We start from the raw sequence: 55,901 nt of genomic DNA on the forward strand, positions 1-55,901 counted from the left end.
TCGCGCAGGCACCGCCCGGCCTGACAACGGACGGGCTGACGGCGGTCGAGCGCAAATGGACCGAGGAAACCCGCGATTTCTGGCGCCACCGCGCGGCGTACGCGAAGCAGCAGGCGACCCGACCGCAGACCATCGGCTACTCGCTCGTCGACTCACCGGTCGGGCTTCTTGCCTGGATCCTGGACAAGTTCGCCGAGTGGTCAGACACCGAAGACAGCCCGTTCGAGACGATTTCCAGAGACAGGGTTCTTGACGACGTCACCCTGTATTGGCTGACGCGGACCGGCGCATCGGCGGCCCGCATTTACTACGAAAGCCACAACTCGCTGGACCCCGAACTTCGGGTCGACGTCCCGTCAGCAATCACTATGTATCCCCGCGACATCGAGAAGTGTCCGCGCCCCTGGGCACAGGAGCGGTACCGACAGATCGTGCGATGGAGGTCGGCCGAAACCGGGGGACATTTCCCGTCGCTGGAGGTTCCCGAGTATTTCGTCAAAGATCTACAAGAGGGCCTCGCGGCAGTGCTGGCCGCTAATCGGTGAACGCGGCTGGGTGGCCGGCACTCGATCACCGCCTGATCCGGCTCAAGGCGTTGCCCGACGGCTTCCAGGCCGAGTTCATCGAGACGGCAGAACGTGGTCGGACAGGGCGCGGCAGGGCGCGGCAGGGCGCGGCGAAGATGGTGTGGAGCATGCCGAGGTCTTTCGGATGGTAGACCTCGACGCCTACCCGCCAACGCCCCCGACTGCACCCTCAAGTGCGAAGAGCCGCTTTCGGGTGCTCCGCGTGCCGTGTCAGTACGCCCTTGCGGGATGGGGCGGCGGGCGGACTCTGCCGGTACCGGGCGGGCCGGGGGTTCCTCCCGGGATTCCTCGCGGCAAGGGTGGCCGTGCTCCGGCCGGGCATCGATAACGGCTTCTGCCCTTGTTCGCAGGCCAGGTGAACCTTCGTGGTCCAGCCCCCGCGGGACCTGCCCAGGCCGTGGTCATCGGGGTCGGCCTGGCTGCCGCCTGGTGGCTTCTTCTGGGCTGGCCTGCCCGTCATGCCGGGGACCGGCCGCGTGCTGATGAGCCCGGCAGATCGTGGAGTCGACGTCGACTCCCAGGTGATCAGCCCGGCCGCGTCCGCCCGAGCCTGCAGCCCGGTCAGCACCCATGCCCACGTTCCGTCGCGCTGCCATCGGCGGAAGAGCCCGTAGACCGTCTGCAACGGACCGTACTCCGCGGGCAGATGCCGCCACGGAGCACCGGTTCTCACACGCCGGCGGATCCCGTCGGTCAACCGTCGCCGACATACCCACGGCCTGCCCAATACCGCGACCGGCAACAACGGCCCCAACACCGCCCACTGGTCATCTGAAAGATCCCCTCGCCCCACACCGAGATCATCACGGCACGAGGTGAGACACGGACACTGGTTCTCAGCACGGCCTAGCCGAGTGGCAGGTTTCTGGACGTAGGCGCCGGAGTGCAGCAGATCCCAACGCCGCGCGGCAGCGCCGCTCACGTCCCCGACGGCCGCGGCTGCTCCGGCGGAACCGAGCTCTCGGCAACCGCCATCCACTGGTCCAGGTCGGTCTGGGTGAATTCTGCCCACGGTGGGATTCCGGGGAGCTGGCGGAGGAGGTCGTAGGCCTCGGGGATCTGCGCTCCGCGGAGGACCGGGCAGTGGCAGCCGGCGATGACCTCGGCGTTCAGGTGTTGGAAGTCGGTGACGACCGTCCCGAACTTTTGGGCGTCCAGCAGGGCGACCCAGGGGGAGACCAGTCTTCCGCCGAAGAACTGGCCGTCGCGGAATTCGTCTGGCGACAGCGCCGCCATTTCGGGCACAGGGGTCGGCACGTTCGTGGCGAAGGTGTCTACGGCCCACAGGACGTTGGCCTTCGGGTCGAAGAGGGCGCGGGTTGTGGGGTTGTCGTACAGGGGTGGTCGCTTGGCGACCAGGGTGCGATCGCCCGCGTCGATCGTGTCGCCGTCGGTCATGAAGCGGCACCGGTTGATGGGAGTCTCCCACTCCTCGGCCATGCGGCCGATGGAGAACCATGTCGTCAGCAGGGTCGCGTTCGGGCATTCCGCGAGGACCGCCAGGAGGTTGCCGGCGTGGTCGCGGTCGTCGTGGGTGAGGAAGATCCACCGTACGTCCAGGGGATCCACGATGGACCAGGCTGCCTCCAGCCACTGGGAGCGCACTGCGGGCGCCCCGGTGTCCACGAGGACCGGTTCGGTTCCCCGGATCACCATCGAGTTCATCGGGAAGTGGCCGACCGGCGGGGCCTCGAGGGCCCACGGGATGACGAACGTCTCCTCGGCGATCTTGTACGGCTGCAGAAGGCTGAAACTCTCCATGGTTGTCATCGCTGCTCTCCCTAGGACGGAGTCGCCGCAGCATCCATGAATCCAGTGCAGCCCCATGCCGGGCTGTCGTCAAACGCAGAACTCGTGACGGTCGGCTTCGGCGAGCGACAAGGGGTGCACGGTCGGTGTCGGCCGGTCCCGGGCCGTGGTTGGGCGGGCGGCCGTTAACACCCGTGGGTACTGTGCGGGATTCTCAAAACACCCCCTGGCCGTACTGCTCGTCCCAGCGAAGAAGACTGGAGACTCCGGGCGTCCCATAGCCAGCTTTGGCTTTCCCTGGCCTTGGGCTTGTCGCCTGGTCGGCAGGTCTGCTGCGGGTAGCGGCACGCGCGCGGATACGTACGAGGTGGAGGCCTGGATCGCGAAGGACCAGCCGACGATCGAGCCGGCCCGCACCACGGCATCCACCTCGGGCTGGAGGAAGCCCAACTCCTCCACGGCCTCTACATCCAGGTCGTCCAAGTGGTCCAGGTCGTAGGGCTCGTCCGCCGCGTTGCGGACCTCGATCTAGGGGTAAGGGTCGCGAATGTGCTGGGCGTGTGACGGGCAGGCCACGTCTCGATGCGGGTTCAGGACTCGGACATCGACGAAGTCATCCTGGGATCGTGCCAGTTCGGGCCACGGTGACGGCCTCCCGTACGGTCTCGTGCGCCACCGCCGCCGCGCTCACCCCCTGGTTGCGTTGCCGAGGCTGGCCTGCGACGAGGGCGAGAAGGCCGGCTCGAGGTTGCGACGCGGCTCGGCGCGCGGGATGCAGGCCGCTGCCTATCGGGGGAGAGCCTGCGCGGTCCGCTAGTCTCCGCACCTCTCCCACGGGTCCGGAGTGCCATGGGAGAGGACCAGGCCGTACGACTCCGGTACCCCGCAGTCATTTTGCTCAGTCCACTGGTAGGCGAGGATGGTCCAGATCGCGACCGCGATCACCGCAGCCACGCCCGGCAGGCTCCAACGCGACCGTCCTCCGCGGCCGCCTCCGCTGTTCTCGGGCGGGCCGCTGGGCGGATCCTTGGGTGGTTCCCACCCCGGTCCCTTGTACCCCCGAGGCCGCCACCCTCCCTCACTGCTTGGCATGCCCACCAGTATCCAAGGAACGAGCTCAACTGCACCGCGTTCGCACGAAGTTGGCGACCTTGCCCCCCTGCCCGATGCCCGCCTGGTCACCACCCGGGCCCTGCTCACCGCCAGGGAGAATCTCACCGACACCATCAATGCCCGCGCGATGATGTGCCTCCACGGCCGTCAGCTCGGAGCGTCGTAGGCGACGCGGGCGTCATGCACCTCGTCCATGTGCTCCTCCGCCCAGCCCTTGATCGCGCGCATGACCGGCAGCAACGAGCGGCCGAGCGGGGTCAGTTCGTATTCGACGCGGACCGGGACGGCGGGGATCACGGTCCGCGACACCAGGCCGTCGCGTTCCAGATGCCGGAGAGTCTGGGTCAGCATTTTCTGGCTCACGCTCGCCAGCCTGCGTTGCAGTTCGCTGTACCTCTGCGGCCCGTCGGCAAGCGCGTTGACGGCGAGGCTGACCCACTTGTCGGCGATGCGATCCAGCAGTTGCCGGGCGGGGCATTCGGCGAGGTAGGCGTCGTAGATGATGCTCGCCTCAGCCCGGCGCTGGGCGACGGTGCGGGTGGGCATGGCTCTCCCTCCGGTGCCGTACGCACCTCGAAGTGCGTACTTCCCCATGGAGAGTAGCCGTTTCTACGGTGTGCTACATGATCACTGAAGAGAAGATGCAGGCGGTGGTGGCCCGCGGCTATGGCGGGTCCGAGGTGCTCGAGTTGGTGACAGTTCCGCTGCCGGAGGCCGGCCCTGGGCAGGTGCGGATCCGCGTCGAGGCCTCGACCGTCAACCCCGTCGACCTGGCCACCCGTTCTGGTGCGCTCGTCGAAGGTGGTCTGATGGCCGCCCGCGAGCGCACGGGCATCGGGTGGGACGTCGCGGGCGTGGTCGACCGGCTCGGGGCGGGTGTGACGGCATTCGCGCCGGAGCAGCGGGTGATCGGGCTGCGCGACCTGCTCGACGTGTCTCTGGGTACCTACGCCGCATACGTGGTCCTGGACGCCACAGCAGTCGCGCTCGCGCAACCCGGCGTCGCTGCTGTGGCGGCGGCGACGCTGCCGTTGAACGGCCTCACCGCCGTCCAGGCCCTCGACCTGCTCGACCTCGCCACGGGCGACACCGTGCTGGTGACCGGAGCCGCTGGGGCGGTCGGCGGCTTGGCCGTCGAACTGGCGGGACGGCGAGGGCTGCGCGTCTGCGCTCAAGTCGGCGTCGCCGACGAGGAGTTCACACGAAGCCTTGGCGCCGAATGGATCGTCGACCGTGAAGCGTCCGACCTGGCGGCCGATGTCCGTCGCCTGGTACCGGGCGGCGTTGACGGCGTGCTCGACACGGCAGGACTCGGAATCCGTGCCCTGGCCGCTGTTCGCACCAGAGGCGACTACGTCACGGTGGTCGGCGGTTCGGCCCCGATCCCGTTGCGCGGCATCCGGGTCCACCAGCAGTGGATCAGTGCCGATGGGGCCGCCTTGGCCGAGCTCGCCGCCATGGATCTGACGCTGCGGGTCGCCGACGTTCTCCCGCTCGAGCGCGCGGCCGAGGCGCACGATCTGCTCGCGGCGGGCGGGATACGCGGTCGGCTGGTGCTGGTTCCCTAGTTACTGAACAAGGGCGGCACACTCACCGACCGCCACAAGAATATCGTTGTCGCCACACCAACCAGGTTCACCGGCACAAACGGTGGGCATGCCATGCGCCGTTCCATCGCGTCCGCAGCAGCAGCAGCAGCAGAAGAAGAAGTTCGACGCGATGGAGCCGGTCGGCTGCGGCAACGACTGACCCGTACGACCCTGACCTGATCCGGTGCCGACACTGCGGGGCCACCCTCACTATGGGGGTGGCCCCGCAGCCGTACCGGAGGAGACGAACATGCCCGGCCCGATACACGCCACCGTCAGCACCGTCCACGTGGACGCGACCACCATCGACCTGGTCGGGGAGGACCTGGTGGCGGAGTTCGAACCGGAGTGGGCCAGCACCGGCCTGATCGCCGCCGACCCCGGCGGCGACAGCGCCCGCATCCTGTGCGGGCAGGAGATCGGCAGCATCCAAGTCACCGCCCAACTGTGGGACGACATTCCGCCGCTTCCCGACGACATGGACGCCTGGCAGGACGTCGCCGAAGTGTCCGCCGCCTGGCGCACGGCGTGGTTCGACTTCGGCACGACGGACAGCGGCGACGACCCCGAGAAGCGGCTGCCCCTGTCCGGCCCCGGCGACTACCGGATGCGGGTTCACGGACGCCACCGTGACGACGGCGACCCCCGCCCCGACGACGCACCCACCGAGGAATACCTGATCCAGCTGTGGCCCGCCCCCCACGGTGCGGACCGGGTCATCAAGACGACCAGCCATACGGCCCGTCTCTGGCGAAGCTGAAGGCGCCGCGGCTCATGCGCAGGCCGCAGAAGTCACCGGCGGCCCAACTCCTCGGCAACCAGGAGCTCGGCATCGCACACACCGCACTGCACGGGACGGCTGCTGTACTGGCCAGCGGAGACCAGCACCCGCATGTGAGGGGCACGGCGTCGGTCTTGACCATCGGGGGCGGGGTGGGCGCGGGTTGCCCTGCGGGTGATCGTATTGGCCGGACACTCAGCTTGTGACACGACAGCGCCCCCGGCCGGACGGAGGGAGGCCGAGGGCACTGCGCGTGCTGTCACACGGTGAAGGTCACCAGACGATCGGCAGTCGCTCGGGGATGCGCTTCATGAACCCGGTGCGCCACACCAGTTGCTCGATCGGCACGGCCAGATCCAGGGCGGGCATCCGGTCCAGCAGAACCGAGATCGCGGTCTGGGCGTGCGCTTTGCCCAGCGCGGTCGCCGGGCAGTAGTGCTGCCCTCCGCCGAACGACAGATGCCCGCCCGCATTGGGCCGGTCCAGGCGCACGGCGTGCGGGTCGGCGAACTCGTCCGGGTCGTGGTTGGCGGCCTCGACCAGGACCAGGACCAGCTCACCCTTGCGCACCGTGACGTCACCCAGCTGGATGTCCCCTGTCGCGATGCGGGGCAGACCATCGGCGATGGACAGGTTGATGCGCAGCAACTCGTCCACGGCGGCCGGGATCAGGGACGGGTCGGCGGCCAACTGCTTCTTCAGCTCGGGGTGCTGGATCAGCGACACGATCGCCATCGTCAAGAACCCCATGACGGAGATGACTCCGGCACCGAACATCGTCACCCCGACCGTGGCCAGCATCTCGTCACTGACGTCGGTGTGGTCCGGCGTACCGCGCAGCGCGGCCAGGTCGCCCATCAACCCGCTGTCCGCGTCGTCCAGCCGGTCGGTCATGTAGGCGATGTCACGGTCCCAGTTCATCTGGGCACCGGGGATCTCCCGGGGGCTGTTCATGAACGCGATGTTCAGCGACCGGTACAGCAGACCGGCGTCTGCCTGCGGGATGCCCAGGACGCGGCAGTGCAGCCCCGTCGAATAGGGCACCGTGAACCCCTGGCGGAGATCGGCCGGCGCTCCCTCCGTCATGAGCTGGTCGACGAGCCGTACGGCGTGGCCGCGCATCCAGTCGTCCAGGCCAGGAGCCTTGGGGTTCAGGGCTTTCATCACGGCCCTGCGCAGCCCGGCCCCCGTGATGTTGCCCATATTGTTGACGACCTCCGGCGGGATGGTCAGCGCGTACTGGCGCGGCACCCCCGCGGCGGACGTGTCCTTGAGGGAGAACCGGGCGTCGTCCAGCACTTGTTTGCACAGGGCGTACGACGACACCAGCCAGGCGGTATCCCCGGCGATGGTGCGGACCCGCTTGATCGGCTCACGGCGCAGCAGGGTTTCGATCTCGGGCGGGAGCTGGTCACCGCGGGGGGAGAACGGGAAGTCGAGCAGGTGCGTGGTGCCCGTGGTCATACGAGTGCCCCTTGGGTGGCGTCGGCGGGGGTGACGATGGCGTGCCCCTGGTTGCGGGACGCGCGCAGCCCATGTCCCCGCGCGTACAGCAGGTCGGCCATCGGCAGGGCCTGGTGGTAGCAGTTGAGCGAGGACGCGACATCGAGGATCGCCGGAGTGTCCAGGAACAAGGGAGCTTCGGCGATGACGTAGGCGCGGCACACATCGCGCTGCCGGTCGGTGGGCGCCTGGCCGTTGAGCACCTTGTTGGTGAGGAACTCGTCCACCAACTGGTCGCACACCGTGCGGAACTCCCGGTCGGTGGCCAGCAGATCGTCCAGGTGGGCGCGAAGCTGCCGGTAGGCGGGCAGGTCGAGCAGCGCGGACATGGGTCTGCCCCGCAGGCGCTTGCCGTCCGGGTCCAGGCTGGTGACGGCGGCGGTCACCTTGGCGCGCACTCCGCGCAGCTGCTTGACCGCCTTACGGCGCGCGTCGTCGAGCGGATAGCCCAGGGCTTCGTACATGTCGGCGACGTGCAGATCGGTCCAGATCAGATCCACTTGCTCGAACTGGCCGAGCCCCCAGGCGGCCAGTTCGGCGATCCGCTGGTGCGTGAAGTAGCTGTTGCCCGGCGAGATGCCGATCACTGCGTGTGCGCCGTCGTCGTGGATGACCTGGCAGTGAGGTGTGTATGGACGAGCCTTGATCATGTCGGTCGTGGTCGTGGTCAAGGAGTGTGTCCCCTACGGCGCGCTAGTCCCTGCGGGGCCTCGTGCCCCCGGTGTGGCGACGCCGTCATGAAACTAACCGAACAGGGGTGCCCGCAGTGGGGTAACCAGACAGTAACTCTCTGGTATTTCCGCAGGTTGAAAGCTGGATCATCCTATCGCCGGCGTGCTGGCCCACTTCGCCACGATGGCGACGTTCCGCCACCCGTGGGATCATTTGTATGAAGTGACAACAGACACGAAGAAGGCAATAAAGAGGGCAAAATGTCTACGATCAAGGAATCCATCGACATTTCCCGCAGCCCCGAGGAGGTCTTCTCCTACGTGACCGACCCGACCCACCTGCCCGACTGGCAGGAGAGCGCCGTCTCGGTCCGCCTCCTGGGCGACGCGCCCATCACCGCCGGCTCGAAGGTCGCCGTGACGCGGCGGCTGGGGCGTCGGGAGATGGTCACCACCATGCAGGTCATCGACCTCGATCCGCCGAGGAGTTGGCACATCCAGGGCATCGACGGTCCGGTGCGCGGCGATGTCCAGGGCACGATCGAGCCGATCGACAACGGCGAGCATTCACGTCTGACGCTCGCCCTCGACTTCGAGGGCCACGGCATCGGCAAGGCGCTGGTCCCCCTCGTGGTACGCCCGCACGTACGCAAGGAGATGCCCAGAGACGAGCAGACCCTGAAGGGCATTCTGGAGGCGGGGGCACCCCGGTGAGGCCCGTGGGCTGTCGTGCACCCGGCCGCGCTGCACTGGCAGGCGCTGGCAGGGGCAATCGCTCCATGTGATCAGCACTGCCCTAGGGCTCTACTCCGGCACCGGCGTGAGCCTGCCCAACCCCTGCCCCTAACAGCGGGGTTGGGGGCGGCTGTTGTCAGTGGTGCGGCCCGGTGGATCGGCCGTGAGCAGCAGCTGGTCCACCAACGCACCCCGTGGCCGTGCAAGTTGTCGCCCGTGAAGATCGCTGCCGCGGCCGGTATGAGCTGGGACGACGTACTCGCGGCGTGCGGCCATACCGGCTAGTCCATGTGGGCACCGCGCTGTGTGAGTACGCCTTCGAAGAGATGCGGGCCCTCGGCGCCGAAGAGGGCTTTGGGCTTGCGCTTTCCGTTGCGGCAACTTCTACGGTCATGTGTGTGGCCGGAGAGACCGGCCCGGCGAGGGAGGCGCCGGCAATGGCCTGGTCGATCGCGGAGGTGGCGCGGATGTCCAAGGTGACATCGCGGACGCTGCGGCATTACGACGAGATCGGCCTGCTGCCGCCCGCATGGATCGGGAGCAACGGGCACCGCTACTACGAGGAGGCCGATCTGCTGCGGTTGCAGCAGATCCTGCTGATGCGGGAGCTGGACCTGGGGCTGCGCGAGATCCAGGCGGTCCTGGACAGTCGGCTCGACCAGGTGGCCGTGCTCCGTGAGCACCACCAACGGCTGCTCGCGGAACGGGACCGGCTGGAGACGCTGGCCCGTACGGTCGGCCGCACCATCGCCGAACTGGAAGAAGGTAAGGACAAGAGCCATATGACGAAGATCAACAAGCCGGAGAACCTGTTCGAGGGGTTCCAGCCCCCCTCCGAGGCCGAGGCCGAGGTACGGGAGCGGTGGCCGCAGGCGTGGGAGCAGTCGCGGCAGGCCGTCGAGGCGATGACCTCCGAGGACACGGAGCGCTGGCAGCGTGAGGTGACGGCGCAGATGATCCGTATGGCGGAGTTCATGGTGGCCGGCACGCCGGTGTCCGACCCTGCGGTACAGGCCGAGGTGGACGCCAACTACCAGGGCATCCGCCGGTTCTGGACCCCGACTGCGGCCGCGTACAAGGGAGTGGGCCAGACCTATGTCGACGACCCGCAGATGCGGGCCAACTTCGACAAGATCGCCGACGGTCTCGCCGTCTACCAGCGTGACGCGATGACCGTGTACGCCGATGCCCGGCTGAGCTGACCGCACGCGGGCTTGTGGAGCGACTTGTCGAAGCCGGTGGGCCCACCGCCCCGGCTGCCACGGTGCTGCCTGCTGGCCCGCTGGTTCCTCGGTTCGGGGACGGTGTGCTTGATCTGGCACCTGCGCAGGTACCGGCGGTTACGCCTACACCGTCGGGCGCAGCCGCAGCCGCAGCCGCAGCCGCAGCCGCAGCCGCAGCCGCAGCCGCAGCCGCAGCCGCAGCTGCTTGGGCTGCCGTGTCGCCGGCTCAGGGGCTGTTGCCTGGTGCGGGACCTTCTGGGAACGTGCGGTCAGATGCTGAGAGAAGTCCGTTGACGGCTCGGCGGGCCATCCACCACAACTGCCGCGTTGGTCCGAGGACGACCGCCTTGCCTGTGAACTGCATGGCGTACAGGCTCAGTTCGACGCGCCGGGTGCCCCAGATGGAACAGACGCGGTCCTCTAGATGGTCTGCGTTCTTGTCGAGCGAAGGCCTGTCCAACATGCCGATCAGCCCTAGGTGGTAGGCGAGCGGCTGAGAGCCGACGACGTGGTCCAAGAGCCGCGCTGCGACCCGAGTGGACTGGCCCTTGCTGGAGTCGTGGAGGCGTTGGAAGTTCTTCAGCAGCACAGCTACATGCCCGGCTGACTGTTCGGGGCCGGCGGCTGCGAGTACGGCATCGAGGTGTGTGCTGAGACGGGCCGTGTCCAGGGCGAGGCTGAGGTTGACCACGCTGGAGGCGGTGCCGGTGCGGGCCTGGACTGCCAGGTCGGAGGGACTCAGGTACTGGGGACGGGTGGTGTGCAGCCTGAGCAGTGCGGCGCCGGCGTGTCCCGTGGGCCGGTCCTGTGTGGTGCAGGTGTATATGGCGTCGGCGTGTTCGTGCAGGTCGCCGTCGAGAAGGGCGACGAGCATGTCTGCCGCGTGTTCGGGACTGCAGCGGGTGGCTGCCTCGGCCAGCAGGGACAGGGAGTTCATGCCGGGGTGTATCTGGTCCAGGCAGTGCAGCAGGACGTGGGTGTCGGCCTGTGTGCGTGAGCGCACGCCGGCCGTCAGTGCGTCGGAGGCTTCTTTGTGACGGCCTGCGACATTGAGGTCGATGATCAGCTGGGCGAGCTCGGGTACCGGACGCGTCAGGACCGCATGAGTGAGCACGTCCGAGGCGGAGTCGTGCATGTTCGCCGTGTGCAGGGCGGACACCAGCGCCACGAGATGGCCTGTGGTGCGCTGCTGGGTCTGTGAGAAGACGGCGGCCGCGGCTGCGGCAAGTCCCGCTCTGCGCAGGGCACCGATCAGTTCCGCGACGTCGGTGGCCACTCGGCTGCGCGCCATCGCGCTCTGCAGCGCATCGGCGAGGGAACCGAAGCCGGATTCGTGCAAGGCGATGACCAGTTCGGCGAGTTCAGCACAGACGCGATCCTGCGCGGGGCAGGCCACGGCCTGCGCCAGGGCGTCATCGAGAGCGGGATCCGCCAGCAGGCCGCAGACAGCCAGGATCTCCGGCACACAACGGTGGGCCACCGTGGCACTGAGCAGGACCAGCACCGCCTCGTGATGACCGCGACGGTGCAGGATCCTGGCCAGTTCGGCGAGGCCCTGAGGGCTATGCAGTTCCACGGACGCCTGCAGAAGCGCGGCAGCGGGCTCCTGCAGACCGGCCCTCAGCAGTTCCCCGATGAGATCCGCCGTGTCACCGACTGGCCGCACCGCCACCATGGCCGGCAGCGCGGCTTCGGCATGTTTGTGCAGTCCCGCTCCATAGAGGGAACCGAGCAGAGCCTGAACCTCGGCCACCGGACGGCACCTGCTCACCGACGTGACGAGTTCGCTGGCAATGGCCCCGCGCGGGCCGGTGGCAAGCCCGCCGACCAGCTGCACCAGTTCGGGCACGGAAGCCGTACGGTCCGCGGCTTCCAGGACCTCCATCAGGGACGTCCCCGAAATGCCCTCGTTGAGAAGCTCTTCGGCAGCATCGAGCTGCTCCTCCAGGACGTGGCAGCGCTCCTCGGCCATCCGCAACTCGACCCTGGTGTCCTCCAGTTGCCGCCGCAGATCGGCCACCTCGTCCCGCAGGGCACTGCCGGCCTGCATCAGGGTGCCGCAGCGCTCCTGCCACACCTCGACGGCCGTCGTGTACGTGTGCCGCTGCTCATCGAGCTCAGTCTGTAGTCCCGCCTGTTCCACCGACTGCCGTGCCAGCCGCTGCTGGCGTTCATCGATGGCCTCCAACAGAGCGCGCTCCCGTAGCCGCAGCTTGCGCACCTCTTCATCCTGCGCGAGAAAGCGGTCCTGCAGACGCTGCAGGTCTGTGCCCGCAGAACGGCACGCACTGGCCGCATCGTGGAGCCTTCGCAGTGCCGCGATCGCATCCGGAGTGACCGGCGCCCCACAGTGCTCCGCCACATCAGCGAGCAGGGCGCTGACGAACGACCAGGGCGTGCGCCGGCTGCCGCTGAGATACCGGCTCACCGTCCCCGGATCCATGTGCCGACGCCCCGCGTACGCACGGACGCTGACGCCGTCCAGCCGGGCGAAGTATGTACGCAGATCAGTGACGAACGCTTCCACCGCGGGCGGCAGGTCGGCGCTGAGCGCAGCCAGCCCCGTGGTCCTCGCTTTGGCGTCCATGAATCCCGTCCCGCTGTTCCGTGAGCGCTGCCATCAACAGCACAACTATGGCGAGCAGGAAGGGAGTTCGGCTGCCTTTAGGTGTTTCCAGCCTCATCGGCAACAGTCGGTCCGTTGCCAGCACAGCTGGCTGCTGATGCCCCCTGCCCGGCAACGTCCCACGCACAGCAGGATCAGCTGTAGCCGGCCGGCAGGCCTGTGCCGGCTGATCGTCCATCGCCTTGCACAGCAGGAGACACAGTGTCCCTCGGCAACAACGACGCTCACCCCACCCCACCGCAGACCATCGCGCCCCCACGAGCCGCCCGCGGTGGCCTGCCCAGGCAGGAAGGGCCCGGCCGGGTAACCCTCGAAGTACATGCGCCCCGGCGGATCAGCGCGACCGGCAGCGCCGCAGTCCTCAGCCACAGCCTGCTGGTCACCGGTCTGATCAGCGGCCAGATCCCGGCCACCCCCACACTTGTGTGGCCGCTGGTGGCCCTGAGTATCGCCAGCATGGCCTACGACCTCGGCCGCAAGGCGATCACGCTCGACCGGCTGTGAAGCCAAAGTTGTTTACGCGTCAGATGTCCGAGCTACATCTGTGCGATGCGCCGGTTCAGGGCGTCGATACAGGAGGCGGCACCTGATACGGACAAGCTGTCCAGCCACGCGGCGAGAGGCGGGACCGGTGCGTCCGGCTCAAGGCCGAGGAAGTCGGCGAACTCTCGGCTCATGACCTCAGGGGGGAAGCCGGCCTGGGGCAGGAGGGCGAGCAGTAGTGCCCGCTGCTCCTGGGCGGGGCCGGCGCGCAAAGCGGTGAGGTCGAGCGCGTCAGCCAGATGTTTGGTCACAGAGTCGCCGTCCCGCACCTTGGGAAACTTGAAGTACAGGGCGTGGGCATACGCGGGGATGAGCCGCTTGGGCCTGTTGCCCCGCACGGGGATGTCATCGATTCCGCTTCCGAACAATCTCCGGAGAGGACCGCCGAACCAGTCGCCGAAGATTCCGAAGAATGAGGGGGCGGCGGGAAACCACAGGTTGGTCCACCGTACGACGGCGAAGGGAGACCAGTCGTTGAGCACGGCCGCACCTTTCCAGCGGTAGGTGTACGGCCCCCCGCCGGGGCGGATTGGCGTTTGAGGAACCGGGGGGCACGTGACCAGCTCGTGCCGTGATACCCGCTCCTCGAAGTTCTTCCTATTGCGTGCGTACAGCAGGTCGGCGAAATACATGGGTGTGCCGCAGCTGATGAAATCGGTGATCAGCCACTGGTTGCCGCGCGCGCGGAGATCTTTCCATAGGGTCCGCTGGGCATTGCGGTAGGCGGACAGCTGGTCAGGGGTGGGTGTCTGGTCCGCATCCCGGCTCGGGAGCGCCGCTGCTTGCTCCTGGAAGTCTGCCAGCGACGGCGGATCTCCGGTCACGCCCGCATGGGTGCGATTGTTCATCTCGCCCCACAGATAGCTGATTCCGTCGTAGGCGATATAGGCGCCGAGACTGTGCGCGACAATAATGATGCGCTGGTACCGGGGCCGGTCCCGATATTTTGAGTTGTGTAGCTCCTTGAGGAGGTCGATGAATTCCTGGCGGATATCGTGCCGCACCGCATAGGAGCGGGGCGACGTGTCAAGATACCGCACCACGTCGACGAGGCTGCTCGTGATGAACTGCGGGACCACTTTGGTGACCAGGATGAGCAGAGCAACCCCGACCACCCCTGTCCCGAGAATCGCGGTGAAGAGGGTTTTGGCGAATTCTTCCTCGCTGGAGACAGGGTGCAGCTCGTAGATCTTCCAGCCAATGAAAAGAATGATGGCCCAGGAAGCAGCCCATGCGAAGCGAAGACCCGGCGGCCGCGGAAGCCTGCAGAGCAGCCTGAAGAATGTCGGAACCATGTCCCACAGCCGGTTGCCCTGCATCAGGTGTGCCCAGTGATACTCAAAGAACTCCGTCTGCGGACGGGCGCCCTGTGCGGGCGCCACGAACCGGCGGGATTCAAACGAGTCGGACACGATGTCCGGCCGCGAGTCGAACTCCCACTCCCAGACGTCCGGCTTCACCGGAGGCAGCCCGGCCCGGATGAATCCCGTCAGTGCGTCCAACGGGCGCTGCTCACCCATCCCGTGCACGATCACGACCGCCTGACGCTCGCGCCCGAGCCCGGCCTGTGGAGGATCGGCCATGAAGCCCCAATCATCGGATGCGGCGACGGCACCGCAGCTTCCCCCATAATCGGCTTCCTGGGCAGGGACCTTGAACCCGCCGTTCGGGTTCCTGGCGTACGCGCGCCGTGCCCGAGACCATCCGACCGACATGCTCCGCCGGAACGCCCCGACCAGCGAGTGGCTGCGGTGAGGTGTGGAGACGCGGCCGTCATGGCGACGACAACTCAGGCTCGCCAGGGGTGGGAGTAGCCCTCCAGCAGTGGTCCGCCGAGCAGGTCGAGCACCTGTCTCACCGCAGTGGCCAACAGCCGGGTATCGGCGTGCTCGGCTACGGTCTGGTGCCCATCCAACAGCGCTTTGCCCAGGGCCGGGTCTGCACTGAGCAGTCGGCGGGGGAGCCATTTGCCGATACCTGTCCAGGTACCGTGGTGGGCGGTGAGGTCTGCCGCTTTACGCAGCACCTGGTCGGCGAGGGAAAGCTGTTCGTACCGGCTGTCCGGTGGGGTGTCGGTCAGGTCGTCCAAGAAGCAGGTAAGAACGTAGCGACCGTGTTCCCACTCGGCTGCGCTGAGGGGTGGAGGCCCAGAGGCGAGGACGTCTTGGGCCAGCTGGCGCGTATAGGCCACATGCCCGTGAGGATCTGCCAGAGGCAGACCCTGGTCATAGACGAACAGGACGGTCCCGCGACGCCGGGCGCGGTCCCATGCGAAGAACTCCGGTATGTCCGCGAGGGTGTTCAGGAACAGTTCGACGATGCGGCCCTCGTGACGAATCACCTCCCGCCGACTGACATCCGAGTCGGGAAGGAGCACGGCTACGTCCAGATCGCTGGTCGCAGTGGCGCGCCCTTGAGCAGCGGAGCCTCCGAGTATGGAGCCCAGGGCATCGGGAAAGAGCTTGGTGACCACACGGGGAGCGTGGGCTTCAATAACTTCTTGATCATCCATTGGCGCTCATCCTGCCAGCCTGCGGATCTGTCACCGGGCTTCGAGATGGGCCGTCCAGTTGTTGGCGGCACGGTGGCGCCCTTGCTGGGCGGTGATGACGTGCAGTCCGAGCACGGGCGCGAGGACGACCGCGGAGATGTGCTCGCCGGGGCGAGGCCCGGGGAAGAGCCACCGGCGGGGGAGGGGAGTTTGCAGCCCAACCGGCCACCCGCCGACTGACTAGTTCCGTGAGGAGGACCGCGCGACTCCCCACCCCCCCGAGGTTCAAGATGGCCCCGGAGACGCGGACTTCGAGGGGCAGGGCGTTGTCGGTCAGGCACTGCTGGAGGATTTCCCAGGGGGAGTCCTCGTCGAGGCCGACGGGGTCGGCCTTGGCGCGGTGCGGGACGTGGAGGGGGCGGCTGTGTCCGCGGCGGTGGGCCCAGACGAACAAAGTCACGGACCTCGTAGGGGGTGCCGGAGTGCCCTGCGAGCCACCAGTCGACATCGCCCCCCTGGGTGACGTCACGGAGTACGAGTCCGCGCTCCGCCATGGCGGTTAGGAAGGCGGCTGCGAGGTTGATGCGGGTGTAGGCCCAGCGGATCCGGTGCTTGGAGCTTGTCGACCGTTGGTCAGCGCGGCGAGCGCGGCGAGCGCGGCGAGCGCGGCGAGCGCGGCGAGCGCGGGGCAGGAGGGACCAGCGGACGTAGGAACGTCTCAGCAGGGCGTGCTCGGGGTGGCGGCTGGTAACCCGGGCGAGGTGGCGTTCGATGCGGGCGGGCAGCTCAGAGCGTTCGGGCAGGGCCTCGTAGCTGGCCAGGATGCTTCGGAGGCAGCCGATGGTCTGAGCGCAGCCGCGGCGCAGGAGCCGGCGGCGTCCAGGTCCTCGTGAGTGAGCGGGCGTCCGATGGCGACGAGGTCGGCCAGCAGGCGGGCGGAGTGCGAGTTGCGGATCCAGCTGAGCGCTGTGCGCGGCTGTTCGCAGCCGGTCAGGGCGGCGCGCATGCGCAACATACTGACCGTCCGACAGTGCGGGGACCGTTTCGAAGAGTGCCGCGAGCTCGTCGTGAAGGGTGCACCGATCGCACAGCCCGCGGACCATATAGGAGCGCGGGCTCGCGCAGCGGGGACAGGCGTAACGATCGGTGTGGCCGACGCGGGGACCGCACACCCGGCGGCCGTCTTGACGGGCGATCAGAACTCGCGGCCTGTCGCAGCCCGGGCAGGTGCCGGGGTGGGTGCGCGACCTGCGGTAGCACGGCAGGTACACCGTCCCGAGCGGCCGCCGCGCACAGACTTGGGAGCACTCTGCATCGCCCCCGCGAACCCCTCCTTCAAGGGGCGCGGAAATCCGTGGACCGGCCCGTGGAAGATTACGTACTGTGTGGCTCCACGCCCTGAGATGGATGGAAGGAGGCGAGTGCCGTGCGGTTCACACCTTTCCAGCGCTCCCTCTTCCGCTATCCCGGCGTGGTTCGTCAATTCTGACCGGGAGCGCTCCAAGCAGCCTGTATCCCGGAGGAATCCATGACCGGTCCGGTCATCCGTGCGCTCTCCGCGAGCGACGCTCATCTCTTCGACGCACTCCCCGACCCCCTGGGCGCCCGTGAAGGCCATCGGCGTACCCGGTTCCGCCCTGACTGGAAGCGCGTTGCCCTGCGCGACGGCGAGGTCGTAGCACGCGGTGCGTGGTGGGGCGGCCCCGACGACTCGGAGCCCGTCAACATCAACTGGTTCGACGTGGCCGAGGGCGAGGAGGAGGCCGGGGCCGCGCTCCTGCGCTCTGCTCCCTGGCAGGTTGAACTCGAGATCAACCTGCCCGGCGGCTGGCGGGACAAGCTCGACCTGCGCGCCGGCGCCGAGGCACGCTTCGCCGCCGCACGAGCCGCTGGGTACGAACTCCTGGTGGAACGCTTCCTTTACCGCTGGACCCCGGAGCGAGGTCTGCCCGAGCGGCCCGGACGCCTGCGCTTCAGCGCCGAACCCGACGACGCCGTGTTCTTCGACGCGTTGCGCCGCATCCACTCCGTGACCCTGGACGCCCACGCGCTCAGGGCCATCGAGGAGGGCGGCCTCGACCAGGCCGCCCAGGAGGAACTCGACTTCTTCCACTGGTGCCCCTCCCCACGGGAGTGGTGGCAGATCGCGCACACGCCGGAGGGCGACCTGGCCGGCATCCACATCCCGGCCCACAACCCCTCCGGCCCGACCATCGGCTTCATCGGCGTTGTCCCGGAGCAGCGCGGTCGCGGCTACGCCTACGACCTCCTCGCGGAGTGCACCCACCTCCTCGTCGAGCAAGGCGCGGAGTTCGTCAGCGGAGCGACGGACCAGGGCAACTTCCCCATGGCCGCGAACTTTGCCAGGGCTGGCTTCCCCGTCATCAGTGAACGCATCAACTTCCACCCGGCGGGCCAAGCGGCCTAGCGAGGAGCAGCACGTGGTGAGTGGTCCGGTCCGAGGGCAGGTCCGGACCGCTTGTCAGTGCCCGGTGGCATGCTGGCCGACAGCGTGATCGACGGCGGGCGAGGGAGGCGGAGTTGGGCTCGACGGGGAGGTATGGCACGTGCCGGGCGACGGCGAGCCGGTCGGGGAGATCCTGATCGACGACACAGACATCCCATGGCTGTCGGGCCACTTCACAGCCGGCCCGGGATACGACGCGGTCCGCGACCTGTTGAGCCCGTGAACTCGCCCTGCTGGGGCGATACCAAGAGGAGGTCTGGGAGGAACGGGAGCGGCCTACGACGAGAGATCCGCAGGCCCGTAGACGAGGTTCATAGCGGGTGAACCGGCCCGCGATGCGCCCCATGGCCACTCAAACGCCTCCCGCAAAGGGGGCCTTGGGGCATTGTCTTATCCCAGCAATAAGCTCGGGCCATGAGTGTGTCCCTCTACTACTGCGCTAGCCGGGCAGTGGCGCTGACGCCGGCCGAGACGACTGCGGTCGAGCGCATCGTTGCTGGCCGCATGTCGTCCTTCCCTTATGAGGACGAGGAAGGCCTCTACCTGTACGACAACGACGACAACGACGACAACGACGACAACGACGACAACGAGCCGGACGAGATCGTGGACGGATCCACGAAGCTGCCGCCCGATGTCGCCCGGGTGCTGCCGGTGGTCGGCCATGTGCTGGGATCCGTAACCGAGTTGCGGCGTGCTCTGCCGGGCGCGGAGTGGCGTGTGCACCTGGACGATCTCGACGTTCCGTGGGACGAGGAGCAGGGTTACATGCTGCCGGGCACGGATGATGTGGACCTCATGGCCGCGCACGGCGACCTGTGACGGATCGGCCGTGGGCCTGCCCTGGCGGCCACGGGTGTTGATGGCCGGGTCGAGATACAGCCGTGCTCAGGCGGGCGGCTGCCAGGTGCGTATGGGGTAGGCGGCCTTGGTGGGGTGCACGCCTGGCTCTGTTCACGTCGCAGAGCAGCGATTCGACAGCAGTTCGGGCGGCAGCGCCCGCGCCGGATGTTCACGACTTCGGGCAGCAGCTCGCCGGAGACCGACGGGAGGCCATCTGCCGCCGTCCGGAGCGCGAGCCAAGGCGCTGGCTACGGGCGTGGGTGGCTGCCGCCATCGCACTGCTGCCGGGCGCCGGTGGGTGCCTCCCATTGTCATTGCTGTGCCCGACGGGCGCGCATCGTCCGGGTCGCCGGCCCCGTCCGCTTCACCTCGGCTGCAGCTGATACGGGGTGGGCTGATTCCAACGGGGGCACCTGGGCTCCGCTGTTACTGTCGCCTGCGCGATCATGACAAGCCAAGCGGGGGTGCCAGGGTGCAGTGGTGGTCAAGGCTGATGCGACACCGGGGCATGCAGTACGGCGCCGCTGCGCTGACACTGCTCGCGGTTCTTGTGGCGGGATGGTTCTTCGCCAGCGGCGGCTACGAGAATTGGCGCGATGAGAGATCCGTGGCTGCGCCGGCGACTTCTTCCAGTGCGGCGCGGACCGCCTCGGTGATCAGCTCCAGGCGGGTCAGGTCACGCACCGCGGCCAGGACATGCGTGGAGTCGGTGCGCTGGGTGGTGCGCTCGTGCACCAGGCCGGCCTCCTTGAGGCGGGCCGGCACGAGGTCGAGGAGGCGGTCAGCACGGTCGCCTTCGGCGAGACGATCGCGGAAATCGGCCAGCACGCTGTGGTGGAACCCGGGGTCATCCAGCTCCATGGCCATCGCGTACTTGAAGTCGATGCGGCAGCGGACCGCCTCGGCGGCCTGCCGGTCCGACAGGCCGAGCAGGAACTGCAGCACACAGACGGTAGCCAGTTGAGCAGGCGACAGGCCCGGACGCCCGTCACGCGGGTACCAGTCGGCGAAGTCCTCGTCACACCACAGTCCGTCCAGCCGATCGCGCACCCATATCGCCGTCGTGCCGCCCGGGTTGCTCGCCCGCGCGACCTGCGCAGTCAGAGGCGGGACCTGCTCACCGGAACGTGGGCGGAGGGACAACGGGCACCTCGACAGCTGCATCAGTCATCGGAACTACCCGAGCATGCCCGTTGACCATGCTGCCGCACCGCGAAACTCCAAGATCCCCGACAGAGTCAAGCTCAGGGGGGCGCACGGGCCTTCGCATCGACGGAAGAGCCGTGAGGCCGACGAGGGGCAGGTGCTCGCGGGTTTCCCGCACTCGTCTGGTAGCAGCGACACGATGAGGAAGCCGCGCTTCGGCTGCAGCCCGCCGTGGTGCTCGTAGGATGCCCGGATGCGCAAGCCGATACCGATGAACCGCCGTACCTGGGTTGCCGTGTGGGTGGTGCTGTGTGCGGCCGGTCTCGCCGTTACCGCCGAACTGAGCGCCTCCTCGGCACCGGATCCGTCGCCCGAGAAGTCCGTCAGTGCCGAGTGTGCCCAGTACATCGAGGACATCGAGAGGCAGTTGGCCAGGGCTGGGCAGGAAGGCGAGGAAGACGGAGTGCTGGGCTTCTCGCGAGTCCGGGTCGGCACTGAGGACGACTGCGGTGACGAGTTCCGCAACCACTTCGGCGGCGATCGGTGAGCCGCGGTAGCTTCTGGCTCGCCGCGATGGCAGGGGCAACCTTGGTCGGTGCCGGGGCGATCATCGCCGTGGGCGCCACGTCGGAAACGGAGCCGCGGCCCACGCCGCCGCGGGTGTACTCCTCCTGCCTGGCGGCGATGGTGCACCGACCCCCGTCACGCGGGTTCCTGCACAGCTTCTGACTGGCTTGATGTCGGGCAACGGGCGGCCAGAGGCTTCGGTGGCGGTGGCGGTGGCGGTGGCGGTGGGCAAGGGTGTGCCGCACCACTGAAGCGTGGTGCGGCACATCCTTGCCTATGGGGCTGTCAGCAATCGCTGGGGTCCACCCACTTGTGTGAGGAGCCCCTGTCGTTCGAGCTGAGGTCGTTGTCGTAGTTGTCGTACTCGCCCTTGTCCAGGCAGAACCAGTCGCCCTTGTAGTCGTGCTTGGTGAAGATCCGCACGGATGTGTTTCCGGTGCCGGTGCCGTTGTTGTACCAGGAGGAGTCTTTGTTCTCGATCTTGTTGCTCCAGTTCTTGGAGTTGCCCTCGGCGTGGCCCATGTATCCCCGGTAGTCCGGGTGTTGCCATGCGCAGACTTCACTGGTCGGGCAGTCGTTGAAGCCGCTGGCCCCCGCGCCGTCGGCTTGGGCGGTCGGCATGCTGAGGGTGGCGGCGCCGAGGGTGACCCCGGCGGCCGCGAGCAGGCCCGCGATGGACTTGAGCTTTCGGCTCATGACGTGTTTCGCCCTTCTCTGTGTTTTCTCTGTTTCTTTTTCTTGGCTATGTGGAACGCGCGATCTCCCGTGCCCGATGCACCGCTCTAGCGTCGATGGCTTTGAGCGCATCGAGTTCTCTCCGGTATTTCTCGCGCACCGCGGATGTGTGTTCCGCCGTCAACTCACGTGTGGCACCGGCACTCTTGCTCGCGCGCGAAAATCGACTGTCCCGCACCACTCGGCGATGTGCCAAGGCGCCCAGATTTCGCTCGATGACATGAGGGCGGAACCACGCATCCAGGCTGCCGAAGAGTTCCTTCTTCGCCGCTGCCAGACATCCGGTGGTGGACATTCCCACCGTGATGCCTTCCACCTGGGTCTCGATGTAGTGCTTACGTGGATCACCCGAGTACGTGCGGTGTACCGCCGCTGCTCGACCGCGGGCAGCCCTCTTGCGTACTGGGCGTTCCGATCCGACGCGGCCTGCGCCGATCCGTCATCGGAAGGCGGTGCGACGTGGTACTCGAACCCCTCCTCTCGCATACACCGTGCGGTCAGTACCTCTTGGGCGTGCTCGACCAATACCGCGTCGGAAAACTGCGTGTGCTGTGCCGTATGCGCCGTACAGCCGGAAAGCAGGATGATCAATCCGGTGGCCACTCCTGCCGATCGGACGTACCCCCTGTGGTCGCTCATTTCTCGATTTCTCCCCTGCGGCGATACGCTCCGATGCGAAACGACGTCCTGCGGTGTGACGTCCTCATTGCATCGCGCATCACGGACCCGGTCCACACGTGTCGGGCAGGAACGAATTCCTTGAGTGACCTCGATTCTTCGGCGTGGTGGGGTCGTTGAGCGGGCTGGTGGTTCGCCCGTAAGCTTGGGCGGCCTTTCTCGTGATCCTGAACTCTGCGACGAGACACAGGAGTTCACCAGGAAGGCCGTGGGATGAGGGTGCTCCAGCGGGCCTGCGAACAGAATGCGTTCGCGGAGCTGTCACGCTTTCGGACGGCCTTCTACGGGTGCCTTTCCGCGCGGGCCGATGCGTTCTTCGAGCTCACCGACGCGCTGCTGTGCGCGGACGGGCCAGTGAAGACGCCGAGCGGCGGATCGTGCTGACCCTGGACGTCTCCCCGTGGCTGCGCTCGGACGCGGCCTGTTCGCCCGAGCGTCGTCTGTTCTGCCACGTCCATGGTCGTTCTCGTGAGGCCGCGCAGATCATCCCGGTCTGGCCGTACTCGTTGGTCGCCGCGCTGACGCCGGAGCGCACTTCATGGACACAGGTCCTGGAGGCGGTCCGGCTCGGGCCCACCGACGATGCCGCGGCCGTCACCTCCCATCAGATCCGTCAGGTGGCCGAGCGGCTGATCGCGGCCAGCCAGTGGCACGACGGCGACAGAGACATCCGGGTGGTGATGGACGCGGGCTACGACGTGATGCGCCTGGCCTGGGTGCTGCGCGCGAACATCCTCTTCGAGCTCCTCGTCGACCGCTCGCCGGAGGCCTACGCGGCGTGGGCGTCCGAGTATTTCGAGACACCCGTCGGTGTCGAGGCCGCCCGCGCCCTGCTGTCCCAGCGCCCACTGACGCCGGCGATCGTTGCCGTGCTCAACCCGGAGGTCGAGCCCGCCGATCTGGCCGAAGACATCTCGGAGATCGGCTACCCCGCCTGAGGGGGCACGCGGTTCAGCTGACGGCGCATGTGCCGGACTTCGCCGTCTTCGCTGATGATGGAGTGCGGGTGGTGGACGTGCGGGCCCGCCGGGACACGCGCTACGAACCATGATCATCTCGTGCTCAGGATCTGCTTTCGATACATGCTCCAGGAGCCAGGAGCCAGGAGCCAGGAGCCAGGAGCCAGGAGCCAGGAGCCAGGAGCCAGGAGCCAGGGGGCTCGAGGGAACTCGCCGGGGGCGAGCGGCGAAGGAGAGATGAAAGCCCAAGCCTTCGAAGCATGTTCCCTTGAACGAGAGGAGCCCCGATGACCGTCGAGCCAGGCGTCCGCACGGTGGCGGAGAGTGATGCCTCGGTGATTGCGCGGTCCCGGGACGAGCCCGAGGCATTCGCTGTGCTCTTCGACCGATACGCGGAAGCGGTACATCGTTATCTGGCTCGTAGGCTCGGCGGAGAGTCGGCCGACGACCTCATGGCGGAGACCTTCACCACTGCCTTCCAGCAGCGGCACCGTTACGACCCCTCGCGGGCCACGGGCGATGGCGCCCGGCCCTGGCTGTTCGGCATAGCGACCAATCTGATCGGCCGACACCGGCGGGCCGAGGCACGCCGCTTCAAAGCCCTGGCCCGCATCCCGGCTCCGGCCGATCACGAGGAGCCGCTGGCCGACCGTGCCGCGGCCCGGGTGGGGGCGCAGGCCGTAGGCCGCGAGCTGGCAGCGGCACTGGCTGCACTGCCCGCGCGGCACCGGGACGTGCTGCTGCTGGTGGCGTGGGGCGGTCTCGGCTACGAGGAGGTGGCCCAGGCCCTCGGTGTCCCCATCGGCACGGTCAGATCACGACTGCACCGGGCTCGCGGCAAGCTACGCGAAGCGTTGGGCGGATCCGATCCAACGACACTGCGAGAGGTACCCGGCCATGACTGACGAACTCGAACTCCTGCGGGACTGGGACGCGGACGCGGCCCCGCTCACCGAACCGGCCCGGGCGAAGGCCCGCCATCGACTGCTGAACACGATGGCGCGCGCGGAGCGGCACACCGACGCCGCCCCCAGCCGCCGCCACGCACTCCGCCTCGCGACAGCCGCCGTGGCCGCTGTGGCGGTGACGGGAACGGCGGTACTGATCACCGAGGGCGGCGCCGGCGAGGGCGATCGCCCCGACCGTGCCGATCGCCTGTCGGGGACGGCGACCCCGCGGATGGGCAGCGTCAGCGCCGCAACGGTGCTGAACGGGGCGGCAGTGCGGACGGGTAAGCACGAGAAGACTGTGGCGCCGCGCGACGACCAGTTCATCTACTCGAAGCGGGTCATCAAGGAGACGGAGCGCAAGACCGGCGCGGTCAAGACCTATGAGGATGTGAACTGGGACTCAGTGGACGGCTCCAAGCGCTCCTTGACCATGGAGCTCGGCCGGGTGATCTGGGAGGAGCCCTTGGAGAAGGGCGAGGGCGTGTGGCCGCCTCGGGAGTGGAGCAAGCTGAAGAAGCTGCCCACCCACCCGAAGAAGCTCATCCCGAAGATCATCGGCGTCGGAACATCCAGCAAGCCGATCAGCGACTTCACAACGCACGACTGGTACGACGCCTACTTCATGCTCGGCGAGCTCCTGAAGTGGCCGGTGCTGCCCCAGGGACTGCGCCCTGCCGCGTACGAGGCGCTGGCCCTGGTGCCCGGGGTCAAAGCGATTCCGGGGGTGGAGGACTCTGCCGGGCGCACTGGGGTGGGGATCTCTTACCCCAAGAGTCCCTTCGCGAAGGGCAAGTACCTCATCTTCGATCCGGAATCCTATGAATTCCTGGGCTTCCGGGACGAGCGGACTTCGGCGTCCGGCGACAAGACGTACATCCAGCTGTCACACGTGGTGGACTGGGCGATCGTCGACCGGTTGAAGCAGCGCCCCTAGCCTTGCCGTTTCGTTCGGGTGTGGCTGTCGTCGATACGGACGCGCGAAAGTGCCTTCCTGGCCTGGGAATCCAGGCGGAGGGCACCTTCTCGGTTCGCCGATACGACGGGCTCGAAAGACAGACTGCGAGGCCTCAGGCTGGTGGCCCACAGTTTGCTCACTCTGAGCACTTCACTTAGGTCGCCGCCTGCGGGCGCATCGCCATCGCCCTGAGACCATGGCGGCGTGACCGAGCCCTCCGTAGAGCCACACCCCAAGGTCCAGATCGTGCAGGTGGACACCGCCGGCACCGACCTGCCCCTGACGGAGATCCGACGCTATCCCCAGGCGACGGTCACCGAAGTGGACCCACCTCACGCTGCTCGCCTCACCGGCACCGGCGCGGACGATCTTCCCCTCCGGGCCGGGGACCTCCTGCAAGGCATCAACCCAGCCGCCTGATCAAGCAATCCAAAGGTGGATCAGGGTGCCACAAAGAGAGCTGTTGGCCCGGCCAAGCACAGCATCCCGCCAGCCCAGCCAGGGGCCCACGAGAGCCCCCTTGCCGGAAAAGCGGGTGCTCCAGTACGAAGGGGTGGGCAGGATCCAGGCATGTCTACCGAGGTCAGCGGGACAATTGAGTGTCGGCCAGGTGTGCGCCTGTGGGGCCCGGACGACAAGGACTCCGCATGGCACGCCGCCATCGATCTGTGGCTGCTCAACATCGGCAACGCTTACGACGCGCTCGCCTGCCTTTTCGGAGTACGCAACACGTACGGCTTTCGGCACCCTGCAGCTCGGACCAGGCGATCCACGTGGTGCCGTACGCGCCGCTCATGGCGGAGTCGGCGTGTTCGGCGGTCAATCCGTCGGATGCACCGTGGCCCGAGCCGAGCGTTCTCCATGGCCGAACGGGCCAACTACGGCGCTCGGTCACACCTGTTGCGGTCGGGCCCCCGGGTGGGACGGGTTCGTATATTCGGGGGGATGCAGGAGAGACCTCCCCACACCGGCTGGCGCGGCACAGCGGCACAGCGGCATGTGCATGTGCCGCCGACCGACACCGTGGCAGCTGGTGTCCTGGCCCAGTGGGCGGCAGCGACACCGGTGCCACGCTGGACGCCACGTACCTGGATCTGGCCGGCGCCGATCTGTCCGGCGCCGACTTCTGGGCTTTGAGGACGCCGATGGGGACGGTGAGAACGCATCGGTCCGAGCGGAGCTTCTCGCCCCCGTTGCCGCGCGCGATGCGGGTGACGACGGCTTCGGTCCGTACGGGGATGGTGCCGCGGACGTGGGCGAGAAGCTGGGCGTAGCCGTCGGGCAGGGCCGTACACCAGCCGAAGTTCCTGAGCCCCTGAGTCAGCGCAGGAGGAGAAGTACGGCCAGGGCGAGGAGGAGTGAGTCGATCCGGTCGAGCAGGCCCCCGGAGCCGGCCAGCCAGTGAGCGGAGTCCTTCGCCTGCGCTCCTCGCTTGACCATGGATTCGAGGAGGTCCCCCGCCGGGGCGCCGACCGCCACCGCGACCGCCATCGGCAGGCTCAGCGCGGACAGCGCGGCGAGCACACCGAGGGCGGCCGCGGCACCGGAGAGGGTTCCGCTCCACCGCTTGGCCGGGGAGAGCGGTGACAGCGGTGGCCCGCCCAGCCGTTGTCCGGCGAAGTACGCGACGATGTCGCCCACCGAGACAGCGGCGAACAGGGCGAGCGCGGTCGCGCCGAGCGGCACCAGGGCGGCGAGCACGCTCAGCCAGACCAGCCCGAGCAGACCGGCCCCGAGCCGGCGCAGACCGTGGGTGGAGTCACCGGACAGGAGCGGGACCGCGGCGATGGACAGCGCGCCGACCGCCACCGCCCGCGCCTCGTGTCCGGGGGCCAGCCAGGAGGTCAGCACCACAACGGAGACGGCAGCGGCCAGTACGGCCCTGTCTGGCCGGGACAGACCCATCAGCCCGCCGAACTCCATCGCCGCGACCACCCCGACCACGAGCGCGAGGGCCGTCACCCCCGGGCTGCCCCACCAGAACGCTCCGGCGACCAGGGGCACTCCGACCGCCCAGCAGCACCAACGGACCAGCAGTTCGCGGCGGCCGGAGAGTGCCGCGGCGATCCCGCCGAGCGCCAGGGCCCCGCCGAGGAAGGGCGCGAGGGAGTCGACGGTGATCACCGGGCGTACCCGGCGGCGGCGTCGGCCGCGAGTCCGGGGGCCCGCCGCGAGGGGGAGCTCGGTCGCAGCGTCTCCAGCGCGGCTTCGTACGCCGCAACGATGCGCGCGTTCTCCGCCGCGTCCCTGACCGCGACGCGTACGGTGCGCCCTTCGTACTGCGGCGAGAGGGGCGACAGGTCGCGCAGGTAGACGTCGTGCCGGCGGCACTCCCGCACCAGGCGGGCAGCGCTCGGTCCGTCGTACGGCAGGGTGATGTTGAGGAAGTTCGCGACGCCCTCCTCGACCACGGAGGTGTCGGCCACCTGGGCGAGGTCGGTGGCCAGTCGATGGCGCAGGGTGTGGGTGCGCAGCCAGCAGGCGCGGTAGTGCGCGGGGTCCCGCAGGGCGGCCACGGCGGCGAGTTGTGCGGGAAGGCTCACCGCCCAGGGCGGCGTCCACCGGCGCAGCAGTGCCGCGGTGGCGGGTTCGGCCACCAGGTAGGCCGCCCGCACGCCGGACAGCGCGTACATCTTGGACAGCGAGGTGCAGACCACGACCCGCGGGTCTACGGCGGCCAGTGGGGCGAGCGACTCCGCCAGGTCCACGTAGCCGAGGTAGGCCTCGTCGATCCACCAGCGGGTCCCGGCCGGGGCGGCCGCGATCAGGGTGCGCAGTTCGGCGGCGGATGCGTGGCGTCCGGTCGGGTTGTTCGGGTTGACCACGACCACCAGGTCGTAACGGCCCGCCCCGACGACGGAGGCCAGCCGGGCGAAGTCGATCCGCCACCCGTCGCTCCGGTGCAACCGGAAGCGGTCCACCCGGCACCCGATCACGCGCTCGGTGACATGGGCGTATTCGCCGTACCCCGGATCCAGCAGCAGCACCCTGCTCTCTGGGGTCAGCCACCGGCCGAACGCTCGAAAGATCAGGTCCGACGAGCCGGCTCCGGTCAGGAGCGTCTCCACCGGCAGTGCCCGGGCCTTCGAGAGTTCTGACAGCAGGCCCTCGGCGCCGGTGGGAGGCGAGGTTCTGGCGTACCAGGCCGGGTCTTCCGTGAGCGCCGCACGTGCCTCGGGAGCGGGCGGGAACCAGGCGTCCAGCACGTCGGCGGCGACGACCTCGTGGCGCCGGTGCAACGTGCGAAAGTCCGTTCCAATGGCGGTGAAGGAGGCGCCGCCGTGTTCACAGCCGTCCGGCCCGGGCGCCCATTCCATGTCCAACTGCCAGTCCACGACGGAGCGGAACCGTTCCAGGGCGGTTCGGTACCGGGTGGTGGCGACCTGCGTCAGCCCGGCCACCTCGCCCGTCAGTACCTCGAAGGTCACCGCACCGCTGCGGACGGTGTGTCCGAGGGGCCGCAGGCCGGCCGCCAGGTACATGCCGAGCAGTTCGGTGCGGCCCATCGCCACCACCGTGCGGCCTCCCCGGGAGGAGATCCAGCGCAGGGCCGCGTACATCAGCAGCGGGGCCACCGCGGTGCTGCGCCAGCGCGGCTCCACGGTGAGGATGCGTACCTCGAAGACTCCATCCTCGGACAGCAGCGGCAGTTCGTCGCGGGTCAGGTACTTGTCGAGGCCGTAGCGGCCCAGCCACGGCGGGGTGAGGCTGACGAAGCCGATGCGGACCGGCCCTCGGGCCGCGACGAGGTAGACGTTGTCGCCGTCCAGCGCGTCGTGCAACCGTCGGTCCGGTTGCGGCGTGTGCTGACCGAGCTCCTGGGCGTACACGCGGTGCCTCAACTCGTGGACCCAGACCAGGTCCTCGGGAGTGGCAGCTCGTATGTGCAGGTCGCGACTCATGCATGTCTCTTTCGGCAAAAGGGGGCCTGGGGGCACGGAGGCCGACTGGCCCGGGAGCTCTGCCCCCTGAGGAGCAGCTGTGGTGAACAGGTCGACGACTGGATGCCGGGCCCGTCACCAGCAGGGGAGGAGAAGGCCGGAACGCACCTCGCGGAGGTGGGCATTCGCCGTTTCCTCACTGGAGGTTCGCGCCATAGGTGCATCTTTGGGGGTGCCGTGCGGCCGCGCATGAGTACGCGTACTTGAGTACGTGAGTAGTTGTCGTGGTGTGGTGCGGCAACGGGTGGAAACCTGCTTCCCGTCGCTCCCCGGCATCGCGGACACGATCGGATCCCTTCCTGCTGGGAGTCCCTTGACCATCACGGGTGTTGGGCACGCAGCTGGTCCAGTTCGCTGCCGATCGCATCTCGCAGCACGTCATGCTGCGGGCCGAGCTTGAATTGCTCGTCGCTCCACCGTTCACGCGGATAGAGCCAGACCGGAGCACCCACCACACTGTCCGGCTCCCACTCGAACCGCGGCCAGACATGCGCGTGCAAGAACGGGTCCGTATTCCCCAGGATCTCCAGGTTGACCCGTCGGAAAGCCGGGTCCAGCCGCCGACAGGCACGCTCGACCGCTTCACCGAGCTGGTCCATGTCAGACAGGAACGACAGCCGCTTCGCCCTCGGCAGGTCCGACAGCCGCTGCACATCCGGTTCGTCCACGAGCAGAACCGAGTAGCCCGGCAGGAACTGAACATCCCCGATCACCGCGAACCCCGACGTCAGCCGTCGCAGGACGGTCGGGTTCTCGTCCCTCAGCGCAGCCCCGATCCGGTCCATCCGCCAGTCACCAGGCATGGCCAAAATCTACATTCCGGTGATCAGGGACCGCTCTTCAAACCCCATCCGGCTGCGGGCTGCGGGCTGCGGGGCGGCCGATGCGGTCGAAGCCGGTCTCGGTGGCGACCGGGCGGGGCGAGGGTGCCTCGAACGTGGAGTCGACCCGGGTGCGGCTGAAGCGCCTGGCGAGCCGGGGCTGGCTCACCGAGGGCTCGCCGGGTCTGTTCGCCCTGCTCGACCCTGGCGAGGACCGCGGGCCGGGACGTGCGGGCTCTGGCGGATGAGGACTCTTCTTCCTACGTTCGGAAGTGCCGACTGTCCGTGCAGGAAGAACAGTCCGGTGGAACGGTACGACACGCCGTCGAGTGTTGACTCCTTTGAGGCGGCGACGAAATTGTTCGGGGCGCTCGTGACGGATCTGGCCTGTCCGGCCGCGGGTGAACTTCCCCATCACGCGCTGGAAGAGCTCCTTGAGGAGAAGGGCCGGGGCCTGCTGCGGCAGCTTTTCCAGGATCATCTGGATCTGCGGGAACGGCGCGAACAGCAGGCCGTGGTCGTGCGTCGTCCGCAGGTGATCGGCGCGGACGGTCTGCCCAGGCCACCCTTGGAGACGGGCCATCGGCGGCTGCTGGCCACGGTGTTCGGCACGGTCACGGTGACGCGCTGTGCCTGGCGGCGCCTGGAGACACCCAACGTGCACCCGGCTGATGCCATGCTGTCGCTGCCGAGGGGTCGGCACTCGCACGGCCTGGCCCGTCTGGCGGTGCGGGAGGCGACCCGTGTGTCCTATGACGCCTCGCTGGAGGCGATCGTGCGTCGGTGCGGCCGGGTGCTCGGCAAGCGCCGGCTCGCCGGCCTGCTCGTCGAGGCCGCGAAGGACATCGACGTCTTCTGCGACGCGAAGGTCGTCGAACCGTGCTCGGTTTCCACGGTGTTGGTGCTGTCGGTGGACGGCAAGGGCATCGTGATGCGGCCCGAGGCACTGCGGGAGGCCACCCGGCAGGCCGCCGCCAAGCGGCAGCACACCTTCCGCACCCGTCTCGCCGCCGGAGAGAAGGGCGCCCGAAAGTGCTGGCCACCCTCGGTGCGGTCTACGACTGCGGGCCGGCCCCGCGCCGCCCGCACGATGTGATCGCCCCGCCCGGCGGCCGCGCTGGTGACTACACGCCGCGGCCCGGGCCGATCGCCCAGGGCAAGTGGTTGTGCGGATCGGTCGTCCACGACGCCGAGCACGTCGTCGGGCAGGCCTTCGACCATGCCGAATCCCGCGATCCGCACCATCGACGGTGCTGGGTGGTGCTCGTGGACGGCGCCCGCCATCAACTCGACCTGATCCAGGCGAAGCCCGCCTCCACGATGCCGACGTGCACATCGTCATCGTCATCGTCATCGTCATCGTCCACGTTCTGGACTATTTGTGGTCGGCGAGCTGGTGTTTCCACCAGGCGCGCGATACGGCAGCCGAGGACTGGGTCGCCGGCCACGCCCTGGCCCTCTTGAACGGCAACGCCGCCGGAGCCGCCGACGCGATCCAAACCGAAGCCGACCAGGCCGAGTTGAGTGCCGAACAGCGCCAGGGCGCCGACACCTGCGTCCGCTACCTGCGTCCGCTACCTGCGGACCAAGTACGAGTTCCTGCACTACGACCAGGCCCTCGCAGCCGGCTGGCCCATCGCGACCGGGATCATCGAGGGAGCAGCTCGCCAAATCGTCGCCGACCGCCTCGAGATCAGCGGGGCCCGCTGGGGCCTCGCCGGCGCCGAAGCCGTACTGAAACTCCGCACGGTCAGCGCCAACGGCGATCTGGAAGCGTACTGGGAGTACCACCTCGCGGGTACTGTCTCGAACGCGAAGCTTCCCGTCATCCCGGCACTGCGTGAGTGGCATGGCGGCAGCGGCTCATACTCCTACCAGCCCGGCACACGCATCGTCCGTAGCCGTGCACACGCGGCGGCCCTGGCCATCACCGCTGCCACCTTCGCGGACGACCTCGCGGCTCTTACCGGACGGCGGCCCGTCCAGGCCGTCGGGGCAGCCGGCGAGGTACGCAAGGGCGACATCTTCCTCACGCTGGGAGCCCCGGACCGCACCCTGGGTCGGGAGGGCTATGCGCTCGGCTCCACCGACCGCCTCACGGTCTCCGCTCGCACGGACACCGGTGCCTTCTACGGCACCCGTACGGTCTTGCAACTCCTCAAGCAAAAGCGGACCGTCCCCCGGGGCACAGCCCGGGACTGGCCGACCAAGCCCGAGCGCGGCCTCATGGTGGATGTGGGCCGCAAGTACTTCACCCCGCGGTGGCTGGCCGCTCACATCAAGGAACTGGCCTACCTCAAGCTCAACTACCTGCACCTGCACCTGCACCTGCACCTGCACCTCTCCGACAACCAGGGCTTCCGTATCGAGTCCGCCTCACACCCCGAGGTTGTCTCCTCGCAGCACCTGACCAAGCGCCAGGTGCTGGACCTCATCGCGCTCGCAGCCCGGTACAAGATCACGGTGGTGCCTGAGATCGAGGCCCCCGGGCATCTGACTGCGGTCCTCGCCAAGCATCCACATCTTCGGCTCACCGACCGCACCGGCAAGGTCCGTGAGGGCGCCATCGACCTCAGCAAGCCCGGTGCCTATCAGCTCATCAAGGAGCTCTACACCGAGTACCTGAAACTATTCCCCGGGCCGTACTTTCACATCGGTGCCGACGAGTACGGCGCCGATGGCAACGGCTATCCGCAACTCCTCGCTCACGCCCGCAAACAACATGGCCCCAAGGCAGGCGTCAGGGACGCGTACCTCGGCTTTGTCAACTGGGCGAACCGACTGGTACGAGCCCACGGCAAGACGACACGGGCCTGGAGCGACGGCATCCACGGCGGCAACACGGTAACCGTCGACCGGAACGTGATCCTGGAGTACTGGTATACACACGGACTCACCCCTCAACAGCACGTGGACAACGGCCACCGCATCATCAACGCCAGCTGGCACCCCACGTACTACATCCTCGGCGGCAACACACCCGACACGGCCTTCGGCTACGAAAAGTGGCACGCCGATCTGTTCGAGGCCGGCGGCACCCTGAAGCCCCACGACCGGGCCCGGAACCTCGGAGCCAAGCTTCACGTCTGGTGCGACCTGCCCCACCTGCAGACCCAACAGCAGGTGGCAGCCGGGATCATGCAGCCCCTGCGCATGCTGTCCCAGCAGACCTGGGGTTCCGTACGACCCGCTCACGCCTGGGCCCAATTCCAGCCCATCATCGACACGATCGGCCGCAATCCGGCCTGGCCCAAGCAGATCTGACCCTCGCCCGAGAATGCGAACGGGCCTGCTCCAACGGGCCTGCTCCAACAGGCCGTTCGAAACAGGCCGTTCGAAACAGGCCGTTCGAGGCAAGAGCCTCGCGGTTGCTGTCGCGCCAGTGCCCTAGCCGCCGGCAGGGGTCCAAAAGGAGGTGGGTATCGCCTCGACCTCGAGGGCGGCTTGCCGCAGGTCGGCGGCAACCGGGAGAAGCGCGGTGTATACCGGGTTGCCGTCGGCGGCCATGTGGTCGATGACGTCGGCGTTCGTCCGGGCCCGTGCGGCCACCACGGCCGCGAAGGCCGACCGGTCGCCGTCGTAGCCATAGGCGTCGAGCAGCAGGTGCAGACGTCGGGACCGGTCCTCGAACGCGGTGAATCCAGTCCGCTCGGCCAATCGACGGGCCTGCAACGGCACCCAGGTCAACGCCATGAATGCCAGATCGAACTCGCGCGACGAAGGCCCAGCGGTGTCCCAATCGAAGAACCCGGCCAGATCGCCCTCGTGCCACACCGCGTTCCACGGGGCGGCGTCATGGTGCCCGATGACCAGCCCCGGCCGCCACGTCTGCCCGGCGAGCCAGCGCACCCCCGACGGTGGTACGAATGTCTCCGTCGCATCGTGCAGCCGGCGGGCCCACCTGCCGACACTCACCAACGCGGTGTCCGAATACACCCATGCGGGCCAGGGAAGATCCTCACCAGCGGTCTCGCCCACAAGATGGGTCAAGACCTCACGCCCTCGCGTATCCATCCCCAGCAGCCGGGGCGCCCCGCTGAATCCCACGGCCTCCAGATGACGCAGCACCGCATGCACGGCAGGCGTCCAGGGCTGCACGGGCCGGTGGACCGCATCACCGATCCGCACCGCACCCACGGTCCGCCCGCCAGGCAGACGCTGCTCTTCCATGGCCCGGTTGTATCGCACGCCGACCATCCGCGCAGCCACATTTCCTGCCCCCAGCCGAAGCCATTGCCGCAACTTCACCCCGGTCAGCGGACCTTCGACAAACCGTGATGAGGACGGCCTCCCACGCACATGCGGACGTGGATACTCACTCAGCAATGACCTTCACGAAATTCCGGTCACCCCCGGGCCCGCCGACCTGATGGTCGGCGGGCCCGGGGGGTCAGTGACATCTCCTCAATCAGCCGGCTGCAACGGGCATCCGGTGCCGACGCGCACCTCGAGTTCGGCTCGCAGGGCGGCGAGTTCGGCCATGCGCGCGTCGATGACTTGGATCTTTCCCTTGAGCAACGCGGACAGTGCTTCCGCGGTATCCGGTGCGTCGCGCAGTTCCTCGCCGTGCCGGGCAATCTCCGCCAGTGAGAATCCGAGCGCCTGCGCGGTGCGGATGTAGTGCAGCCAGGGCACTGTCTCGGGCGGGAAGTCGCGATAGCCGTTGGTCAGCCGTCGGCCTGCGACGAGGCCGAGTTTCTCGTAGAACCGGACGGTGTCCTTCGTGATGCCCGCTTGTGCGGCCAGCTCTCCGATACGCATGCCCCTCCGTCAGATCATGGCTTGACCTTGGAGCGTACTCCACTGTTTAGCGTGAAGCATCGCCGTCCAGCGCGATACCAACGTGGCTCGCCACGACGGTGACCTGACTGTTCGTCACCGATTTCGAACCACATATCTGGAATTCGAACCACATATCTGGAAGGGGAACATGATGCGCATCCATCACCTGAACTGCGGCACGATGCAGCCGGTCGGCGGCCGGCTCGTCAACGGCAGCCGACTGCCGTTCCAGACCGCCCGGATGATCTGCCACTGCCTACTGATCGAGACCGACCAAGGATTGGTGCTTGTGGACACCGGGGTAGGCCTGCGAGCCATCGCCGACCCCAGGCGATCCCTGGGCCGCGAATTCCTGTTTCTCACCCGTCCGCGTCTAGACCTCGCCGAGACGGCGGCGCACCAGGTGACCGAGCTTGGATACGCGGTCGACGACGTCAGGCACATCGTCCTGACCCACCTCGACCTCGACCACGCCGGCGGGCTGCCCGACTTCCCCAAGGCAAAGGTTCACCTCCACGCGACCGAGCACCAAGCCGCGATGAGGGCCGCCACACGGGCTGAACGTATGCGATACCGAGCCGACCAATGGGCCCACGGGCCCGACTGGGTCACTTACAACCCCACCGGCGGAGACCACTGGTTCGGCTTCGAGTCCGTACGACAACTCCAGGGAATCCCGGCCGACATCGCGCTGATACCGCTACCTGGGCACACCCGCGGCCATGCCGGTGTGCTGGTGCGCCGCCACGAGGCAACGGACAGCGCAACCAGCCCCCGCTGGCTGCTGCACGCCGGGGACGCCTACTTCTCCCACAGCGAGATCGATCCCCTCGCTCCACGCTCCACACCAGGACTGGCCCTCTTCCAGACCCTGGTCCAAGTCGATGGCCCTGCCCGCCACCGCAACCAGGCCCGGCTGCGCGAACTGGCCAAAGAGCATGGCGATCAGGTGGAAATTTTCTCCGCCCATGATCCGGTCGAATTTGACCGCTACCAGCAAAACGAGCCGCGGACCATTGCGTAAGAACGCCACGATCGAGCCAGTAGCTCAGTGAGAATCTGCGAATCCGCAGCACGTTGCCACTGTGTTCGTCATGGCGAGTCATCACCGGCTTCAAAGACTTGGCCGCCTGGCCCCCCGACTCCGGCCGCGTCAGCGGGAACCTGCACCCACCACAGTGCTACCACCGAGGCCTCCTGCGGGCCTGCTTCTCCGCCATGGCGAGCCTTACGAGGCTGTGAGCGAAGTTCCCGGCTCACGCGGGGTCGTCGTCGACGTGGGCAGGGCCTGGAGTCTCAGGTGATGTCGCCACCCAGATGGCAGCTTCATGCAACGGGAACACGCGCGGTCCTGGACCAGGAACTGGCCCGTTTTGGCGAACATGCCGTCGATGCTTCCATGACGCTGATTGCGCCGGACGAATCAGCCGAGTCCATGATGGTCGCGGCGCTGTCCGAACGGGACTGGGACGTCGTCGTCATCGGGGGTGGGATACGCAAGCCTGAACCTGTGCTGACGTTCTTCGAGCAGGTCGTGAACTTGGTCCGGCAGCATGCACCGGGGGCCGCGATCGCGTTCAACACCAGCATCGACGACAGCGTCGAGGCAGCCATGCGGTGGCTATGAGACCCAGCCCGGCAAAGATCAACTGGGATGGGTAGAAGTCGGGCGTGACGTGGAGGCGGCCGCACGGGTTCCTCGTGTGTGACGACGAAGGAATGGGCCCGTGCGGCCTTGTCCCATCCAGCCTTCACGGGTATTTCTCATGCGCATCTCGGAGGTTTGATCGAGGAGTCGGCCGCTCCATGGACTGCCTGCTGTCAGTCCGCGCTGCAGGAGCGGCGAGGCGGAAAGCGCAGGCAGCAGCCGGGCGCCGGGCCGAAGCACGACCTGGTGTTCACCGACCGGGTGCTGGTCACCCTGGTCCACCTGCGTCACCAGCTCCCGCACGCCGCTCTTGCGGAGCTGTACGGCCTGGAGCGGTCCACCATCACCCGGGCGATCGGGGAGATCCGTCCGCTGCTGGCCGAGCGGGGCTTCGCCGCCCCCGACCGGCCCGGGGTGCGGCTGCGCACGCCGGCAGACGTGTTCTCCTACGCCGCCGCCGAGAACGTCACCTTGCGGATCGACGGCACCGAGACCCAGGTCCGCCGCCCCAAGGCCCACCGGCCTGGCCGCTGCGCGTTCGTCTCCGGCAAGAAGAAGCAGAACACCATGAAGACCACCACCATCAGCGACTCCCAGGGCTGCACCCTGTGGTCCGGGGCCGACCGGCCCGGCCGCATGCATGACCAGACTGCGATGCGCACCGAGGGCATCGCCGAGCAGCTCCGCCTTCACTCGCAGGTGAAGGTGAAGGTGAAGGTGAAGGTGAAGGTGAAGGCGGAGGTCGACGAGGGCTACCGAGGGCTGGCCAACGAGTTCCCCGACCAGGCCAGCGCCCCGCCGAAGAAACCGAAGGAGGATGCCCCACTCGGCGAGCAGTACGCCTGGCGCGAGATGTGACGCCGCCAGTCATCAGCGCGGATCTGCGTCGAACACGCCAACGCCGAGCACAAGCAATGGCGCCCCCTGCAACGCTTCCTGGACGGCGCGAGCACTACCCAGCGACCCCACCGTGCCATCGCCGGCGCCTGGTCTCCGACCGCGCCGCCCAGCGCGCCACCCGACGCACGCCGAGCACCGAACTCGTGCCCGTCAGCATGACGGCCTGCTGAACCGCCCACCAGCCGAACGCTCAGGCCAGCACGCCCCGAACGCATTCGCTCACAACCTCGTCAGGTCCTGCCCGGCCTCACGGACGTATGACGACCGGAAAGGCCGCGAGGACAAGAACCACAAGCAGGCTGTCCTCTCGCTCGCGTGTCGGCGGGCCGGCGCAAGACGGATAGCAGCCAGGACGACACTGGAAGCACTTAGCGGCCATGGGGGATTCAAGTGAACAGGCGGGCTGTCACGTCGTATCCGAGAGCCGTGGGGCACGCGGCATTGCTTGGCCTAATCCCTGCGCTCGTGTTCGGCGCAGTGGCCTGCTCCAGCGAAGACAGCTCCGACGGCCGCGCCCCGGCCTCCTCCACTCCGCTCGCGTCAGACTCACCTTCGACCGAGGCCCCAAAGAGAGAGGAGGCCAACGCCGACGGGATCCTCATCCGAAGGAGGTGCCGAACCTTGGTGACGACGCCCTCAGTTTCACGACCGAACGCTTCGCTCACGTCATCATGCGGATCGGTGCCGTGGAGGTCATCGTCAGCACCCCCGAGAAGGAACCAGCCCGCGTGCCGAGGCTTGGGCCCGTGTCCTGGACCAGCGAATTCGCTCGGTGATGGCGGGCCGGTCTCCCACCGCCACACTTGGCTCTTGAGCCACAGTCGCGGAGGATCTTGTAGTTCTTCATGTGGCCGATGAAATGTTCCACGCGGGCGCGGACCTTACCGATAGCCCGTCGCGTCAGTGTCGCCAGGGCCTGTCCGGCGGATCATGCCGGGCGGCCCACCGGCGCTGAATCGGTGTATCGACCCGCCGGACAAGGGGCTGGGTGAAGCAGGTTGGGTCCGTCGTTAAATACCTCGACATCGGTCGTGGTGATCGGGGACGCTTCGCGCGATGACCAGAATCGATGACACGCCACCTGCGTGGGACGAGCGCACCCAGCTCACCACGTTTCTCGACTACGCACGTAACACCGCCCGCGCCAAGTGTGATGGCGTCTCTGCGGAGAACGCATGCAAGGCGCTCCTGCCGGGCTCACCGCTGATGACCATGAGCGGAGTGATCAACCACCTGCGCTGGGTCGAGTACTACTGGTTCCAGGTGGTCTTCCTCGGCGAGGAAGACCGGGGCCCCTGGACCGAGGAGGACCCCGACCGCGAGATGCGTATCGCCGTCGACTTCCCGCTCACGCAGTTGCTCGACGCATACGTGGAACAGAGCGCCCGCTACCGCGAACTGGTCGCCGGGAACGGCCTGGACAAGCAGGCCCAGCGAACCATCCGCAATGGCCTCCACGTCGACCTGCGCTGGATCCTCCTCCACCTCACCGAGGAGACGGCCCGGCACAACGGCCACCTGGACATCCTGCGCGAGATGCTCGACGGCACGACCGGCGACTAGATCCGGGGGAGATCACGGGCGGAGCCAGAGTCGGATCGAGGCGACGGTGATGGTGACGGTGCCGTGGAAGATGTGGCCGCGCTTGTCGAACCTTGTGGCCATGGCTCGGGAGTTCTTCAACGCGTTGATCGTCCGCTCGAATTGTTCCTTCGCCTGTAGATCGTCTTGCCGAAGCCTGCGGGCCGGCCGCCCTTGCTGCCCTTCGTTGGCGGTCTTGCCCACGTTATGGCGGGGCTCTGAGTGGGGATCGAACGGTCACGGCCCAGATGTCTCGCAATCGCCGAGATCGACCAACCCTGGCGACGTAGTGCATGAGCATCCACGTCGCTCCGCAACAAGATCACCCCAAGCCGACACACCGAACAACGTCACACGATGGGTGGGGAGATCAACTGAGCTCGCAGCACACCAGCACTTCAACCGGACCGTGCGCGTTCTCGGCCTCCTTGAAGGCAGCCTGCACCTGGCCGGTGTCGGTGACATCGCTCTGGATGGCGAAGAGCCCCTCCGGGGTTCACCGGTGCGGTAGGTGACGGCAACGTGGTCGCCGGCCGCTTGCAGAGCGCGTGCAGCAGCCAGGCCGATGCTGCGGTTGCCTCCGGTGATCAGGACGGAACGGGACATGGGGGATCCCTTTATGAATGTGCTGTGGAGCAGGCGAGTTGGTGCAGGTCAAAGGACTGATACGGGCATGCCAGAGAGCGTCAACTGCGTGCTGATTGTCGCTGCCGTATCCATCACGGAGTCGACTAGGCGGTTTCGGACTGTGGGGCTGCCTACCTGGCTGTGAGCCGCGAGGAGGCTGACTGCGCCGGCCACGGTCGAGCCCCGCCAGAGCGGTGCTGCGATGGCGTCCCTGTCGAGCAGGGGCGATGGGCCGACGGCGTATCCGTCCTGCCGAATACGGGCGAGCTGCGGCCGTGCCGCGGTGACGTCACCGAGGCATGCCAGGATGGCCCACCCAGGAGGGTCAGCCTCGAGTGGAGCACGCCACAAGGCCTGGAGCGACGCTTGTGGGTTGGTGTGAAGGTGCTGCGCATGTGCGCCGAGAGCCTGCTCTGCGTGGATGCGCATCGGCTTGCCGATCAAGAGCGGTACGTACGCCAGGGCGATTTGACCGGTGCGTGACTGTAGTGTGATCAGCTCTGCTCGAACTGCAGCCGACCCCGCGCTAGTTGGCGGACCAGACGAGTCTGAGAAGGAGCCGGAGAAGAGAAGCGGTGCCTCTACAAGGGCGTAGTGGCCGCGCGGCCCTCGTCGCTCCAAGGCTCCCTCACAGATCAGCGCTTGGACGTAGCGATACGCGGTGGGGGCGGGCAAACCTGCCCTGGCGGCGATGGAGGACAGCGGATGGGCGCCGTCGCCGAGCTGCTGCAACGCACGCAGCACCGCCAGAGTGCGCCCCACGGAAACACCATTACGTTCCGATGGCATGACAGCAGCAGTTTGCAGCAAAGCGAACTCCCCCTCGCAGTTGAGGACCGACGCGTCTCCCACGACACGGTCAGATCCGAGTGGGGCTTTGACCCCGGAGTCATCCCCACGGGGACTCCGTTCTCCTAGACCATCAAGATCCAAGTCTCTCCGGTATCCAAGATCCGAGGTCAGGGCCCCTGATTGCGCTCCTCTCGGACCCGTGCAGCGGCGAGCTGCGCGCTGCTTTGCCACCACGAGAGGTGCGTCGGTGCAAGGAGGAGCATGCAGCCAATATCGGACCGGAATCAACGGGTTGGTAAATAGGTACAGTTTCCTGATGGGTATTCACCGCAACCTGCACAGGCCGATCCGGGCGGCTGGCCGGGGTCCGCCCTTTAGCGGCAGGCGCAGTGGCAGTCAGCAAGGGAGTTATGGTGCGGCTCGCAATCGCAATGAGAGCCGGGAGCTGATATGCGCTGGGTTACCTATGAGGAGCCGTTGCACACGGGACGCCGAGACCGGCGGGTGGGGGTCGTGCACGGCCAGGAGATCTACACCCTCCCGCCGGGGGATTCACTCGCCGACCTCCTGGCGGCCGGCACTGGCGTATTGGAGCGGGCGGGCCAGCAGGCGTTGGCCAAGCCTGACCAGGTGGTGGAACTCGATCGGGTCCGCCTCTGCGCGCCCATTCCCAGGCCTCCTGCTCTCTTCGACGCACTGTGCTACCTGGACCACCTGCGCGCCTGCCGGGTGGCGCAGGGGCAGCCCGAAGATCTTCCAGAGGTGTGGCAGCAGATACCCGCGGTCTACCAGGGCAATCACCGCACGGTCGTGGGCCCTTACGACGACATGCCGATTTTCCCGGGGAGCCGAATGTTCGACTTCGAGCTGGAGGTGGGGATCGTCATCGGTCGGCCGGGGCGTGACATCGACCCGGAGCGCGCCCTGTCGCACATCGCCGGATACACGCTGCTATGCGACTGGAGTGCGCGGGATGTCCAGCTGCGGGAGATGCAGCTGGGTATCGGCGTACTGAAGGGCAAAGACGGCGGGACGAGCCTGGGTCCGTGGCTGGTGACGGCGGACGAGTTCGACGCCACCGTCCCCATCAGCGCATACGTCGGGGACGAACTGATCGGCGCGGGCAGTGTCGGGGACAGGAAGAGCGGCGACTGGCGCTTTGAGGACGTCATCTCGCACATCTCCCGCGGCAGCACCCTTGAAGCCGGGGACGTCATCGGGTCCGGAACCCTCCCCGGTGGATGCCTTCTGGAGCACATGGCGGCAGCGGGATTCCGCGGGTGGCTCAAGCCTGGTGATGTCGTCCGGTTGTCGAGCCCTCAACTCGGCGAGATTCGCCAGACCATCCGCGCCTCCAGTGATGGCGCTTTCCCGGGGAGCTCGGCCGAGCTCCCCGGGAACGTCCGACCGGGGATCCTGACAAGCGCCCCATCCTCACCATCCGGCAGCGGGCAATCAATAGCAAAGGAAATAGGTACAGTTTCCTGCTGAATATCTCCGCTAGTCTCAACCCTGCCCACCCGTGGCCCTCAGTACCCCAAGTCGTCCTCTGTAACGGGGATTTGATGTCCCGGCACGTGCCGCGTAGGGTGCCTTCTCATCCGAGGACTGACCCAGCCCTGCATTTGTGTTCTTCAACACTCGCCAAAAGCCCAGTTGTTATAGAGAATGCGCCCATGCTGCATCCAAAGAAGTCTCTGACCTTTCCTGAGCATCTTCAGTACATCGCGGAGGGCGTGTACCTGTGGGACACCCATGCCGAGAAGGGGAGGTGGGGAGAGGCGAACTGCGTCCTCCTGGTATCCGGGGGAGAAGCCGCCCTGGTCGATACGCCCTACGACGAGGCAATGACCCGAGCCTTACAAGCGGCCGCGGCGAAGGTCCTGCCCACGGACACCACCATCGACACCGTGATCAACACCCACGCCAACGGTGACCACTGCTTCGGCAACGCCTACTTTCCTGGGGCGCGCATCATCAGCAGCGCCACAAATGCCGAGCACCTGTGTCACGAACCAGGCCCGGCCGACATGCACCGCCTGGTGAACGGCAGCGACCCTGACACCCCCATGGGGTGGTACGCGCGCCAGAAGTTCGGCCACTACGACTACGAGAACGTGAGCCTCGTGGGACCAACTGACACGTTCCGGGACAACCGTGCGGTCAGAGTCGGTGGGATGGATGTGCAGCTCTTCGAGGTCGGCCCGGCGCACACGGCTGGGGACGTCATCGCGTGGATCAAGTCGCGCGACGTTGTTGTTGCCGGCGACATCCTCTTCAACGGGGATCACCCAGCGCACTGGAATGGGCCCCTGCGCAACGTCGTGGCCGCGGTCGACGCGATCCTCGAGTTACGCCCGCGAGTCATCGTCCCTGGGCACGGGCGGCCGATGACGGCCGCCGAGGCGCACGCCCACCGCGAGTATCTGACAGAGCTGGAGCGCTTGATCCATCAGCACCATCTGGCGGGCACAGGGGCCTATGACGCGGCGAGCTCCATCATCGACAGCGGCTTCTACTCGCATCTGGGCGCCGTCGAGCGCATAGCAATCGTGACCGCGGCAGAGTATGCGCACCTCGACGGCAAGGAGCCACTAGGAGCGGTTGCTCTCGCAGAGCATGCTGCCCGCTTTGCATGGGAGCGCAGGGACCTCGTTCCGGCCTGATAGCTGGCCAGGAGGTCGCGACTGCGGGCAGGGAGAGTGCGGAAGCGCGGTAGTTGGGCGGTCGGCAAGACACAGTGCTGTGGCCAAAACTTCAGAGGAGGGGGATTCCTGTGACCTACGTCAGTCGGCCAGGGGTATCGACCGCGACACACGAGATCACCCATGAGGAGATCATCAAGCTGCATCACAGCTTCTGTGGGGAGGACACGTCGCCCGCGCCCCGCTCCCCAGGCCGCGCTCGGAGTGTTCGCCCGCTCCCTTTCTGAGCTCAGCTCATGTCCGTCGGACGAGGAGCGCCGCGCCCGGGCTTTCGCGGATATAGCCGCTCTCGGCGAAGCCGCCGCAGGCGAGGCGCTGAGGCTGGCAGGCGTCGCGGCCGCGCAGGTGGGTGGGATCATCACGTTCCACGACACGGGCCGAACGGACGGCCCCCCGCGGCCGCGCCGGTCGAACTGGGCACCCACGTCATAGTGAAGCTTGGCCTGCCTGCCACGGTGTCGTGGGTCCCCCTGGAGGTCGCGGCAGGACCAGGAGGCGTGCACGCGTTGACACTTGCGCGCACACTCGCCCGGCCCGGCTGTCCGTCCTCGTCGTCGGCGCTGAGGCCCACAGTTCGTTGCTGACCTGGGGCGAGATGCGGTCGTGGCAGAAGCTGCGGCTGGCCGACGGCGGGGCAGCAGCGTTGGTGAGTGTTGATCCGATCGGCAGCCAGCCAGCCAGCCAGCCAGCCAGCCAGCCAGTCAGTCAGCCAGTCAGTCAGTCAGTCAGTCAGTCAGCCGCGCGCATCACGGATGACTGGTCCTTCGTCTTCCGGCCCGACGCGCTGACGCCGACGTCGGCAACCCGCCTCTCCTCGGTTGAGAGCGAAACGGCCGCGGTAGCCACGGCACTTGCTGAACTTCCATGGACGCGTGATGCCGATGGGCGGACCCCGAGGTCGCACTCATCAATCCGCCCTCCGTCTCGTACGGCTATGCGGAGGTGCAGCCCAACACCGTCGCAGCGGAAGGAGGTGACATCGGCGGCGCCACGATTCTGCGCAGTCTCGCGGCTCCCTTTGATCAACTGGCTCCCGCCCAGGGGGGGGCTCATGCTGGGGGTTGGCCCACACGAGGCCAGTGCCTGCCGGTTCACGATGTGGAACCAAGCCGTCCACTCAGCGAAGTGGGGGGATTCGCCTCGTTCCTCACTCTGTGAGTGCATTCCCTTTTCGACTGATTCCCCCCAAAGGCCTGTTGTGGTAACCGACCGTAGGTCCCTGAGTGCGGGCCGTGATTCTCCTCTGCCTAAAATGCTGACGCGACAGCCAGCAGAGCGCGCGGCGAGCGCGCACGCCGGGCTTCCGAAGACCACGGGAGCAAGGGAGAGGGGAACGGCATGGCAGAGGACGAGCTCGAGCAGTTCAGGACACTCCTGCAGACGTTCCGCGAACGGGTTGGCCCAACAACTCTCGGCCTGCCACCGCGCGACCCTTCACGTCGCGGGCCACGCATGACGGGGCCGACCCAGGACCAGGTCAACTACATCCTGGGGTGGGGGCGGGGTAAGTACGCCGGCGTCGAGGGCGGCAAGCTGCCCGGCCGGGGCATCCAAACCGAACACCTACATGAGATAGCCTCACTTTTCCGGCTAACAGAGGATGAATACCGCCAACTTCACCTCCTTGCACTGGGTGTAATGCCGCCGGGGCCCCTGTATCCCGACGCCGGTGTGCGGATCCCATCTCAAGGCGAGTGGCAGCGCGTCGTCGACGGGCAGCGGGAGATTGCCTACGTCACGAACGTGCAATGGGGCCTTGTGGCCTGGAACGCCGCTTTCGCCCGTCTTTTCAGGGTCTCGGGCTTCACCGGAGGCCGAGGCGTACCGGAAAACATGATGGATTGGATGCTGTTCTCCGATCTGGCGCGTCACCGGCTCCTCCTTGACTGGGAGAGGAGTTGGGCGCCTTCCGTGCTCTCCCAACTGCACTCGGTGGCACTGCAGAATCCGGAGAACGACAGGCTCGGGCAGCTCATGGAGCGTGTGCGTGCGGACCCGGTCACTCGACGCATCTTTAACGCCGGCGTCGACGGCTACAAGTACCCCGACGGGGATAGCCGGCCACTGTGGCACCCAGACCATGGCATCGGCCGTGCGGTGATGGCTTCCGCACATCCCTCCAGCGCCCCCCAAGCACGCCTCATCGTCGTGTGCTTCGACCCCGACGCCCCCTCGCTTGACCGTGACAGCGAAGACACTCCCACGCCGCGGGAGGCCTAAGCTCATGGACTTTCCGACGCCCGCACCCCCTTGGGCAGCAACGAGGCCTGGTCTGCTCCACGACGATCTCGCCAATCTGGTTCATGCCGTCGCGGTGGAGCTCGACGGCAGGGGCTACCACACACTCAATGAGCTGCCGGATCAGGCTGACGACCTCCCGCCACAGGTAGTTGCTCGGGTACCAGTGCTGCGGGTGCTGAACTTTCGTATGCAGTGTCGGCAGCCAAATATTCTGACGGGGTGGGACCTGCTGCTGGGCAGGACAGGCCCCTCTGGATGGAATGAGGAGAAGACCGCGGCCCTCAACCTCGGGCGGTCCGGCAATCGCTCGGCTCGCGAAGTTGTTACTCACGGCCTCGATGCCATGGGGTTGGTCTCGTATCGCTCGGCCGACGGGACACCCCGCCAAGCATGCCCCCGGCCTTGACCGGTCCGGTCTGCGATGGGGCCCTGACTCCGGATCTTGGATACCGGAGAGACTTGGATCCTGATGGTCTGGGAGAACGGAGCCCCCGCGGGGATGAAGCACTATCCCGCCGAGTTCAAGGCGGACGAGGTCGCGTTGTACGGTCCCGTCCGGGAGCGACGATCAAGTCGGTTGCTGCCGATCTCGGAGTGAGCACCGAGACGCTGCGCAACTGGATCCGGGCCGCTGACGGTCGGAGCCCCGGCGCCGACTCGACGTTCCCGGCGGCCGCGCCGACACCGGACTCGGCGGAAGTTGCCGCGTTGCGCAAGCGGGTGCGCGAGCTCGAGGAAGAACGGGACATCCTGTGCAAGGCGGCCCGGTATTTCGTGGGGGAGACGCGCTGGTGAGCCGCTGCCAGTTCGTTGAAGATCACCAGCGCCGGTTCGGTGTCACGCGCTTGTGCTCGCTGCTGGGGATCGCCCGCTCGAGCTTCGACTACTGGCGCCGCACCGCCCCACACCGGCTGGCCCGGCAGACGGCCGAGGCTGAGCTCGCGACCCGGATACGCAAGACCCACCAGGACTCCGACGGCACTTACGGCGCCCCGAGGATCACCGCCGAGCTCTGTGAGGAGGGCGGCCGGCCGTGAATCACAAGCGGGTCTCCAGGATCATGCGGGTCATCGGGATCGAGGGAGTGCGCCTGCGAGCCGGCACCGCACCACCGTCGCGGACCCGGCTGCGGCGAAGGCCGCCGGATCTGATCGGCTGCGACATCACCTACCTGAGCGTTGGCGGCGGAAAGTTCTGCTGTCTCGCGACCGTCATCCGTCATCGATTCTCCAGCACGTTGCAGAAACCGCCGACTACCTCAGCATCGGCATTCACGCCCATCGCGCAGCACCAGCCATCGCCGAAGTCGCCTACCGTCATGCCAGCAGCACTGGGGGACACCAATGCGATGTTCACCCTCGGCCTCCTGTTAGGGGAGGCGGGGCGTACGGACGGGGCTGAGGCCGCCTTCCGCCAGGCCGCGGAGGTGGGGGAAGCAGAGGCCGTGGTCAGCTTCGGCTTCCTGCTGGAAGATGCGGGACGCACAGACGAGTCCGAGACCTTCTACCGCCAGGCCGCCGCCGGAGAGGGGCAGGGCAAGGCGCACCCCTGACGGGTGAGAGCTTGACCCTGAGCTGGTCTGCAGGATAGGGCGCGTACGAGCCTCGTTCCCGCTACTGAGGGCGAGAATCCTGATCCTGCCGTAGGCCATCACGGAAGCGCGGGCACACCCGTTTTCGCCGATCCTCATCAGGGCTGGTTGACCGTGACACCACCGAGGTGCCCGGCACCAGTATTTTCACCGAGATCCAGCCAAGAGACAGGAACACGCCACCCATTCCCCTCGGCGGTGGCTGGCGCGGTTTTACAGATCTGAGCACCACCTCCGTGGTGCTCCCCTGCCGCAACCGGGACGCCTCCGTGGCAGTCTCCGCGCGGGAGATCGCCTCTGACGGCACGTCTTCGGACAGAGCCCGCAAGGTCGCCGAACTGGTGACCGCCACAGCGGTGAAGGCAGCCCGCCGGTGGTCCTGCGAAACGGACCACGGCGGCGGTCGGATCCCGGATCTCCGGGCAGCGCCGAAGCCGTCGGGGGCTGGCGTCGCCGTGGGGACGTGCCATGGTGTGCCGCTGAGTGGCCGTGCCGATCCAGCTCGGCCGATGAAGGAAAGGAAGACGTCGTCCAAGGCCCGGTGGCCTGCAGTACACCCGCCCGCCAGGAAGCGACCACTTCGGCGCGTAGGCAAGTGCCAAATGTCCCGACTACAGCGCCCGAGCGCTGTTCACAGCTCTCCCCGGAGGAGACGACGACACCGCCGCGCAGCGGGACTTGGCCAAGCAGCTCCTCGCCGGTTTCGCGAAGGCCTCGGCCAAACGCCACCACTGCACAGACCTCCGACTGCCGCGCTGACACCGCTACCAATGACGAGACGGAGGATCTTGTGCCAGGCTGCTTCGACAATGTTGGCCATACCGTGATTGTGCAGGCCCTACGGCCACGTCATCAAAGATCACATACTGACCGGCCGGCCCACCGCGCCGCTGAGCAAGCCGGACGCTGATGAGCGCGCCGAGGCGGCCAGGGAGCTGGACGCAGTCGGTCCTCTGACACCGGATCGGATCCCACGTTCGTGTAGTCCTCGACGACGACCAAAACGCCTTTGAGCAGGCTCTCGAGGCGCGGCTTGTCGAGCACCGCACGAACGTGGGATCCGATCCAGCGCCCCGGACGCTGCTGCCGCTGGGAGTCCTTGTCCTGGCCGCTCTTGCGGTCCAAGTGCACGGCACGGCCAGCCTGTAGACGGCGGCGGCGAGTTGGGTGATCGACGTCTACAGCGGGGCACCAACAGCGGGGCACCGTCGATGGCGCTGCGCCCCGCGGGTTCACTGCGAAGGTGGGTGAGTACAGCCTGCTGCACCTGACCCATGCCCCGTGACATGGCTCAAGGATTGCGTCGTCAGCGCGATCCGGGCAACGAGCGCATACCGCTTGGCGGGTGCGCACCGGCGCGGGCTCAGGGTGAAGTGCAACTCGGCAACGAACCCTTAGCACCCGTCTTTGGACCTCTCTGTTGATCTCGTACACGCGCCACGGTGGAGCACTCGGGTATGCACGGAGCCCTCTGAGGGACGTGATGACGGCGTCCATCGTGTCGCTGAGGACCGCCTCGCGCTCGACCGGCGTCATCGCGGTGAGCGGAACACCGCCGCCGTGGTGTCGACATTTCCTACGTCACCGCCCTGCGCGGCGTCAGTACCTGGGGCCGCCGCGACGTTGCTGCAGGTCAAGTATGTGCAGCAGTCGGAGGGATGTGAGGCACGTTGTGTCGACCCGAGATGGAGCCGGGGCGGATTTCAGGTGGTGGTGCCGGGGGCTGGGGCCTGGCCGACGAGGTAGATCCGGCTGCGGAGTTCCGTCTCTGCCCAGTCCAGGTCGGCTCGTAGGTCGAGCCAGACCTGGTCCTTGCGGTTGCCGGGCTGGTCGAGTCTGACGGCGACCCAGGAGAACACGCCCTGGAGGATCTCCCGGTTGCGTCCGGGGCTGGTCACGGAGAGCGCGAAGGGCAGGGCGATGCCGGCCCGGGTGACGATCATGTGGCTCTCATCGTCCGGTTGGGGGCGGCCTCCGGTGAGGTAGCGCGGACCGTCGAGCACCTTGATCCACTCCAGAACCGCTCCAGGGACCTGTTCGTCCAAAATCCCCGCGATGGAGTCGCGCACTGCAATGGCGGGCTGTTCACCGAGCCAGTCCAGCCAGTGCTTGGAATCCGTGAACTTGGAGAAGTCGTCCTTGGGCGGGCCGTAGTTCGGATTCTCCACGAACTCGCCGGTCAGTTTCCCGTCCTCGCCGACCCGCCAGACACCCTGGACGGCTTCCCCCGGGACGTAGCCGTTGGGGTCGCCGATGAGGTCAGGGTCGATCACCGCAACCGACCCGCCCGGGTTCGCAGCCGCCTCCGCGACGAGTTCGGGCGGAGGCGACTGCAGGATGCGACGCCGCTCCGCCGGTATGTCCCCCATGTGAGCACCCCTTCGCCTGGTTCGTGCGAGGAGGTCAGCACCACCCCGCCTGGGCCATATTTTCCATGAGCTCTGCCGGCCGACGTCTCAGGGGCTGGATCGAAGCCGCCGCGCCCCTGCCGCTGGAGAGCGTCCAGGAAGCCGCCGCCCGCACCCGCACCGTGGCGACCGGCGCGGTCGCCGGGCACGCCGACATCGCGGCCGTACGCGACATGGTGAAGCTCTTCATGGACATGGACGAGAAACACGGCGGGCAGCACGGCCGCTCCGCGTTCGTGCAGTACCTGGTCACCGACATCGCGGACCTGTGCCGGGGCCGCTTCGCCAACGGTGAGGTGAGGTCCGAGGTGCTGTCCGTCGCCTCGGCCGACGCCCACCTCGCAGGCTGGAAGGCATACGACTCCGGGGGAACAGGGCCTGGCACAGCGGTACTACCTCCAGTCCCTCGCTCTCGCACGGGCCTCCGGCATCCCCGGCCAGGACGGCTTCGTGATGTGCACGATGTCGCAGCAGGGCATGAAGCTGCACCGCCCCGAGCACTGCCTGGCCCTCGCTGAGACCGGCTGGGAGAGGGCCAAGGGCCGGGTGGACGAGCAGGTCGAGGCTCTTTTCGCCATCACCCATGCACACGCGCTCGCCAAGATACGAGACGATGGTCTACTGGGAGACCGCGCACACCGATCCCGACCAGCCGCCGCACATCCTGCGGTACGCCCGCGACTGGCACGCCGCGGAGAAGATCGTGTACTCCACGACGCTTGAGCCGGTGTCCAGCGCGAAGACCAGGAGCGAGCTCCTAGACCCGATTCACGGCCGATCTGTCCGGTCCGTCTGGTCCGTCTGGTCCGTCCTGTCCATCTGGTCCGTCCTGTCCGTCTCACTCGTCCGTCCAAGGGGTGCCCTGGCCCTGCAGGACGCCACCACCACGAAGGGCCATGCCGTCTGGGCGGTGGTCAGGACGCGTTCGGCCACGCCGGCGGCGCCCTGGCGATGCAGTTCGATCAGGAACCACGCCGCGCCGGCTCCCATCAGCAGGCACACCGCGAGCGACAGCGCGGGCCGTAGTCCCCAGGGGGCGGCTCCGTCGCGGTCGGACGCCAGGACCGGCCACAGCGCCATGAGCGCGAAGCCGACGGCGACGACCCAGCCGTGCACCAGCGAACCCCCGCTCTCCGGAACCGGGGACAGGCCCATCCCCATCACGGCCACCCCGCCGCAGCCCAGCGCGACCCTCCCGGCAGGTGCGGCCGGGCGCAGTCCCCAAGCGGTGACGAGGTGACAGATTCCCAGGACGAGCAGTACCCCGGTCAGCACCCACCGTCCGGAAGCTCCGCCGGCCGCCATGACGCTGATGGTCTCCGTGGCCGGGTCGTAGCCGGGCCCGTGCAGCTCCGCCGCAACCGACCAGCCACCGACCAGCAGAGGAGGCGCGCAGCCGGACGAGAGCGCGGCCCACCAAGGTACGAACCTCATCAGGCCACCATAAGTACCCAAACCGCCCGCCCGTCGGCGCCCACGCCCGGCCGTCGCACACCGCCGTCCTGCGCCGGGCCCGGACGAGGATCAGGGGCTGGCGGTCCGGCTGGACGCGGCGTCGTCGTGGCCGGTGAGCCCCAAGTACGACAGCGCGCGAGGACGACGAGGACGACGAGGACGAGCTGGGTCTGGCTCATGCCGCCCGACGCCGTACGGCACTTCTCGCACCAGTTCACCCGGCGCGCCACGGCCACCGGGCGCGGCTCAGACGTCAGGTCCGTCGTCGCCGCTGTCCTCCACCTCTCCGTTGGGATGCGCGACGGCATCGTCTGCGTTCTGGCGGCACCTCGCCGGGTCCTCGGCTGAACAGGCGCTGGATCTCGTTGCAGGACAGCGGGACCAGGTCGGTCGGTCCAGGGCGACGGGCGTGTTCGTCGGGTGCGCATCGCCCGTGAATGCGGCGAACCGACACTCATCGGACCGCTGCGGAGTCGTTGACGCCGCTGGCGACGTCAGAGGCGACGGGTGCGGACGGATGGGACACCCTGCGACGCTCTCGATTCGCCTGCGCGAATCTGTGGGGACCAAGAGAATGCGACCATGGACGCGGTGATCGTCGGCGCTGCGGCGGGCCTGTTGGGAGCCGCGGTAGGTGCTGGAGGTGCAATCGGGGCGGCTGCTTTCGCTGGCCGCCACCAGGCCAAGACGCAAAAGGATCATTGGCGACGCCAGTTTCAGCGTGACACCCACGTGGCATTCGCGGTGGCCTGGAGCAACTTCCACCGAACGCTGATCGAGGCCTCCGACTTGTTCAGGATGGGGGCCATCCCAGCGGCGGAGCAGCTGACCTCAGCCTTGACGCTCGCCGATCAGCAGCGCGAGAAGGCGTCGGATGCACTCTCCGTGCTCCAACTGGACGGCGTCCGGGCAGTGTTCATGCCCGCATGGCAGGCCCACGAACATCTCGTATCTCTCAGCCATCTGTTGCAGAGTGCATCCGATCCGAACCGCAGGCACGAAGCTGTGTGGGCGGAAGTTTCACGTCACGTGCAGGCGGCGAGACAGGAGTACGAGCACTTCATCGAGGCAGTTAACGAGACCAACTCATAGAGGCGGCAGAAGCCCCGGTATTGCCTCCCGCCAATCAATCAAGATCGCTCCGCCACCTCGACCGTCTTGCTGTAGCGACGAAAGCCGCTCCCCAGTGGCCAGGTCTTGCTCTCCAGGTGCCGTTCGTGTCCTGGACAACGGAGTTTTAGGAACAGGCTCTCGCCTGCCGCGGGTTTGCGTCCTGTCCGTCACAAGCGATGACGCGGACAAGGTGGGGCAGGCAGTCCCGCGGCTCACTTCGGAGGCGTGGAGGCCTCGCTGACGGCGGCGAGCAGTTCGAAGGGGAGCTCTCGGTCGACTTGGCCGATGGCGAGACCGAGCCAGCGACCAGTAGACGGCACCTGCCACGTTCGCATGCTCCCAGCAAGCATGGAAAGGGAGCCCAGGGGCTCGGGCGCCTCCTCGATGTCCGGGTAGTCCGGGTCGTCGAGCCCGAGATAGGGCCACAGATCGACCACGGTCGGACTACCCCAACGCCCGGCCAGCACCGTGCCCAGTGCGGTAGGTCTGCCTCCAACTCCTCCTCGGCCGCCGCGACCGTCCCCGGATCAGGAGCATCCCAGAAGTCCCGCTCTCCCGGAGAACAGCGATGTGATACCCGGGCCCGCCCCATCCGTGTTGCGTCCTCGACTGGCCTTCCTGTTCGGGGAACGGCAGAGCAATCAAGGCATCGACGATCGACAGCTGCTCCTCAGCGGAGCCTGCGGACCGGGAGTGAATCGGCATGGCCGGAGTGTAGGGCTGGTGACAGATGTCGTGCCCAGATGACAGCTATCGCGCCCAGTCACACCCCACCTGCAAGATCACGATCTACGGCTGGAGTGCTAAACGGTTGATGTGTCCCTCGACGACGCCGGAGCTGTAGGTGAGGGTGAGTCCGGCGGTGACCGCGTCGAGGTCCTGGCGCAGGAACCCGGCGAAGCTACGCATCGGTGCCGGAGTGTCTTGTTCGGCCTGGCGGATCCAGTCCATCAGTAGTTGGCCGCGGCGGTTCCGGGTCAGGTCGGCGAAGGTGCGGGCGAGGTCGCAGGCTCGGGTGATGTCCGGGCAGGCGGGGCGGACTTGGAGGAGCTGTTGCCCCTGTTCGTCGGTGAGGGCCTCGCGGGGCGCATGATCCAGCCGGTGATCTTGCGCGGGCTGGGTATGTCCGCCCGGATTCGGTTCGGTGTGCCCTGTCCGCAGTGGCGAGCATGTCCTGCCGGCCGCGGGCGTCGCGTACGCGGTCCCTGACGACGAGGTTGAGGCGGCCGAGGGGGATGAGGCGGGCGCCGGAGCGGTACTCGCTCCACACCGTGCGGCCGCCCCGCCCGTCGTTGTCCTTGTAGCGCTCGGCGAGTTCCCGCACCCCCAGGCCTTCGGTCAACTCCCTGAGAAATCGAGCGAGTTCGTTCGCCGCCTCGCTCGCGCCCTTCGGGGCCCCCTGGGGGCGCCCTGCCCTGGCCATGTCCCTCCCGTTGTCCGCGGACAACCCCCGTTGTCCGCCCCTTCGCACCCCTCCGGCCTGCGCTTTCGCGCGCGGGCCGCCCCGGCCAACCGCCACCGCCGAGCAACGTGGGCGGCGTACCGAGTGGCGTACCGGCCCGTCCCGCTCCGCCCAGGATCGCCTACGACCCTGCGGGATGCGCGACGTGTCGCAACAGATGCGTGGTTGCGCCAACTCACCCAGTTTCACGCCAGGTTCAGGCCACAGAACACGCCTGATCGAATGTCGCCCAACGTAGGGAGCTGAGTTGCCTCGAACTCGAATACGTACGTCGATGAGGTGCGGCACATCGGCGCTGATCGTCGGCGCGCTTGCCACGGGCGCGGTTTCCTCGATGCCCGCGCAGGCCGACACCGTTCAGGCCGGCGCCCCCCTGGACGCGGACCGGTGGTGCTGCGGCGGCTCCTCGCTCGGCGTTCTGGATGGCGCCTGTGATGCGGCTGGATGAACACCGCGGTGCTCGTAGGATGCCCGGATGCGCAAGCCGATACCGATGAACCGCCGTACCTGGGTTGCCGTGTGGGTGGTGCTGTGTGCGGCCGGTCTCGCCGTTACCGCCGAACTGAGCGCCTCCTCGGCACCGGATCCGTCGCCCGAGAAGTCCGTCAGTGCCGAGTGTGCCCAGTACATCGCGGACATCGAGAGGCAGTTGGCCAGGGCTGGGCAGGAAGGCGAGGAAGACGGAGTGCTGGGCTTCTCGCGAGTCCGGGTCGGCACTGAGGACGACTGCGGTGACGAGTTCCGCAACCACTTCGGCGGCGATCGGTGAGCCGCGGTAGCTTCTGGCTCGCCGCGATGGCAGGGGCAACCTTCGTCGGTGCCGGGGCGATCATCGCCGTGGGCGCCACGTCGGAAACAGAGCCGCGGCCCACGCCGCCGCGGGTGTACTCCTCCTGCCTGGCGGCAGACACCAAGCCGATTGCCGACGCTGACCCGTGCGGCGGCCGCTGAAGACCGCCTGCGCGACTGTCCGCCGCAGGTCGGCAAGACACCCAAACCGAGCCGGGCTTCGAGCTGTTGCGCGCGGGTACTGCTTGCTTGAGCCGGCTGGATGAGCTTCCGGCTACGTCAGGAGCCGGAAGGCAGGCTGTTGGGCCCAGGCTCTGAGGAATTCCGCTGAGCCGTATGCGGCGGGTCGCGGATCGGTCATCGTAGCGACGATGCCCGGAAGGCCGGCCACGATGGGCACCTGGTCCTCCCGTAGTGCGGCGTTGGCGACGCCGCCGTTCAAGTCCATGACGGCGGCGGTCAGCAGGGCCGTGACGACGTGGTCGACGGGGCTGTTGCAGAACGCGATGACGTCGACGGCGTGGGTCGGGGTGAAGCCGATAAGGGGTTCCTGGTCGACCCGTCGGCGTGTTCGGCCTCGAAGACAACCTCGTCGCCGTTGCCGGGCCCCATGAGAGAGATCAGGACGGGCCGACGCCCGTCGACGTGACGGTGTCCGTGATGCCCAGGCTCTCCGCGTGAATGCTCACGTCGAACGCGCCGACCCGCTTCCCCTCAAAACGCCGCCGTCCCGATGTGGTCGCCGCCCGGCGCACGCCCGCATCCGCAGCGAGAGGGGCATACGCTGGGGCGGACGGCCTCTCGATGCGGATGCATGATCACGGCGGCCTTTCTGGCCACGGCATTACGTGAGTTGCGGTGCCACCTCGGCTGCGATCCACTCCATTGCCTTCTCGACATGTTCAGCCGCGACAGGCAGCCACAGGGTACAAGTGGTGAGTCCCGCTTCGGCGAGCCGTCCGAGGTCGTCGGCGACGCCGGCTGCGGTGGGCGCAGGGCCGCCGAGCGGCCGTCCCGGTGGCGGAACCGCCGCGGGGACGCCGGGCGGAGTGAGGAATGCGGCTGAAGCGAGCGTCAGGCGGTCAGTGTGTCCTGTAGCGCCGGCGAGGTCACGCAGGCGGCGCCGGACGTTGGTGACCTCCGTGGCGTCGGCGCCGGTGCCGTACCAGCCGTCGCCGAACCTCAGCACACGGCGCAGGGCGGCGTCGCTGTGGCCGCCGATCCACACGGGCGGACCGCCGGCGGTGACCGGAGGCACTCCCAGGTGTGCGGAGCGCAGTGTCGTGAACGGCCCGTCGAAGTCTGCGGGTCGCTGGGTCCACAGGGCCTTGGCGGCGGCGAGGTGGTCGTCGGTGCGTGCGCCGCGTTCGCGGGCGGGTACGCCGACGGCGGTGAACTCGTCGGGGTTCCAGCCGGTGCCGACGCCCAGGATCAGGCGGCCGCCGGAGATGACGTCCAGGGTGGCCGCCTGGTTGGCGAGCAGCAACGCCGGGTAGTACGGCGCGACGAGTACGGACGTCAGCAGCCGCAGGCGCGTCGTCGCCCCTGCGACGGCCGACAGCAGAACAAGCGGGTCCGTGTCGAGGCCGAAACCGCTGTCCAGGAGGCGGTTGCCGACCGCAACGTGATCGAAGCCCAATTCTTCGGCGCGGCGTGCGGCACGCAGCACGCTGGCTCCGTCGTTGAGCGGCCAGCGCGGTTGAAGGGAGACGCCCAGGCGCAGCAGGGGCATGAGGTTGCCTTTCGGTGGCAGTCCGGTGGCGACACGACGATCACCCGACCGTCCTGTCGCCACATCCAACTCCCGTACCACTCCTATTCATTCCGGCCGGTACGCCAGCGCCCGCCTGGTGGTCGTTCTTCAGCTCGTCGCGTGCCGGTCGCGGCACTGGCGCCGACAGCGGACGGACGAGGGCGAGAACCTGGCGACCCAAGCCTCTCGGAACACGGCGCAGGCATCCGGCGACCACCGACAGCGCACTGTCTCTGCGACGATGACCCGGCGTCAGGCCGCCATAGGAGATCAGGTGACCTCATGCCGTCATGCCCGCGCTGGCGGGTGGTGTAATCGGCGGCCCGTGCAGGGTGGGGCATCGGGGCGGCCCTGACGCTGGCACCGGACCGGTGCCGGGAG

The 55,901-nt window shown here is 67.7% G+C and carries 54 protein-coding genes and 5 pseudogenes (1 of these 59 cut by a window edge); 32 read left to right on the top strand and 27 right to left on the bottom strand.

Annotated elements, in window-relative coordinates:
- A protein-coding gene (locus tag E2651_RS00935; protein WP_135329009.1) for an epoxide hydrolase family protein crosses the window boundary here: on the top strand, positions 1 to 545 show its end. 628 nt of this gene lie to the left of the window's left edge; 545 of the gene's 1,173 nt are visible here — the last part of the coding sequence; its start codon lies beyond the left edge, outside the window; it ends in the stop codon at positions 543 to 545.
- Positions 546 to 756: 211 nt separating this feature from the next.
- On the opposite strand, the gene E2651_RS44960 is transcribed toward E2651_RS00935, so the two are convergent.
- The 4 genes from E2651_RS44960 to E2651_RS00955 form a co-directional block, all read right to left on the bottom strand.
- Complete coding sequence (locus E2651_RS44960; RefSeq protein WP_245238473.1) at positions 757 to 1,599, bottom strand: transposase; 843 nt, start codon at positions 1,597 to 1,599, stop codon at positions 757 to 759.
- A complete protein-coding gene (locus E2651_RS00945) occupies positions 1,506 to 2,357 on the bottom strand; it encodes an MBL fold metallo-hydrolase (protein ID WP_245238474.1) in 852 nt (283 codons plus the stop codon). Before E2651_RS00945 ends, E2651_RS44960 begins: the two co-directional genes overlap by 94 nt.
- A 792-nt stretch (positions 2,358 to 3,149) precedes the next feature.
- Complete coding sequence (locus tag E2651_RS43600; RefSeq protein WP_167828642.1) at positions 3,150 to 3,290, bottom strand: hypothetical protein; 141 nt, start codon at positions 3,288 to 3,290, stop codon at positions 3,150 to 3,152.
- A 306-nt stretch (positions 3,291 to 3,596) separates the two neighbouring features.
- Positions 3,597 to 3,995 carry a helix-turn-helix domain-containing protein gene (locus tag E2651_RS00955; RefSeq protein ID WP_135329010.1) on the bottom strand — a complete coding sequence of 133 codons (399 nt, stop codon included), beginning with the start codon at positions 3,993 to 3,995 and terminating at the stop codon, positions 3,597 to 3,599.
- 77 nt (positions 3,996 to 4,072) lie between these two features.
- On the opposite strand from E2651_RS00955, the gene E2651_RS00960 reads away from it, so the two are divergent.
- A complete protein-coding gene (locus E2651_RS00960; RefSeq protein WP_245238475.1) occupies positions 4,073 to 5,017 on the top strand; it encodes an NADP-dependent oxidoreductase in 945 nt (314 codons plus the stop codon).
- A 271-nt stretch (positions 5,018 to 5,288) separates the two neighbouring features.
- Positions 5,289 to 5,798, top strand: coding sequence for a hypothetical protein (locus tag E2651_RS00965; RefSeq protein WP_135329011.1), 510 nt, complete (start codon positions 5,289 to 5,291; stop codon positions 5,796 to 5,798).
- Between the two features lie 294 nt (positions 5,799 to 6,092).
- Here E2651_RS00965 and E2651_RS00970 read toward each other — a convergent pair whose 3' ends face one another.
- Positions 6,093 to 7,283, bottom strand: a complete 1,191-nt coding sequence (locus tag E2651_RS00970) for a cytochrome P450 (protein ID WP_135329012.1) — start codon at positions 7,281 to 7,283, stop codon at positions 6,093 to 6,095.
- The gene (locus E2651_RS00975; RefSeq protein WP_245238476.1) at positions 7,280 to 7,993 is read right to left on the bottom strand and encodes a tRNA-dependent cyclodipeptide synthase; all 714 of its coding nucleotides are present in this window, start codon (positions 7,991 to 7,993) and stop codon (positions 7,280 to 7,282) included. The genes E2651_RS00970 and E2651_RS00975 overlap by 4 nt, the downstream gene beginning before the upstream one ends.
- Before the next feature lie 261 nt (positions 7,994 to 8,254).
- Here E2651_RS00975 and E2651_RS00980 point away from each other — a divergent pair, with 261 nt between their 5' ends.
- Both E2651_RS00980 and E2651_RS00985 read left to right on the top strand, forming a co-directional pair.
- Entirely contained in the window at positions 8,255 to 8,707 is a 453-nt protein-coding gene (locus E2651_RS00980; RefSeq protein ID WP_135329013.1) for an SRPBCC family protein, read from the top strand.
- Positions 8,708 to 9,165: 458 nt separating this feature from the next.
- On the top strand, positions 9,166 to 9,930 hold the full coding sequence (locus E2651_RS00985) for a MerR family transcriptional regulator (RefSeq protein ID WP_135329014.1): 765 nt from the start codon (positions 9,166 to 9,168) through the stop codon (positions 9,928 to 9,930).
- Between the two features lie 20 nt (positions 9,931 to 9,950).
- Here the strand turns inward: E2651_RS00985 and E2651_RS44550 are convergent.
- Positions 9,951 to 10,076 (bottom strand): annotated as a pseudogene (locus E2651_RS44550) (IS5/IS1182 family transposase); the annotation flags it as partial.
- 101 nt (positions 10,077 to 10,177) lie between these two features.
- Positions 10,178 to 12,538: a hypothetical protein gene (locus tag E2651_RS00995; protein ID WP_135329015.1), complete on the bottom strand. Its 2,361-nt coding sequence runs from the start codon at positions 12,536 to 12,538 to the stop codon at positions 10,178 to 10,180.
- A 240-nt stretch (positions 12,539 to 12,778) separates the two neighbouring features.
- Here E2651_RS00995 and E2651_RS01000 point away from each other — a divergent pair, with 240 nt between their 5' ends.
- On the top strand, positions 12,779 to 13,081 hold the full coding sequence (locus E2651_RS01000; RefSeq protein ID WP_135329016.1) for a hypothetical protein: 303 nt from the start codon (positions 12,779 to 12,781) through the stop codon (positions 13,079 to 13,081).
- A gap of 32 nt (positions 13,082 to 13,113) precedes the next feature.
- On the opposite strand, the gene E2651_RS01005 is transcribed toward E2651_RS01000, so the two are convergent.
- Positions 13,114 to 14,703 carry a hypothetical protein gene (locus E2651_RS01005; protein WP_135329017.1) on the bottom strand — a complete coding sequence of 530 codons (1,590 nt, stop codon included), beginning with the start codon at positions 14,701 to 14,703 and terminating at the stop codon, positions 13,114 to 13,116.
- 206 nt (positions 14,704 to 14,909) lie between these two features.
- Positions 14,910 to 15,632: a nucleotidyltransferase domain-containing protein gene (locus E2651_RS01010; protein ID WP_135329018.1), complete on the bottom strand. Its 723-nt coding sequence runs from the start codon at positions 15,630 to 15,632 to the stop codon at positions 14,910 to 14,912.
- Between the two features lie 1,507 nt (positions 15,633 to 17,139).
- Between E2651_RS01010 and E2651_RS01020 the strand changes: the two genes are divergently transcribed.
- Together E2651_RS01020 and E2651_RS01025 are read left to right on the top strand one after the other, a co-directional pair.
- Positions 17,140 to 18,039: a GNAT family N-acetyltransferase gene (locus E2651_RS01020; protein WP_135329019.1), complete on the top strand. Its 900-nt coding sequence runs from the start codon at positions 17,140 to 17,142 to the stop codon at positions 18,037 to 18,039.
- A 453-nt stretch (positions 18,040 to 18,492) separates the two neighbouring features.
- Complete coding sequence (locus E2651_RS01025; RefSeq protein WP_135329020.1) at positions 18,493 to 18,900, top strand: hypothetical protein; 408 nt, start codon at positions 18,493 to 18,495, stop codon at positions 18,898 to 18,900.
- Between the two features lie 600 nt (positions 18,901 to 19,500).
- On the opposite strand, the gene E2651_RS01030 is transcribed toward E2651_RS01025, so the two are convergent.
- On the bottom strand, positions 19,501 to 19,971 hold the full coding sequence (locus tag E2651_RS01030; RefSeq protein ID WP_245238477.1) for a transposase: 471 nt from the start codon (positions 19,969 to 19,971) through the stop codon (positions 19,501 to 19,503).
- 349 nt (positions 19,972 to 20,320) lie between these two features.
- On the opposite strand from E2651_RS01030, the gene E2651_RS01035 reads away from it, so the two are divergent.
- Positions 20,321 to 20,614, top strand: a complete 294-nt coding sequence (locus E2651_RS01035; RefSeq protein WP_135329021.1) for a hypothetical protein — start codon at positions 20,321 to 20,323, stop codon at positions 20,612 to 20,614.
- Positions 20,615 to 20,919: 305 nt separating this feature from the next.
- Here the strand turns inward: E2651_RS01035 and E2651_RS01045 are convergent, their stop codons facing one another.
- On the bottom strand, positions 20,920 to 21,330 hold the full coding sequence (locus tag E2651_RS01045; protein WP_167828643.1) for a peptidase inhibitor family I36 protein: 411 nt from the start codon (positions 21,328 to 21,330) through the stop codon (positions 20,920 to 20,922).
- A gap of 46 nt (positions 21,331 to 21,376) precedes the next feature.
- Positions 21,377 to 21,685, bottom strand: a complete 309-nt coding sequence (locus E2651_RS43605; protein WP_167828644.1) for a hypothetical protein — start codon at positions 21,683 to 21,685, stop codon at positions 21,377 to 21,379.
- 575 nt (positions 21,686 to 22,260) lie between these two features.
- On the opposite strand from E2651_RS43605, the pseudogene E2651_RS44555 reads away from it, so the two are divergent.
- The 4 genes and pseudogenes from E2651_RS44555 to E2651_RS01065 all read left to right on the top strand — a co-directional run.
- A pseudogene (locus E2651_RS44555) lies at positions 22,261 to 22,769 on the top strand (transposase); the annotation flags it as partial.
- 524 nt (positions 22,770 to 23,293) lie between these two features.
- On the top strand, positions 23,294 to 23,911 hold the full coding sequence (locus E2651_RS01055; RefSeq protein WP_135329024.1) for an RNA polymerase sigma factor: 618 nt from the start codon (positions 23,294 to 23,296) through the stop codon (positions 23,909 to 23,911).
- A complete protein-coding gene (locus E2651_RS01060; RefSeq protein WP_135329025.1) occupies positions 23,904 to 24,890 on the top strand; it encodes a CU044_5270 family protein in 987 nt (328 codons plus the stop codon). Before E2651_RS01055 ends, E2651_RS01060 begins: the two co-directional genes overlap by 8 nt.
- A 225-nt stretch (positions 24,891 to 25,115) precedes the next feature.
- The gene (locus E2651_RS01065; RefSeq protein WP_135329026.1) at positions 25,116 to 25,331 is read left to right on the top strand and encodes a hypothetical protein; all 216 of its coding nucleotides are present in this window, start codon (positions 25,116 to 25,118) and stop codon (positions 25,329 to 25,331) included.
- Positions 25,332 to 26,231: 900 nt separating this feature from the next.
- On the opposite strand, the gene E2651_RS01075 is transcribed toward E2651_RS01065, so the two are convergent.
- From E2651_RS01075 to E2651_RS01085, 3 genes are all read right to left on the bottom strand, one after another.
- A complete protein-coding gene (locus E2651_RS01075; protein ID WP_209446032.1) occupies positions 26,232 to 27,035 on the bottom strand; it encodes a phosphatidate cytidylyltransferase in 804 nt (267 codons plus the stop codon).
- Positions 27,032 to 28,813: a histidinol-phosphate transaminase gene (locus E2651_RS01080; RefSeq protein ID WP_135329028.1), complete on the bottom strand. Its 1,782-nt coding sequence runs from the start codon at positions 28,811 to 28,813 to the stop codon at positions 27,032 to 27,034. Before E2651_RS01080 ends, E2651_RS01075 begins: the two co-directional genes overlap by 4 nt.
- Positions 28,814 to 29,172: 359 nt before the next feature.
- A complete protein-coding gene (locus E2651_RS01085; protein WP_135329029.1) occupies positions 29,173 to 29,655 on the bottom strand; it encodes a diadenosine tetraphosphate hydrolase in 483 nt (160 codons plus the stop codon).
- 80 nt (positions 29,656 to 29,735) lie between these two features.
- Here E2651_RS01085 and E2651_RS01090 point away from each other — a divergent pair, with 80 nt between their 5' ends.
- From E2651_RS01090 to E2651_RS01100, 3 genes are all read left to right on the top strand, one after another.
- On the top strand, positions 29,736 to 29,921 hold the full coding sequence (locus E2651_RS01090; protein WP_135329030.1) for a hypothetical protein: 186 nt from the start codon (positions 29,736 to 29,738) through the stop codon (positions 29,919 to 29,921).
- A 56-nt stretch (positions 29,922 to 29,977) separates the two neighbouring features.
- Entirely contained in the window at positions 29,978 to 30,769 is a 792-nt protein-coding gene (locus tag E2651_RS01095) for a hypothetical protein (protein ID WP_135329031.1), read from the top strand.
- 428 nt (positions 30,770 to 31,197) lie between these two features.
- Positions 31,198 to 32,937 carry a beta-N-acetylhexosaminidase gene (locus E2651_RS01100; RefSeq protein ID WP_245238478.1) on the top strand — a complete coding sequence of 580 codons (1,740 nt, stop codon included), beginning with the start codon at positions 31,198 to 31,200 and terminating at the stop codon, positions 32,935 to 32,937.
- A 123-nt stretch (positions 32,938 to 33,060) separates the two neighbouring features.
- Here the strand turns inward: E2651_RS01100 and E2651_RS01105 are convergent, their stop codons facing one another.
- Positions 33,061 to 33,843: a phosphotransferase gene (locus E2651_RS01105; RefSeq protein ID WP_135329032.1), complete on the bottom strand. Its 783-nt coding sequence runs from the start codon at positions 33,841 to 33,843 to the stop codon at positions 33,061 to 33,063.
- 234 nt (positions 33,844 to 34,077) lie between these two features.
- Entirely contained in the window at positions 34,078 to 34,434 is a 357-nt protein-coding gene (locus tag E2651_RS01110) for a MerR family transcriptional regulator (RefSeq protein ID WP_135329033.1), read from the bottom strand.
- A gap of 169 nt (positions 34,435 to 34,603) precedes the next feature.
- On the opposite strand from E2651_RS01110, the gene E2651_RS01115 reads away from it, so the two are divergent.
- The 4 genes from E2651_RS01115 (at position 34,604) to E2651_RS01140 (ending at position 38,566) form a co-directional block, all read left to right on the top strand.
- Positions 34,604 to 35,479 carry an MBL fold metallo-hydrolase gene (locus E2651_RS01115; RefSeq protein WP_348541592.1) on the top strand — a complete coding sequence of 292 codons (876 nt, stop codon included), beginning with the start codon at positions 34,604 to 34,606 and terminating at the stop codon, positions 35,477 to 35,479.
- A 279-nt stretch (positions 35,480 to 35,758) separates the two neighbouring features.
- Entirely contained in the window at positions 35,759 to 36,082 is a 324-nt protein-coding gene (locus tag E2651_RS01120) for a hypothetical protein (RefSeq protein WP_245238485.1), read from the top strand.
- 156 nt (positions 36,083 to 36,238) lie between these two features.
- Positions 36,239 to 36,961 carry a transposase gene (locus E2651_RS43610; RefSeq protein ID WP_245238479.1) on the top strand — a complete coding sequence of 241 codons (723 nt, stop codon included), beginning with the start codon at positions 36,239 to 36,241 and terminating at the stop codon, positions 36,959 to 36,961.
- A 1,098-nt stretch (positions 36,962 to 38,059) separates the two neighbouring features.
- Complete coding sequence (locus tag E2651_RS01140) at positions 38,060 to 38,566, top strand: DinB family protein (RefSeq protein WP_135329035.1); 507 nt, start codon at positions 38,060 to 38,062, stop codon at positions 38,564 to 38,566.
- A 12-nt stretch (positions 38,567 to 38,578) separates the two neighbouring features.
- Here E2651_RS01140 and E2651_RS44965 read toward each other — a convergent pair.
- From E2651_RS44965 to E2651_RS01155, 3 genes and pseudogenes are all read right to left on the bottom strand, one after another.
- Positions 38,579 to 38,704 (bottom strand): annotated as a pseudogene (locus tag E2651_RS44965) (IS5/IS1182 family transposase); the annotation flags it as partial.
- Between the two features lie 268 nt (positions 38,705 to 38,972).
- Positions 38,973 to 39,190 (bottom strand): annotated as a pseudogene (locus E2651_RS44970) (SDR family NAD(P)-dependent oxidoreductase); the annotation flags it as partial.
- A gap of 48 nt (positions 39,191 to 39,238) precedes the next feature.
- Entirely contained in the window at positions 39,239 to 40,000 is a 762-nt protein-coding gene (locus E2651_RS01155) for a helix-turn-helix domain-containing protein (RefSeq protein ID WP_135329073.1), read from the bottom strand.
- 516 nt (positions 40,001 to 40,516) lie between these two features.
- Between E2651_RS01155 and E2651_RS01160 the strand changes: the two genes are divergently transcribed.
- Both E2651_RS01160 and E2651_RS01165 read left to right on the top strand, forming a co-directional pair.
- A complete protein-coding gene (locus tag E2651_RS01160; RefSeq protein WP_209446033.1) occupies positions 40,517 to 41,494 on the top strand; it encodes a fumarylacetoacetate hydrolase family protein in 978 nt (325 codons plus the stop codon).
- Between the two features lie 185 nt (positions 41,495 to 41,679).
- Entirely contained in the window at positions 41,680 to 42,669 is a 990-nt protein-coding gene (locus tag E2651_RS01165; protein WP_167828645.1) for an MBL fold metallo-hydrolase, read from the top strand.
- 273 nt (positions 42,670 to 42,942) lie between these two features.
- On the opposite strand, the gene E2651_RS45885 is transcribed toward E2651_RS01165, so the two are convergent.
- Entirely contained in the window at positions 42,943 to 43,077 is a 135-nt protein-coding gene (locus tag E2651_RS45885; RefSeq protein WP_280922747.1) for a hypothetical protein, read from the bottom strand.
- Between the two features lie 969 nt (positions 43,078 to 44,046).
- On the opposite strand from E2651_RS45885, the gene E2651_RS01175 reads away from it, so the two are divergent.
- The 5 genes from E2651_RS01175 to E2651_RS01195 all read left to right on the top strand — a co-directional run bounded on the left by E2651_RS01175 (position 44,047) and on the right by E2651_RS01195 (position 47,689).
- Positions 44,047 to 44,928: a hypothetical protein gene (locus E2651_RS01175; protein WP_135329040.1), complete on the top strand. Its 882-nt coding sequence runs from the start codon at positions 44,047 to 44,049 to the stop codon at positions 44,926 to 44,928.
- A gap of 411 nt (positions 44,929 to 45,339) precedes the next feature.
- Positions 45,340 to 45,744, top strand: coding sequence for a transposase (locus E2651_RS45890; protein ID WP_135329041.1), 405 nt, complete (start codon positions 45,340 to 45,342; stop codon positions 45,742 to 45,744).
- The gene (locus E2651_RS01185) at positions 45,741 to 45,986 is read left to right on the top strand and encodes an IS3 family transposase (protein ID WP_167828647.1); all 246 of its coding nucleotides are present in this window, start codon (positions 45,741 to 45,743) and stop codon (positions 45,984 to 45,986) included. The genes E2651_RS45890 and E2651_RS01185 overlap by 4 nt, the downstream gene beginning before the upstream one ends.
- Entirely contained in the window at positions 45,983 to 46,501 is a 519-nt protein-coding gene (locus E2651_RS01190) for a tetratricopeptide repeat protein (RefSeq protein WP_135329043.1), read from the top strand. Before E2651_RS01185 ends, E2651_RS01190 begins: the two co-directional genes overlap by 4 nt.
- A 1,002-nt stretch (positions 46,502 to 47,503) precedes the next feature.
- Complete coding sequence (locus E2651_RS01195; protein ID WP_348541594.1) at positions 47,504 to 47,689, top strand: Imm49 family immunity protein; 186 nt, start codon at positions 47,504 to 47,506, stop codon at positions 47,687 to 47,689.
- A 554-nt stretch (positions 47,690 to 48,243) separates the two neighbouring features.
- Here E2651_RS01195 and E2651_RS01200 read toward each other — a convergent pair.
- Positions 48,244 to 48,909, bottom strand: coding sequence for a hypothetical protein (locus tag E2651_RS01200; RefSeq protein WP_135329044.1), 666 nt, complete (start codon positions 48,907 to 48,909; stop codon positions 48,244 to 48,246).
- Positions 48,910 to 48,974: 65 nt separating this feature from the next.
- On the opposite strand from E2651_RS01200, the gene E2651_RS01205 reads away from it, so the two are divergent.
- Both E2651_RS01205 and E2651_RS46070 read left to right on the top strand, forming a co-directional pair.
- Entirely contained in the window at positions 48,975 to 49,466 is a 492-nt protein-coding gene (locus tag E2651_RS01205) for a hypothetical protein (protein ID WP_209446034.1), read from the top strand.
- Positions 49,467 to 49,549: 83 nt separating this feature from the next.
- Positions 49,550 to 49,702 (top strand): annotated as a pseudogene (locus E2651_RS46070) (deaminase); the annotation flags it as partial.
- Positions 49,703 to 49,716: 14 nt separating this feature from the next.
- Here E2651_RS46070 and E2651_RS01215 read toward each other — a convergent pair.
- A complete protein-coding gene (locus E2651_RS01215) occupies positions 49,717 to 50,382 on the bottom strand; it encodes a DUF998 domain-containing protein (protein ID WP_135329045.1) in 666 nt (221 codons plus the stop codon).
- A 198-nt stretch (positions 50,383 to 50,580) separates the two neighbouring features.
- Between E2651_RS01215 and E2651_RS43620 the strand changes: the two genes are divergently transcribed.
- Both E2651_RS43620 and E2651_RS01220 read left to right on the top strand, forming a co-directional pair.
- Positions 50,581 to 50,751, top strand: a complete 171-nt coding sequence (locus E2651_RS43620) for a hypothetical protein (protein ID WP_167828648.1) — start codon at positions 50,581 to 50,583, stop codon at positions 50,749 to 50,751.
- Positions 50,752 to 50,985: 234 nt separating this feature from the next.
- On the top strand, positions 50,986 to 51,495 hold the full coding sequence (locus E2651_RS01220) for a hypothetical protein (protein WP_135329046.1): 510 nt from the start codon (positions 50,986 to 50,988) through the stop codon (positions 51,493 to 51,495).
- Positions 51,496 to 51,728: 233 nt separating this feature from the next.
- Here the strand turns inward: E2651_RS01220 and E2651_RS01225 are convergent, their stop codons facing one another.
- The gene (locus E2651_RS01225; RefSeq protein ID WP_135329047.1) at positions 51,729 to 51,953 is read right to left on the bottom strand and encodes a hypothetical protein; all 225 of its coding nucleotides are present in this window, start codon (positions 51,951 to 51,953) and stop codon (positions 51,729 to 51,731) included.
- Between the two features lie 352 nt (positions 51,954 to 52,305).
- Positions 52,306 to 52,677 (bottom strand): transposase, encoded by a 372-nt coding sequence (locus E2651_RS01230; protein ID WP_135329048.1) that lies wholly within the window; start codon positions 52,675 to 52,677, stop codon positions 52,306 to 52,308.
- A gap of 776 nt (positions 52,678 to 53,453) precedes the next feature.
- On the opposite strand from E2651_RS01230, the gene E2651_RS01235 reads away from it, so the two are divergent.
- Positions 53,454 to 53,747 (top strand): hypothetical protein, encoded by a 294-nt coding sequence (locus tag E2651_RS01235; RefSeq protein ID WP_135329049.1) that lies wholly within the window; start codon positions 53,454 to 53,456, stop codon positions 53,745 to 53,747.
- Between the two features lie 864 nt (positions 53,748 to 54,611).
- Here E2651_RS01235 and E2651_RS01245 read toward each other — a convergent pair.
- Entirely contained in the window at positions 54,612 to 55,499 is an 888-nt protein-coding gene (locus E2651_RS01245; protein WP_135329051.1) for a TIGR03619 family F420-dependent LLM class oxidoreductase, read from the bottom strand.
- Between the last annotated feature and the right edge of the window lie 402 nt (positions 55,500 to 55,901).

The sequence above is a fragment of the Streptomyces sp. MZ04 genome, from assembly GCF_004684775.1.
In the GTDB taxonomy this organism is placed as follows: domain Bacteria; phylum Actinomycetota; class Actinomycetes; order Streptomycetales; family Streptomycetaceae; genus Streptomyces.

What these genes read in the sequence shown, in the direction of transcription:
- E2651_RS01055 (WP_135329024.1), top strand. Translation starts at nt 23,294, where the DNA reads ATGACCGTCGAGCCAGGCGTCCGCACGGTGGCGGAGAGTGATGCCTCG.
- E2651_RS01060 (WP_135329025.1), top strand. Translation starts at nt 23,904, where the DNA reads ATGACTGACGAACTCGAACTCCTGCGGGACTGGGACGCGGACGCGGCC.
- E2651_RS45890 (WP_135329041.1), top strand. Translation starts at nt 45,340, where the DNA reads ATGCCCCCGGCCTTGACCGGTCCGGTCTGCGATGGGGCCCTGACTCCG.
- E2651_RS00960 (WP_245238475.1), top strand. Translation starts at nt 4,073, where the DNA reads ATGATCACTGAAGAGAAGATGCAGGCGGTGGTGGCCCGCGGCTATGGC.
- E2651_RS01200 (WP_135329044.1), bottom strand. Translation starts at nt 48,909, where the DNA reads ATGGGGGACATACCGGCGGAGCGGCGTCGCATCCTGCAGTCGCCTCCG.
- E2651_RS00965 (WP_135329011.1), top strand. Translation starts at nt 5,289, where the DNA reads ATGCCCGGCCCGATACACGCCACCGTCAGCACCGTCCACGTGGACGCG.
- E2651_RS01120 (WP_245238485.1), top strand. Translation starts at nt 35,759, where the DNA reads ATGTCGCCACCCAGATGGCAGCTTCATGCAACGGGAACACGCGCGGTC.
- E2651_RS01235 (WP_135329049.1), top strand. Translation starts at nt 53,454, where the DNA reads ATGCGCAAGCCGATACCGATGAACCGCCGTACCTGGGTTGCCGTGTGG.
- E2651_RS01205 (WP_209446034.1), top strand. Translation starts at nt 48,975, where the DNA reads ATGAGCTCTGCCGGCCGACGTCTCAGGGGCTGGATCGAAGCCGCCGCG.
- E2651_RS01025 (WP_135329020.1), top strand. Translation starts at nt 18,493, where the DNA reads ATGAGTGTGTCCCTCTACTACTGCGCTAGCCGGGCAGTGGCGCTGACG.
- E2651_RS00985 (WP_135329014.1), top strand. Translation starts at nt 9,166, where the DNA reads ATGGCCTGGTCGATCGCGGAGGTGGCGCGGATGTCCAAGGTGACATCG.
- E2651_RS01110 (WP_135329033.1), bottom strand. Translation starts at nt 34,434, where the DNA reads ATGCGTATCGGAGAGCTGGCCGCACAAGCGGGCATCACGAAGGACACC.
- E2651_RS01080 (WP_135329028.1), bottom strand. Translation starts at nt 28,813, where the DNA reads ATGAGTCGCGACCTGCACATACGAGCTGCCACTCCCGAGGACCTGGTC.
- E2651_RS01010 (WP_135329018.1), bottom strand. Translation starts at nt 15,632, where the DNA reads ATGGATGATCAAGAAGTTATTGAAGCCCACGCTCCCCGTGTGGTCACC.
- E2651_RS01245 (WP_135329051.1), bottom strand. Translation starts at nt 55,499, where the DNA reads ATGCCCCTGCTGCGCCTGGGCGTCTCCCTTCAACCGCGCTGGCCGCTC.
- E2651_RS01005 (WP_135329017.1), bottom strand. Translation starts at nt 14,703, where the DNA reads ATGGCCGATCCTCCACAGGCCGGGCTCGGGCGCGAGCGTCAGGCGGTC.
- E2651_RS01045 (WP_167828643.1), bottom strand. Translation starts at nt 21,330, where the DNA reads ATGAGCCGAAAGCTCAAGTCCATCGCGGGCCTGCTCGCGGCCGCCGGG.
- E2651_RS01175 (WP_135329040.1), top strand. Translation starts at nt 44,047, where the DNA reads ATGGCAGAGGACGAGCTCGAGCAGTTCAGGACACTCCTGCAGACGTTC.
- E2651_RS00980 (WP_135329013.1), top strand. Translation starts at nt 8,255, where the DNA reads ATGTCTACGATCAAGGAATCCATCGACATTTCCCGCAGCCCCGAGGAG.
- E2651_RS01215 (WP_135329045.1), bottom strand. Translation starts at nt 50,382, where the DNA reads ATGAGGTTCGTACCTTGGTGGGCCGCGCTCTCGTCCGGCTGCGCGCCT.
- E2651_RS01090 (WP_135329030.1), top strand. Translation starts at nt 29,736, where the DNA reads ATGCGGTCGAAGCCGGTCTCGGTGGCGACCGGGCGGGGCGAGGGTGCC.
- E2651_RS00955 (WP_135329010.1), bottom strand. Translation starts at nt 3,995, where the DNA reads ATGCCCACCCGCACCGTCGCCCAGCGCCGGGCTGAGGCGAGCATCATC.
- E2651_RS01020 (WP_135329019.1), top strand. Translation starts at nt 17,140, where the DNA reads ATGACCGGTCCGGTCATCCGTGCGCTCTCCGCGAGCGACGCTCATCTC.
- E2651_RS01105 (WP_135329032.1), bottom strand. Translation starts at nt 33,843, where the DNA reads ATGGAAGAGCAGCGTCTGCCTGGCGGGCGGACCGTGGGTGCGGTGCGG.
- E2651_RS01155 (WP_135329073.1), bottom strand. Translation starts at nt 40,000, where the DNA reads ATGCCATCGGAACGTAATGGTGTTTCCGTGGGGCGCACTCTGGCGGTG.
- E2651_RS01165 (WP_167828645.1), top strand. Translation starts at nt 41,680, where the DNA reads ATGCTGCATCCAAAGAAGTCTCTGACCTTTCCTGAGCATCTTCAGTAC.
- E2651_RS01035 (WP_135329021.1), top strand. Translation starts at nt 20,321, where the DNA reads ATGCGCAAGCCGATACCGATGAACCGCCGTACCTGGGTTGCCGTGTGG.
- E2651_RS01140 (WP_135329035.1), top strand. Translation starts at nt 38,060, where the DNA reads ATGACCAGAATCGATGACACGCCACCTGCGTGGGACGAGCGCACCCAG.
- E2651_RS01085 (WP_135329029.1), bottom strand. Translation starts at nt 29,655, where the DNA reads ATGCCTGGTGACTGGCGGATGGACCGGATCGGGGCTGCGCTGAGGGAC.
- E2651_RS43620 (WP_167828648.1), top strand. Translation starts at nt 50,581, where the DNA reads ATGCCGCCCGACGCCGTACGGCACTTCTCGCACCAGTTCACCCGGCGC.
- E2651_RS00995 (WP_135329015.1), bottom strand. Translation starts at nt 12,538, where the DNA reads ATGGACGCCAAAGCGAGGACCACGGGGCTGGCTGCGCTCAGCGCCGAC.
- E2651_RS01220 (WP_135329046.1), top strand. Translation starts at nt 50,986, where the DNA reads ATGGACGCGGTGATCGTCGGCGCTGCGGCGGGCCTGTTGGGAGCCGCG.
- E2651_RS00945 (WP_245238474.1), bottom strand. Translation starts at nt 2,357, where the DNA reads ATGACAACCATGGAGAGTTTCAGCCTTCTGCAGCCGTACAAGATCGCC.
- E2651_RS01115 (WP_348541592.1), top strand. Translation starts at nt 34,604, where the DNA reads ATGATGCGCATCCATCACCTGAACTGCGGCACGATGCAGCCGGTCGGC.
- E2651_RS00970 (WP_135329012.1), bottom strand. Translation starts at nt 7,283, where the DNA reads ATGACCACGGGCACCACGCACCTGCTCGACTTCCCGTTCTCCCCCCGC.